The 53814-nt window shown below is 73.5% G+C and carries 63 protein-coding genes and 1 tRNA gene (1 of these 64 only partly in view); 34 read left to right on the forward strand and 30 right to left on the reverse strand.

Going from position 1 to position 53814, the window contains the following annotated elements; all coding sequences use genetic code 11:
- On the reverse strand, positions 1-232 hold a 232-nt coding region (locus KIK08_RS41465), incomplete at its 3' end, for a MerR family transcriptional regulator (RefSeq protein WP_308257344.1).
- Between the two features lie 275 nt (positions 233-507).
- Between KIK08_RS41465 and KIK08_RS02530 the strand changes: the two genes are divergently transcribed.
- On the forward strand, positions 508-1080 hold the full coding sequence (locus KIK08_RS02530; RefSeq protein WP_214401317.1) for an HtaA domain-containing protein: 573 nt from the start codon (positions 508-510) through the stop codon (positions 1078-1080).
- A 56-nt stretch (positions 1081-1136) separates the two neighbouring features.
- On the opposite strand, the gene KIK08_RS02535 is transcribed toward KIK08_RS02530, so the two are convergent.
- A complete protein-coding gene (locus tag KIK08_RS02535; protein ID WP_214401318.1) occupies positions 1137-1721 on the reverse strand; it encodes an XRE family transcriptional regulator in 585 nt (194 codons plus the stop codon).
- Positions 1722-1773: 52 nt separating this feature from the next.
- On the opposite strand from KIK08_RS02535, the gene KIK08_RS02540 reads away from it, so the two are divergent.
- Entirely contained in the window at positions 1774-2979 is a 1206-nt protein-coding gene (locus KIK08_RS02540) for a benzoate/H(+) symporter BenE family transporter (RefSeq protein WP_214401319.1), read from the forward strand.
- On the opposite strand, the gene KIK08_RS02545 is transcribed toward KIK08_RS02540, so the two are convergent.
- Complete coding sequence (locus tag KIK08_RS02545) at positions 2958-3731, reverse strand: crotonase/enoyl-CoA hydratase family protein (protein ID WP_214401320.1); 774 nt, start codon at positions 3729-3731, stop codon at positions 2958-2960. The genes KIK08_RS02540 and KIK08_RS02545 overlap by 22 nt on opposite strands.
- 261 nt (positions 3732-3992) lie before the next feature.
- Here KIK08_RS02545 and folP point away from each other — a divergent pair, with 261 nt between their 5' ends.
- From folP to urtE, 7 genes are all read left to right on the forward strand, one after another.
- Entirely contained in the window at positions 3993-4811 is an 819-nt protein-coding gene (folP, locus tag KIK08_RS02550) for a dihydropteroate synthase (protein ID WP_214401395.1), read from the forward strand.
- Positions 4808-6169, forward strand: a complete 1362-nt coding sequence (locus tag KIK08_RS02555) for a bifunctional folylpolyglutamate synthase/dihydrofolate synthase (RefSeq protein WP_214401321.1) — start codon at positions 4808-4810, stop codon at positions 6167-6169. The genes folP and KIK08_RS02555 overlap by 4 nt, the downstream gene beginning before the upstream one ends.
- 419 nt (positions 6170-6588) lie before the next feature.
- Complete coding sequence (urtA, locus tag KIK08_RS02560) at positions 6589-7842, forward strand: urea ABC transporter substrate-binding protein (protein WP_214401322.1); 1254 nt, start codon at positions 6589-6591, stop codon at positions 7840-7842.
- 6 nt (positions 7843-7848) lie between these two features.
- Positions 7849-8733, forward strand: coding sequence for an urea ABC transporter permease subunit UrtB (gene urtB / locus KIK08_RS02565; RefSeq protein WP_214401323.1), 885 nt, complete (start codon positions 7849-7851; stop codon positions 8731-8733).
- Complete coding sequence (gene urtC / locus KIK08_RS02570; RefSeq protein ID WP_214401324.1) at positions 8730-9899, forward strand: urea ABC transporter permease subunit UrtC; 1170 nt, start codon at positions 8730-8732, stop codon at positions 9897-9899. The genes urtB and urtC overlap by 4 nt, the downstream gene beginning before the upstream one ends.
- Positions 9896-10672: an urea ABC transporter ATP-binding protein UrtD gene (gene urtD, locus KIK08_RS02575; RefSeq protein WP_214401325.1), complete on the forward strand. Its 777-nt coding sequence runs from the start codon at positions 9896-9898 to the stop codon at positions 10670-10672. The genes urtC and urtD overlap by 4 nt, the downstream gene beginning before the upstream one ends.
- A 10-nt stretch (positions 10673-10682) precedes the next feature.
- Positions 10683-11366: an urea ABC transporter ATP-binding subunit UrtE gene (gene urtE / locus KIK08_RS02580; protein WP_250556167.1), complete on the forward strand. Its 684-nt coding sequence runs from the start codon at positions 10683-10685 to the stop codon at positions 11364-11366.
- A gap of 30 nt (positions 11367-11396) precedes the next feature.
- Here urtE and KIK08_RS02585 read toward each other — a convergent pair whose 3' ends face one another.
- On the reverse strand, positions 11397-11792 hold the full coding sequence (locus KIK08_RS02585) for a Het-E N-terminal domain-containing protein (RefSeq protein ID WP_214401327.1): 396 nt from the start codon (positions 11790-11792) through the stop codon (positions 11397-11399).
- A gap of 38 nt (positions 11793-11830) precedes the next feature.
- On the reverse strand, positions 11831-12385 hold the full coding sequence (locus KIK08_RS02590; RefSeq protein WP_308257351.1) for a DUF6232 family protein: 555 nt from the start codon (positions 12383-12385) through the stop codon (positions 11831-11833).
- Positions 12386-12580: 195 nt separating this feature from the next.
- Between KIK08_RS02590 and KIK08_RS02595 the strand changes: the two genes are divergently transcribed.
- Positions 12581-14326, forward strand: coding sequence for an acyclic terpene utilization AtuA family protein (locus tag KIK08_RS02595; protein ID WP_214401329.1), 1746 nt, complete (start codon positions 12581-12583; stop codon positions 14324-14326).
- Here the strand turns inward: KIK08_RS02595 and KIK08_RS02600 are convergent.
- Positions 14220-14831: a GNAT family N-acetyltransferase gene (locus KIK08_RS02600; RefSeq protein ID WP_250556168.1), complete on the reverse strand. Its 612-nt coding sequence runs from the start codon at positions 14829-14831 to the stop codon at positions 14220-14222. The two genes, KIK08_RS02595 and KIK08_RS02600, sit on opposite strands and share 107 nt — an antisense overlap.
- 75 nt (positions 14832-14906) lie before the next feature.
- Here KIK08_RS02600 and KIK08_RS02605 point away from each other — a divergent pair, with 75 nt between their 5' ends.
- Both KIK08_RS02605 and KIK08_RS02610 read left to right on the forward strand, forming a co-directional pair.
- Positions 14907-15386: a DUF2975 domain-containing protein gene (locus tag KIK08_RS02605; protein WP_214401330.1), complete on the forward strand. Its 480-nt coding sequence runs from the start codon at positions 14907-14909 to the stop codon at positions 15384-15386.
- A complete protein-coding gene (locus KIK08_RS02610) occupies positions 15386-15637 on the forward strand; it encodes a helix-turn-helix domain-containing protein (protein ID WP_214401331.1) in 252 nt (83 codons plus the stop codon). The genes KIK08_RS02605 and KIK08_RS02610 overlap by 1 nt, the downstream gene beginning before the upstream one ends.
- Here KIK08_RS02610 and KIK08_RS02615 read toward each other — a convergent pair.
- The 3 genes from KIK08_RS02615 to KIK08_RS02625 form a co-directional block, all read right to left on the reverse strand.
- Positions 15634-16110, reverse strand: coding sequence for a pyridoxamine 5'-phosphate oxidase family protein (locus tag KIK08_RS02615; protein ID WP_214401332.1), 477 nt, complete (start codon positions 16108-16110; stop codon positions 15634-15636). The two genes, KIK08_RS02610 and KIK08_RS02615, sit on opposite strands and share 4 nt — an antisense overlap.
- A gap of 67 nt (positions 16111-16177) precedes the next feature.
- Positions 16178-17689 carry an AMP-binding protein gene (locus KIK08_RS02620; RefSeq protein WP_214401333.1) on the reverse strand — a complete coding sequence of 504 codons (1512 nt, stop codon included), beginning with the start codon at positions 17687-17689 and terminating at the stop codon, positions 16178-16180.
- Between the two features lie 43 nt (positions 17690-17732).
- The gene (locus KIK08_RS02625; RefSeq protein ID WP_214401334.1) at positions 17733-18524 is read right to left on the reverse strand and encodes an SDR family NAD(P)-dependent oxidoreductase; all 792 of its coding nucleotides are present in this window, start codon (positions 18522-18524) and stop codon (positions 17733-17735) included.
- A gap of 130 nt (positions 18525-18654) precedes the next feature.
- Here KIK08_RS02625 and KIK08_RS02630 point away from each other — a divergent pair, with 130 nt between their 5' ends.
- The gene (locus KIK08_RS02630; protein WP_214401335.1) at positions 18655-19257 is read left to right on the forward strand and encodes a TetR/AcrR family transcriptional regulator; all 603 of its coding nucleotides are present in this window, start codon (positions 18655-18657) and stop codon (positions 19255-19257) included.
- 462 nt (positions 19258-19719) lie between these two features.
- On the forward strand, positions 19720-20898 hold the full coding sequence (locus KIK08_RS02635; RefSeq protein ID WP_214401336.1) for an ABC transporter substrate-binding protein: 1179 nt from the start codon (positions 19720-19722) through the stop codon (positions 20896-20898).
- 27 nt (positions 20899-20925) lie between these two features.
- On the opposite strand, the gene KIK08_RS02640 is transcribed toward KIK08_RS02635, so the two are convergent.
- Positions 20926-21351 (reverse strand): SRPBCC family protein, encoded by a 426-nt coding sequence (locus tag KIK08_RS02640; protein WP_214401337.1) that lies wholly within the window; start codon positions 21349-21351, stop codon positions 20926-20928.
- 75 nt (positions 21352-21426) lie between these two features.
- Positions 21427-22260 carry a helix-turn-helix domain-containing protein gene (locus KIK08_RS41470; protein ID WP_214401338.1) on the reverse strand — a complete coding sequence of 278 codons (834 nt, stop codon included), beginning with the start codon at positions 22258-22260 and terminating at the stop codon, positions 21427-21429.
- Between the two features lie 316 nt (positions 22261-22576).
- Here KIK08_RS41470 and KIK08_RS02650 point away from each other — a divergent pair, with 316 nt between their 5' ends.
- Complete coding sequence (locus KIK08_RS02650; RefSeq protein WP_214401339.1) at positions 22577-22834, forward strand: hypothetical protein; 258 nt, start codon at positions 22577-22579, stop codon at positions 22832-22834.
- Positions 22835-22843: 9 nt separating this feature from the next.
- Here KIK08_RS02650 and KIK08_RS02655 read toward each other — a convergent pair whose 3' ends face one another.
- Positions 22844-23494: a response regulator gene (locus tag KIK08_RS02655; protein WP_308257345.1), complete on the reverse strand. Its 651-nt coding sequence runs from the start codon at positions 23492-23494 to the stop codon at positions 22844-22846.
- Complete coding sequence (locus KIK08_RS02660; RefSeq protein ID WP_214401340.1) at positions 23491-24495, reverse strand: HAMP domain-containing sensor histidine kinase; 1005 nt, start codon at positions 24493-24495, stop codon at positions 23491-23493. The genes KIK08_RS02655 and KIK08_RS02660 overlap by 4 nt, the downstream gene beginning before the upstream one ends.
- A 249-nt stretch (positions 24496-24744) precedes the next feature.
- On the opposite strand from KIK08_RS02660, the gene KIK08_RS02665 reads away from it, so the two are divergent.
- The 6 genes from KIK08_RS02665 to KIK08_RS02690 all read left to right on the forward strand — a co-directional run bounded on the left by KIK08_RS02665 (position 24745) and on the right by KIK08_RS02690 (position 29341).
- A complete protein-coding gene (locus KIK08_RS02665; protein WP_214401341.1) occupies positions 24745-25200 on the forward strand; it encodes a CBS domain-containing protein in 456 nt (151 codons plus the stop codon).
- 28 nt (positions 25201-25228) lie between these two features.
- Positions 25229-26509 (forward strand): ArsB/NhaD family transporter, encoded by a 1281-nt coding sequence (locus KIK08_RS02670; protein WP_408004624.1) that lies wholly within the window; start codon positions 25229-25231, stop codon positions 26507-26509.
- 162 nt (positions 26510-26671) lie between these two features.
- Complete coding sequence (gene yidD / locus KIK08_RS41475) at positions 26672-27040, forward strand: membrane protein insertion efficiency factor YidD (RefSeq protein ID WP_214401342.1); 369 nt, start codon at positions 26672-26674, stop codon at positions 27038-27040.
- 102 nt (positions 27041-27142) lie between these two features.
- A complete protein-coding gene (locus KIK08_RS02680; protein WP_214401343.1) occupies positions 27143-27322 on the forward strand; it encodes a hypothetical protein in 180 nt (59 codons plus the stop codon).
- A 67-nt stretch (positions 27323-27389) separates the two neighbouring features.
- The gene (locus tag KIK08_RS02685; RefSeq protein ID WP_214401344.1) at positions 27390-27884 is read left to right on the forward strand and encodes an ATP-binding protein; all 495 of its coding nucleotides are present in this window, start codon (positions 27390-27392) and stop codon (positions 27882-27884) included.
- A 344-nt stretch (positions 27885-28228) separates the two neighbouring features.
- Complete coding sequence (locus KIK08_RS02690; RefSeq protein ID WP_214401345.1) at positions 28229-29341, forward strand: PP2C family protein-serine/threonine phosphatase; 1113 nt, start codon at positions 28229-28231, stop codon at positions 29339-29341.
- A gap of 17 nt (positions 29342-29358) precedes the next feature.
- Here KIK08_RS02690 and KIK08_RS02695 read toward each other — a convergent pair whose 3' ends face one another.
- On the reverse strand, positions 29359-30774 hold the full coding sequence (locus tag KIK08_RS02695; protein WP_214401346.1) for an MFS transporter: 1416 nt from the start codon (positions 30772-30774) through the stop codon (positions 29359-29361).
- A gap of 66 nt (positions 30775-30840) precedes the next feature.
- Between KIK08_RS02695 and KIK08_RS02700 the strand changes: the two genes are divergently transcribed.
- Entirely contained in the window at positions 30841-31341 is a 501-nt protein-coding gene (locus KIK08_RS02700; protein ID WP_214401347.1) for a winged helix-turn-helix transcriptional regulator, read from the forward strand.
- On the opposite strand, the gene KIK08_RS02705 is transcribed toward KIK08_RS02700, so the two are convergent.
- Entirely contained in the window at positions 31325-32572 is a 1248-nt protein-coding gene (locus KIK08_RS02705) for an MFS transporter (protein WP_214401348.1), read from the reverse strand. The genes KIK08_RS02700 and KIK08_RS02705 overlap by 17 nt on opposite strands.
- A 133-nt stretch (positions 32573-32705) precedes the next feature.
- Positions 32706-33029, reverse strand: a complete 324-nt coding sequence (locus KIK08_RS02710) for a hypothetical protein (protein WP_214401349.1) — start codon at positions 33027-33029, stop codon at positions 32706-32708.
- 336 nt (positions 33030-33365) lie between these two features.
- On the opposite strand from KIK08_RS02710, the gene KIK08_RS02715 reads away from it, so the two are divergent.
- Positions 33366-33578 (forward strand): KTSC domain-containing protein, encoded by a 213-nt coding sequence (locus KIK08_RS02715; protein ID WP_214401350.1) that lies wholly within the window; start codon positions 33366-33368, stop codon positions 33576-33578.
- A gap of 82 nt (positions 33579-33660) precedes the next feature.
- Positions 33661-34359: a DUF899 family protein gene (locus KIK08_RS02720; protein WP_214401351.1), complete on the forward strand. Its 699-nt coding sequence runs from the start codon at positions 33661-33663 to the stop codon at positions 34357-34359.
- A 16-nt stretch (positions 34360-34375) separates the two neighbouring features.
- Here KIK08_RS02720 and KIK08_RS02725 read toward each other — a convergent pair whose 3' ends face one another.
- Together KIK08_RS02725 and KIK08_RS02730 are read right to left on the reverse strand one after the other, a co-directional pair.
- Positions 34376-35386: an LLM class flavin-dependent oxidoreductase gene (locus KIK08_RS02725; protein ID WP_214401352.1), complete on the reverse strand. Its 1011-nt coding sequence runs from the start codon at positions 35384-35386 to the stop codon at positions 34376-34378.
- 138 nt (positions 35387-35524) lie between these two features.
- Positions 35525-36064: a DUF1707 domain-containing protein gene (locus KIK08_RS02730; RefSeq protein WP_214401353.1), complete on the reverse strand. Its 540-nt coding sequence runs from the start codon at positions 36062-36064 to the stop codon at positions 35525-35527.
- Positions 36065-36335: 271 nt separating this feature from the next.
- Here KIK08_RS02730 and KIK08_RS02735 point away from each other — a divergent pair, with 271 nt between their 5' ends.
- A complete protein-coding gene (locus KIK08_RS02735) occupies positions 36336-37682 on the forward strand; it encodes an MFS transporter (protein ID WP_214401354.1) in 1347 nt (448 codons plus the stop codon).
- A 42-nt stretch (positions 37683-37724) separates the two neighbouring features.
- Here KIK08_RS02735 and KIK08_RS02740 read toward each other — a convergent pair whose 3' ends face one another.
- Positions 37725-38615 (reverse strand): aminoglycoside phosphotransferase family protein, encoded by an 891-nt coding sequence (locus KIK08_RS02740; protein WP_214401355.1) that lies wholly within the window; start codon positions 38613-38615, stop codon positions 37725-37727.
- A 71-nt stretch (positions 38616-38686) separates the two neighbouring features.
- Here KIK08_RS02740 and KIK08_RS02745 point away from each other — a divergent pair, with 71 nt between their 5' ends.
- From KIK08_RS02745 to yczE, 3 genes are all read left to right on the forward strand, one after another.
- The gene (locus KIK08_RS02745; protein WP_214401356.1) at positions 38687-39244 is read left to right on the forward strand and encodes a flavoprotein; all 558 of its coding nucleotides are present in this window, start codon (positions 38687-38689) and stop codon (positions 39242-39244) included.
- A 44-nt stretch (positions 39245-39288) separates the two neighbouring features.
- A complete protein-coding gene (locus KIK08_RS02750) occupies positions 39289-40203 on the forward strand; it encodes a TIGR03620 family F420-dependent LLM class oxidoreductase (protein ID WP_308257346.1) in 915 nt (304 codons plus the stop codon).
- A gap of 67 nt (positions 40204-40270) precedes the next feature.
- On the forward strand, positions 40271-40894 hold the full coding sequence (gene yczE, locus KIK08_RS02755) for a membrane protein YczE (RefSeq protein ID WP_214401357.1): 624 nt from the start codon (positions 40271-40273) through the stop codon (positions 40892-40894).
- Here yczE and KIK08_RS02760 read toward each other — a convergent pair.
- Positions 40825-41319 carry a hypothetical protein gene (locus KIK08_RS02760; protein ID WP_214401358.1) on the reverse strand — a complete coding sequence of 165 codons (495 nt, stop codon included), beginning with the start codon at positions 41317-41319 and terminating at the stop codon, positions 40825-40827. The two genes, yczE and KIK08_RS02760, sit on opposite strands and share 70 nt — an antisense overlap.
- 74 nt (positions 41320-41393) lie before the next feature.
- Here KIK08_RS02760 and KIK08_RS02765 point away from each other — a divergent pair, with 74 nt between their 5' ends.
- Positions 41394-41933: a pyridoxamine 5'-phosphate oxidase family protein gene (locus tag KIK08_RS02765; RefSeq protein WP_214401359.1), complete on the forward strand. Its 540-nt coding sequence runs from the start codon at positions 41394-41396 to the stop codon at positions 41931-41933.
- Positions 41934-42085: 152 nt separating this feature from the next.
- Here KIK08_RS02765 and KIK08_RS02770 read toward each other — a convergent pair whose 3' ends face one another.
- From KIK08_RS02770 to KIK08_RS02780, 3 genes are read right to left on the reverse strand one after another with little or no spacing between them, the layout of a single operon-like run.
- Positions 42086-42280 (reverse strand): ferredoxin, encoded by a 195-nt coding sequence (locus KIK08_RS02770; protein ID WP_214401360.1) that lies wholly within the window; start codon positions 42278-42280, stop codon positions 42086-42088.
- 27 nt (positions 42281-42307) lie between these two features.
- Complete coding sequence (locus tag KIK08_RS02775) at positions 42308-43516, reverse strand: cytochrome P450 (protein WP_214401361.1); 1209 nt, start codon at positions 43514-43516, stop codon at positions 42308-42310.
- A gap of 23 nt (positions 43517-43539) precedes the next feature.
- Positions 43540-44289 carry a siderophore-interacting protein gene (locus KIK08_RS02780; RefSeq protein ID WP_214401362.1) on the reverse strand — a complete coding sequence of 250 codons (750 nt, stop codon included), beginning with the start codon at positions 44287-44289 and terminating at the stop codon, positions 43540-43542.
- A gap of 84 nt (positions 44290-44373) precedes the next feature.
- Here KIK08_RS02780 and KIK08_RS02785 point away from each other — a divergent pair, with 84 nt between their 5' ends.
- Positions 44374-45303: a LysR family transcriptional regulator gene (locus KIK08_RS02785; RefSeq protein ID WP_308257347.1), complete on the forward strand. Its 930-nt coding sequence runs from the start codon at positions 44374-44376 to the stop codon at positions 45301-45303.
- Positions 45304-45330: 27 nt separating this feature from the next.
- Here the strand turns inward: KIK08_RS02785 and KIK08_RS02790 are convergent, their stop codons facing one another.
- Positions 45331-46008: a nitroreductase gene (locus KIK08_RS02790; protein WP_214401363.1), complete on the reverse strand. Its 678-nt coding sequence runs from the start codon at positions 46006-46008 to the stop codon at positions 45331-45333.
- 89 nt (positions 46009-46097) lie between these two features.
- Between KIK08_RS02790 and KIK08_RS02795 the strand changes: the two genes are divergently transcribed.
- A complete protein-coding gene (locus KIK08_RS02795; protein WP_214401364.1) occupies positions 46098-46688 on the forward strand; it encodes a TetR/AcrR family transcriptional regulator in 591 nt (196 codons plus the stop codon).
- 267 nt (positions 46689-46955) lie between these two features.
- Here KIK08_RS02795 and KIK08_RS02800 read toward each other — a convergent pair whose 3' ends face one another.
- Positions 46956-47453 carry a hypothetical protein gene (locus KIK08_RS02800; protein WP_214401365.1) on the reverse strand — a complete coding sequence of 166 codons (498 nt, stop codon included), beginning with the start codon at positions 47451-47453 and terminating at the stop codon, positions 46956-46958.
- 252 nt (positions 47454-47705) lie between these two features.
- Here KIK08_RS02800 and KIK08_RS02805 point away from each other — a divergent pair, with 252 nt between their 5' ends.
- Positions 47706-47966 (forward strand): tyrosine-type recombinase/integrase, encoded by a 261-nt coding sequence (locus KIK08_RS02805; RefSeq protein WP_214401366.1) that lies wholly within the window; start codon positions 47706-47708, stop codon positions 47964-47966.
- A gap of 76 nt (positions 47967-48042) precedes the next feature.
- Here the strand turns inward: KIK08_RS02805 and KIK08_RS02810 are convergent.
- The 5 genes from KIK08_RS02810 to KIK08_RS40830 all read right to left on the reverse strand — a co-directional run bounded on the left by KIK08_RS02810 (position 48043) and on the right by KIK08_RS40830 (position 51505).
- A tRNA-Ala gene (locus tag KIK08_RS02810) sits at positions 48043-48115 on the reverse strand.
- Between the two features lie 82 nt (positions 48116-48197).
- Positions 48198-49727, reverse strand: a complete 1530-nt coding sequence (locus tag KIK08_RS02815) for an AfsR/SARP family transcriptional regulator (RefSeq protein ID WP_214401367.1) — start codon at positions 49725-49727, stop codon at positions 48198-48200.
- Positions 49728-49814: 87 nt separating this feature from the next.
- Entirely contained in the window at positions 49815-50210 is a 396-nt protein-coding gene (locus KIK08_RS02820; RefSeq protein ID WP_214401368.1) for a hypothetical protein, read from the reverse strand.
- Positions 50211-50288: 78 nt separating this feature from the next.
- On the reverse strand, positions 50289-50453 hold the full coding sequence (locus KIK08_RS02825; RefSeq protein WP_214401369.1) for a hypothetical protein: 165 nt from the start codon (positions 50451-50453) through the stop codon (positions 50289-50291).
- A 134-nt stretch (positions 50454-50587) separates the two neighbouring features.
- The gene (locus KIK08_RS40830) at positions 50588-51505 is read right to left on the reverse strand and encodes a winged helix-turn-helix domain-containing protein (protein ID WP_214401370.1); all 918 of its coding nucleotides are present in this window, start codon (positions 51503-51505) and stop codon (positions 50588-50590) included.
- A 229-nt stretch (positions 51506-51734) separates the two neighbouring features.
- Here KIK08_RS40830 and KIK08_RS02835 point away from each other — a divergent pair, with 229 nt between their 5' ends.
- Together KIK08_RS02835 and KIK08_RS02840 are read left to right on the forward strand one after the other, a co-directional pair.
- Positions 51735-52487, forward strand: coding sequence for a TetR/AcrR family transcriptional regulator C-terminal domain-containing protein (locus KIK08_RS02835; protein WP_308257352.1), 753 nt, complete (start codon positions 51735-51737; stop codon positions 52485-52487).
- Between the two features lie 55 nt (positions 52488-52542).
- A protein-coding gene (locus KIK08_RS02840; RefSeq protein WP_214401372.1) for a class I adenylate-forming enzyme family protein crosses the window boundary here: on the forward strand, positions 52543-53814 show its 5' portion. The gene runs 300 nt beyond the window's last position; 1272 of the gene's 1572 nt are visible here — the first part of the coding sequence; the start codon lies at positions 52543-52545; its stop codon lies beyond the right edge, outside the window.

A 53814-nucleotide genomic window follows, 5' to 3' on the forward strand; every position in this document is an offset into this window, starting at 1 on the left:
CGCCGCGGGCGGCGTCGGCGGCCGACGAGCCGCGGACCATCGCGGCGTGCATCGCCTCCAGCCGGGCCACGTCCTCGGCGGTGTACGCGCGCCGGGCGCCGCTGCTGTACGCCGAGGGCCCGATGCCGTAGCGGCGGTGCCAGGACCGCAGGGTCGCCGGGGCCACGCCGATCCGCCGCGCGACCGCGGCGACGCCGAGCACGTCGCCCGCGTCTTCCTGCTCAGCCGGCACCCGTCCCGCCCCCGCCGTTGCGCACCGCCGGACCGGACGGCCCGCCCGCACAGTCTGCGCGCTCCGGTCGCGCGGAGCCGGGCGGCTCGTCGGTGTGACGAACAAAGTTGTGCATAAGTTGTGCAACTTCGGAGATGGCCTTACCGTCGTCACCGGATCGGGTGACGGGGCCATCGGGGCTCCGCCCACACCCCGTGTGGCCCGTCCGAGAACCCCGGAGGAAAGCAGCGATGTCGTTGCGTCGAGTTCTTCGCGTCACCATGGTCACGGTCGCGGTGGGAGCCGCGAGCCTGGCCGTGGCGGCCCCCGCGACGGCGGCGCCGGCCGCCGCCGTCGCCCCCATGACCCACCCGCACGAGCACGACGGCGCGGTCGACCTCCAGGGCGGGGAGACCACCCTGAAGCTCGACGCGGACACCGCCGCCCTGCTCGCCGACAACGGCGTGTCGGTCGCCCCGACCGGTGACGCCCACGCCAAGGGCGCCAAGGTCGGCTTCCCGATCACCGGCGGGTCGCTGGACCCCGCCACCACCGCCGGCACCGTCGAGCACTCCGGCGGCCTGCGGTTCAGCGCGGGCGAGGTCGGCCTCGGCGTCGAGGACTTCGTCATCGACACCACCGCCGGCGTCCTCACCGCGCGGGTGAGCGGCACCGACACCCGCGTCCCGCTGCTGGCGCTGGACGCCTCGCAGGCCTCGGTCGAGGGCGACGAGAAGGGCGTCACCGTGCGCGGCGTGCGCGCGACGCTGACCGCGGAGGCGGCGGCCGCGCTGAACGAGACGTTCGGCGTGTCGTTGTTCGGCGAGGGCGTCGCGATCGGCACGGCCAAGGTCGCGGCCTGCATCTGACGCACGGTCCGGCGGGGGCGGTCGCGGTCGCGGCCGCCCCCGCCGCGTGCCCGGGGTCAGCGCGGGGCGGGCCTGGGGTAGCGGATCAGCAGGCCGGCGAGCACGTCGGTGCCGCCGAGCGCGGCGTAGCCGTGCGGGACGTCGGCGCGCCACTCCACGTACTCGCCCGGCCCGGCGAGCAGCGGGTGGTCGAGCGGGCCGGTGCGCAGGTGCCCGGCGAACACCGTGACGTGCTCGCTGACGCCGGCGTGGTGGGCGGGGGAGGTCTGGGAGAGCCCGGCCGGCACGCGCATCCGGTAGAGCTCGTAGGTCACCGGGCCGTCGTCGAAGACGCGCAGCAGGGCGATGTCGACCGCCGTGCCGCGCAGCGCGCCCGTCGCGACCGCGGCGGCCCCGCCCAGCAGCGCGGTGAGCGGCACGGCGAGCGCCGCGGCGACGGCCTGCAGGGTCTCCAGGGTGGGGTTGCGGGTGCCGGTCTCCAGGCCCGACAGCGTGGCCTTGCCCACCGACGCGCGGCGGGCCAGTTCCGACAGCGAGATCCCGCGCTCCTCGCGCAGGGCGCGCACCCGGGGTCCGACGTCGGCGCTCCCGGCGGCGAGGGCCGGCGGGGCGGGGCCGGTGGTTGTCGGCTGGGGCTCCACGCGGTTATGGTGCACCCTGATCAACCGTTCCGTTTACGGAACGATCGGAGGGGTGCTCGTGCGATGGCAACCGGTGCTGGCCGGCGTGGTGGCGGCGCTCGTGGGCTTCGGCGGTTCGTTCGCCGTGGTCCTGACCGGCCTGCGGGCGATGGGCGCCGACCCGGCCCAGGCGGCGTCCGGGCTGCTGACGGTCTGCGTGGCCAGCGCGATCGTGGCCGTCGTGCTGGGGCTGCGCCATCGGGTGCCGATCAGCATCGCCTGGTCCACGCCCGGCGCGGCGCTGCTGATCGCCTCCGGCGCGCCGGCCGACGGGTTCCCGGCCGCGGTCGGGGCGTTCCTGGTGTGCGGCGCGCTCATCGCGCTCGCCGGGCTCGTGCCCGCGCTCGGACGGCTGATCGGCGCGATCCCCGGCCCGGTGGCCGGGGCGATGCTGGCCGGGGTGCTGCTGCCGCTGTGCCTGGCCCCGGTGCGCGCGCTGGCCGAGGTGCCGGCGCTGGCCGCGCCGGTGATCGGGGTGTGGCTGCTGGTCGGACGGTTCGCGCGGCCGTGGGCGGTGCCGGCGGCGCTGGCCGTGGCCGTCCCGCTCGTGCTGCTCACCGGCCCCGACCCGACGGCGGGCGGCGTCGGCGTCGCCCCGGCCCTGGTCTGGACGGCACCGGTGTTCGACCCGGCCACGCTGGCCAGCGTCGGGCTGCCGCTGTTCCTGGTCACCATGGCCGCGCAGAACGTGCCCGGCATGGCGGTCATGGCCCAGTTCGGCTACCGCCCGCCGCTGCGCCCGATCCTCGTCGCGACGGGACTGGCCACCGCGGCCGGTGCCCCGGTCGGCGGGCACGCGGTCAACCTGGCCGCGATCAGCGCGGCGCTCTCCGCCGGACCGGACGCCGGCCCCGACCCGTCCCGGCGCTGGATCGCCTCGGTGAGCAACGGCGTGGCGCTGGGGCTGCTCGGGTTGGCTGCCGGCCCGGCGACCGCGGTGCTGCTGGCCTCGCCCCCGGTGCTGGTCGAGGCGGTCGCGGGGCTCGCCCTGCTGGGCGCGTTGGGCGGGGCCCTCACGTCCGCGACCGCCGAGCCGGACGGCAGGGAGGCCGCGGTGCTCACCTTCGCGGTCACCGCGGCGGGCGTCGGCTTCCTCGGCATCGGCGCGGCGTTCTGGGGGCTGCTCGCCGGCACGGCCACCACCCTGCTGAACCGGCGCCCGAAGGCGGCGGTCGCGCCGGAGCCCGTGCCGGCTGGTCAGTCGTCGAAGGAGCCGTGACGCCCCGCCCCCGAGGCGAACCGGGCCGCCCCGGCGGCGGTGTCGGCCGCCAGCGAGGCCCGGCCGTGCGCGAACTCGTTGCGCATCGCCGCCCCCTCGTCGAGGTGGGCCTGCTCCAGCAGGGATGCGCGGTCGTGGCGCAGGCAGGCCTGCGGGAAGTCGGCCAGCTCCTGGGCGAGCCCGACGGCGGCGTCCAGGGCCCGCCCGGCCGGCACGACCCGGTTCGCCAGGCCCATCGCCAGCGCCTCCCGCGCGTCGACGGGCCGGCCGGTGAGCACCATGTCCATCGCCCGGCTCTGCCCGACCAGCCGCGGCAGCCGCACCGTGCCGCCGTCGATCAGCGGGACGCCCCACCGCCGGCAGAACACCCCGAACACCGCCGTCTCGTCGGCGACCCGCAGGTCGGCCCACAGGGCCAGCTCCAGACCGCCGGCCACGGCGTGGCCGTGCACCGCGGCGACCACCGGCTTGCCCAGCCGCAGCCGGGTCGGCCCCATCGGGCCGTCGCCGTCGGGTTCGACGCGGTTGCCGCGCCCCGCGCTGACGGCGTGCAGGTCGGCGCCGGAGCAGAAGGACGCGCCCGTCCCGTGCAGCACCGCGACGGCGGCGTCGGGGTCGTCGTCGAAGGCGCGGAAGGCGTCGGCCAGCCGCTCGGCGGTGTCGCGGTCGACCGCGTTGCGCTTCTCCGGGCGGTTCAGCCCGACGAGCACCACGGGCCCGCGGCGCTCGACCAGGACTGCGTTCTCGGCCATCCGGCCCTCCTCGGCGACGGTCTACGTCAATGGTCGCAGCCGGGTCCCGACGGGTGACCGGCCCGAGACCGGTCATGCGCGAGATGGCGCGGGGCCCGCGGGTGAATAGCGTCTACGGTCGACCCCGAGGAGCGGCCCGTGATGCTCGGCGACCCGACCGACCGCTGCCAAGCGCCCCTCGCCGGACGCGCGCCCGGGATCTCGACGGCCCAGCTGGATCCCCCGGTACCCCGCACGCACCCCCGGCGGCGGACGCTGGTCATGGGCGTGGTCAACGTGACCCCCGATTCGTTCTCCGACGGCGGGCTCTACGCCACCACCGCGGCCGCCGTGCGGCACGGCCGGCAGCTGTGGGCGGCCGGGGCCGACTACGTCGACGTCGGGGGCGAGTCGACCCGGCCCGGCGCGGAGCGCGTCGACCCGGCGCGCGAGCTCGACCGGGTGCTGCCGGTGGTGGCCGAGCTGGCCGCGGGGGGCGTCGCGGTGAGCGTGGACACCACCCGGGCCCGCGTCGCCGCCCGGGCGGTCGAGGCGGGCGCCGTGCTGGTCAACGACGTCAGCGGCGGGCGGGCCGACCCGGACATGGGCGCGGTCGTGGCCGCCGCCGGGGTCGGCTGGGTGCTCACCCACGCCCGCGGCGACAGCCGCGACATGTACGCCACCGCCGTCTACGACGACGTCGTCGGCGAGGTCGCCGCCGAACTCCTCGCCCGCGTCGACGACGCCCTGGCGGCTGGGGTCGACGCCGCCCGCCTGGTCCTCGACCCGGGGCTCGGCTTCGCCAAGCGCCCCGCGCACAACTGGACCCTGCTCGCGCACCTCGACCGGCTCGTCGACCTCGGGTTCCCCCTGCTGGTGGGCGCCTCGCGCAAGGGGTTCCTGGCCGCGGCCCTGCCGGGCGGGTCGGACGGGCACCCGCCGGAGCGGCGCGACGCGGCCACGCTCGCCACGACCGTGCTGGCCGCCCGGGCGGGGGCGTGGGCGGTGCGGGTGCACGACGTGGCCTCCTCGGTCGACGCCGTGCGCGTGGTCGCCGCGCTGGGCGGGGCGCCTGCCGAACTGGCCGAGGTCGTCCGATGAGTGCGCCGGCCCGACCCACGTCCGACGTGGGTCTCGCCGAGGTCGAGCGGGCACTGCTGGCCCGCTCGCCCGAGCACCGCCTCAAGCCCAGCCTCGACCGCATCCGGGCGGTCGTCGCGGCACTCGGGTCGCCGCAGTGCGGGCTGCCGGTCGTGCACGTCACCGGCACGAACGGCAAGTCCACGACCGCCAGGGTGATCGACGGGCTGCTCCGCGGGTCGGGGCTGTCGGTCGGGCGCTACACCAGCCCGCACCTGGACTCGGTGCGCGAGCGCATCGTGGTCGACGGCGTGCCCGTCGACGGACCCCGGTTCGTCGAGGCGTACCACCGCGTCCGGCCCGCGCTGGAGGAGGTCGACGCGGCCGGGCCGGTGCCGGTGTCGTTCTTCGAGGCCGTCACGGCGATGGCGATCCTGACGTTCGCCGAGGCCGGGGTCGACGCCGCGGTCGTCGAGGTCGGCATGGGCGGGTCGTGGGACGCCACCAACGTGCTCGACGGCCGGGTCGCGGTGCTCACCCCCATCGCGCTCGACCACACCGAGTACCTCGGGCCGGACGAGGTCACCATCGCGGCCGAGAAGGCCGGGATCATCAAGGCGGGCGCGACCGCCGTGCTGGCCGCGCAGCTGCCGGAGGTCGGGCGGATCATCGCCCGGCACGGCGCCCGCGTCGGGGCGCAGGTGCGCGACGCCGCCGACACGGTCCGGCTCGTCGCCCGCGAACCCCTGCCCGACGGGCAGGTCCTGCACCTGCGCACGGCCACCACCGACCTCCCCGACCTGCGGCTGCCGCTGCTCGGCGCGCACCAGGCCGAGAACGTCCGGGTCGCGGTGGCGGCGGCCCAGGAGTTCCTCGCCCGGAACGGCACCGAGCTGTCCGCCGACGTCGTGCGCCCGGTGCTGGCCGAGCTCACCTCCCCCGGCCGGCTGGAGCCCGTCCGCCACGACCCACCGGTCCTGGTCGACGCCTCGCACAACCCGCACGGCATGGCCGCCACCGCCGCCGCCCTCGTCGAGGCGCGCCGGACCACCCGCCTCGCCGTCGTGCTGGCGGTGCTGGACGGCAAGGACTGCGCCGGCGTGCTGCGGGCCCTGCGCGACTGCGCCGACCTCGTCGTGGTCACCGAGAACTCCTCGCCGCGGTGCATCCCGGCCGGGGAGCTCGCGGAGGTGGCGCGGGGGGTGCTGGGGGCGGACCGGGTGCTCGTCGAGCCGGGCCTCGCCGGTGCGCTCGATGTCGCGCTGGACTGGGCGCGGTCGCGGGGGGCCGCGGACCGGGGCGGGGTGCTGGTGACCGGGAGCGTGGTGACGGCGGGGGAGGCGCGCGGGTTGCTGCTGGCCGACGCCGCCGGGGAGTAGGGCCGCGCACACCTCTCCTCACCGTGCACACGTGGTGGTTGCCGTGCACAGACCCTGACATGTGCGCGGTGGCTACTGAGTGTGCGGTCAGTGGCGACTCCGAGTGACCCCGGTCGCCCCGTCGCGCTCCGGGACCGGCGGCGCGACCGGGGCGCAGCCGTCCGGGCGAGGGCCCGCCGCACGCAATCCCGCACCCGGCGGTACCTGTTACGCGGGCGTATCCACCGGCCCTTCTGCGCGGATTTTCCGGAAACAGGTCCGTTACCGAGCGACTCTTCCGGTGACACGGGGAATGCATAGGCTCCGCCCTGCTGGATGCCGGCACGTATCCCGCAGGTGATCACCGATCGGGGCGGGGGCCCGCGGTTCCAGATCGCTGTTTTCGTCGTGCCTTCCGACGAGTCGAGAGGCGACTGCCCATGAGTCGTTTTCCTGCCCGGCGCAGCGCGGCCACGGCCGCGGTGCTGGTGCTCGGACTGGCGCTGTCGGCGTGTGGTTCCCGCGTCGACGACGCCGGTGGCGGGGCCACCGCGGAGTCCTGCGTCGACACCTCCGGCGACAGCGTGAAGATCGGCTTCCTGAACTCGCGGTCGGGCACGATGGCGATCAGCGAGAACACCGTCTTCAACTCGTTGGAGCTGGCCGCGACGCAGATCAACGCGGCGGGCGGGGTGCTGGGCAAGCAGCTCGAGATCGTGGCCGAGGACGGGGCGTCGGAGCCGACGGTGTTCGCGGAGAAGGCCGACAAGCTGATCCGCGACGACTGCGTGGCCGCCGTCTTCGGCGGGTGGACGTCGTCGTCGCGCAAGGCGATGCTGCCGGTGTTCGAGTCGAACGACGCGCTGCTGTTCTACCCGGTGCAGTACGAGGGCCTGGAGTCGTCGGAGAACATCTTCTACACCGGCGCGACCACCAACCAGCAGATCATCCCGGCGCTGGACTACCTCAAGGAGTCCGGCGTCACGAGCCTGTTCCTGGTGGGCAGCGACTACGTCTTCCCGCAGACCGCCAACAAGATCATCAAGGCGTACGCCGAGGCGAACGGGATCGAGGTCAAGGGCGAGGAGTACGCCCCGCTCGGGCACACCGACTTCGCCACGATCGTCGCGAAGGTCCGCGACGCCGGGGCCGCGGCGGTGTTCAACACCCTCAACGGCGACTCCAACGTCGCGTTCTTCAAGGAGTACAAGAACCTCGGCCTGACCGCCGAGACGATGCCGGTGCTCTCGGTGTCGATCGCCGAGGAGGAGGTCGGCGGCATCGGGGTGGACAACATCGTCGGCCAGCCGGTGGCCTGGAACTACTACCAGACCATCGCCAGCCCGGCGAACGAGAAGTTCGTCGCGGACTTCAAGGCCGCCTACGGCGCGGAGAAGGTCACCTCCGACCCCATGGAAGCCGCCTACACCTCCCTGTACCTGTGGAAGGGCATGGTCGAGAAGGCGGGCTCGTTCGCCGTGCCCGACGTCCAGGCCGCGGCCGACGGCGTCAGCTTCGAGGCGCCCGAGGGCACCGTGACGGTCAACGGCGAGAACCACCACATCGCCAAGACCGCGCTCATCGGCAAGATCGGGGCGGACGGGCTGATCTACACCGAGTGGAGCTCTGACGGGCCGATCGAGCCGGACCCCTACCTCAAGTCCTACCCGTGGGCGAGCGGGCTGGCGGGCTGACCACCCGTGGACGTCCTGGTCACCCAGGTCTTCAACGGCCTGTCCGGGGGCTCGATCCTGCTGCTCGCCGCGCTCGGCCTGGCCCTGACCTTCGGCCAGATGGGCGTGATCAACATGGCCCACGGCGAGTTCATCATGGCCGGCGCCTACACGGCGTTCGTCATGCAGCAGGTGCTCGGCGCCGCCGGTCTCTCGCTGCTGGTCTCGCTGCCGATGGCGTTCCTGGTGGGCGGGCTGCTGGGCGTCCTGCTCGAGGCCACCCTGCTGCGCCGGATGTACCACCGGCCGCTGGACACGCTGCTGGTCACCTGGGGCGTCTCGCTGATCCTGCAACAGCTGGCCCGCGACGTCTTCGGCACGGCGGGCGTCGACGTGCCGGCGCCGGGGTGGCTGTCGGGGCCGGTCGAGGTGCTCGGGTTCTCGTTCCCGCGCTCGCGGCTGTTCATCCTCGCGCTGGCCATCGCGGCCGTCGTCGCGCTGAGCCTCGCGCTGCGGCTGACCCCGCTGGGCAGGCGGATCCGGGCCACCGTGCAGAACCGCCAGCTGGCCGAGAGCTCGGGCATCTCGACCCGGCGCACCGACGTGCTGACGTTCTTCATCGGCTCGGGGCTGGCCGGGGTGGCGGGGGTGGTGCTCACGCTGATGGGCTCGATCTCGTCGAACCTGGGCACCAGCTACATCGTCGACGCGTTCCTGGTGGTCATCGTGGGCGGCATCGGGCAGATCAAGGGGGCGGTGATCGCGGCGTTCGTGCTCGGGACCGTGCAGTCCTGGGTGGAGTACTCGACCACCGCGTCGATCGCCAAGGTCATCCTGCTGGCCCTGGTGGTGGCGTTCCTGCAGGCCCGCCCGCAGGGCATCTTCCAGGTCCGGACGAGGAGCCTCGCGTGAGCGAATTCGACACAGCAGCCAGCCGCGTGAGCGCGCTGCGCGGCCGGTGGGCCGTGCTGGTCGGGTTCGGGGTGGCCGCGGTGCTGCTGTTCGCGGTCGCCCCGGCCGTGCTGACCAGCTTCCGGCTGGGGCTGCTGGGCAAGTACCTCTGCTACGCCATGGTCGCGGTCGGCATCGGGCTGGCCTGGGGGCGCGGCGGCATGCTGGTCCTGGGCCAGGGCGTGTTCTTCGGCATCGGCGCCTACCTGATGGCGATGCACCTCAAGCTGGCCGACGCCGGCGCCGACGGGGTGCCCGACTTCATGGCGCTGATCTCGTCCAGCGGCGTGCCCGGCTGGTGGGAGCCGTTCCGCTCCGGCTGGGTCACCCTCGTGGCGATCCTGGTGCTGCCGGCGCTGCTGGCCGCGCTGCTGGGCCTGGCGACGTTCCGCCGCCGGGTGCGCGGGGCGTACTTCGCGATCCTGTCGCAGGCGCTGGCCGCGGCCTTCGCGATCCTGCTGATCGGCAACCCGACCGCGACCGGCGGCTCCACCGGGCTGAACAACTTCGTCGGGTTCTTCGGCTTCTCGCTGCGCGACCCGGTGAACCGCCAGATGCTCTACTTCATCGCCGCCGGGGTGCTGCTGGCGATGCTGCTGCTGGTGCGCCAGCTGATGGTGAGCCGCTACGGCGAGCTGCTGGTGGCCTGCCGCGACTCCGAGGAGCGGGTGCGGTTCCTGGGCTACGACCCGGCCACGGTCAAGACGGTCGCCTTCGCCGTGGCGGCGATGATGGCCGGCATCGGCGGGGCGCTGTTCGTGCCGATCGTCGGGATCATCTCGCCCAACGACGTCGGCATCGTCCCCTCCATCGGGCTGCTGATCGGCGTGGCCATCGGCGGGCGCACGACGCTGGCCGGCCCGGTGCTCGGCGCGATCGCCGTCGCCTGGGCGGAGACGTCGCTGTCCGAGCAGTTCCCCTCCGGCTGGACCTACGCGCAGGGCCTGATGTTCATGCTGGTCGTGGCGTTCCTGCCGGGCGGGTTGGCGTCGCTGGGCGCGGTGCGCGGGCTGCGCCGCAAGATCGCCGCGGCCGACCCCACCGTCGCCGCCGAGACGGCCGACGGCGACCCGGCGCCCGTGCCCGCCACCGAGCCCCGCCACGCTCACGGAGGTGCGCAGGCGTGAACGCCGACTACCTGGAGCTGACCGACCTGACCGTCTCGTTCGACGGCTTCGTCGCCGTCGACCACGTCGACCTGACGGTGCTGCAGGGCGACCTGCGGTTCCTGATCGGGCCGAACGGCGCCGGCAAGACCACGTTGATCGACGCGGTGTCCGGGCTGGTCCCGGCGACCGGGCGAGCCGAGTTCGGCGGCCAGGACCTGCTCGGGCGCAAGGTGCACCGGATCGCCCGGATGGGCGTCGGGCGCACCTTCCAGACCGCGACGGTGTTCGAGGAGCTGTCGGTGCTGCAGAACCTCGACATCGCCGCCGGGTCGGGCCGCTCGGCCTGGACGCTGCTGCGCAGGCGGCGGGGAGTGCCGCCGTCGGTGGCCGAGGCGATGGAGACCGTCGGGCTCACCGAGCTGGCCGACACCCCGGCCGGGATCCTCGCGCACGGCCAGAAGCAGTGGCTGGAGATCGGCATGCTGCTCGTGCAGGACGCCCGCCTGCTGATGCTCGACGAACCGGTGGCCGGGATGAGCGGCGAGGAGAAGGAGCAGACCGGCCACCTGCTGCGCCGCATCAGCGCCGACACCACCGTGGTCGTCGTCGAGCACGACATGGACTTCATGCGCGCGTTCGCGAAGTCGGTGACCGTGCTGCACGCCGGCAAGGTGCTCTCCGAGGGCTCGGTGGCCCAGGTGCAGGCCGACCCGCTGGTCCAGGAGGTCTACCTCGGGCCGGGTTCGCACACCGCCGAGGAGGCCGCGATCGTGCTCGGCGAGGGGGTCTGACGTGCTGCGGATGGAGGACGTGGACATCGCCTACGGGCGCACCACGGTGGTGCACGGGGTGAGCATCGAGGTGCCCGCCGACGGCGTCGCCGCCGTGATGGGCCACAACGGGGCGGGCAAGACGACGCTGCTGCGGGCGGCGGTCGGGCTGCTGCCGGCGCGATCGGGGCGGATCCTGCTCGACGGCGAGGACGTCACCGCGCTGCCGCCCAACCGGCGGGTCCGCCGGGGGCTGGCCTACGTGCCGCAGGGCCAGCAGTCCTTCGGCCAGCTGACCACCGCGGAGAACCTGCGGGTCGTGGCGGACGGCCGGCCCCGGGGCGCCGCGCTGGTCGACGAGGCGCTCGACCTGTTCCCGGCGCTCAAGGGCCTGCTCGGCCGGCGCGCGGGGCTGCTGTCGGGAGGGCAGCGCCAGCAGCTGGCCATCGCCCGGGCGCTGATCACCGAGCCGCGGCTGCTCATCCTCGACGAGCCCACCGAGGGCATCCAGCCCTCGGTGGTCGCCGAGATCGAGCGGACGATCCTCGACCTGACCCGTCGGGGAGGGCTGTCGGTGCTGCTGGTCGAGCAGCACGTGGGGTTCGCCCTGGACGCCGCGGGCCGCTACTACGTGCTGGCCGCGGGGCGGGTCACCGCCGAGGGCAGCGGGGGCACCGGCGCCGCGACCGACGTCCGGACGGCCATGGCGATCTGACGGCGCGGACGCGGTCGGGCGGTGGCGGGTTCACCGCCAGGGTGGGGGTGTGCCGAAGACGTTGCCCTGGGTGTTGCCGTTGCCGATCTGGACGCCCTGTGAGTTGCGCACGTTCACCGCGTAGCGGCCCGCCGCCGAACCGCGCGGGTCGACGAGGCCGATCAGCCGTTCGGCCGCTCGCAGGACCTCCCCGTCGCGGTCGGCGCCGGCCCGCACCAGTTCGGCCTCCAGCGCACCGCGCCACTGCTCCGGGGCGTCGGAGTGCGCGCGGAGGGCCACCTCGCCTTCGGTGCGTCCGCGCAACCGCGCAGCCACCGATGCGCGTAGCGCCCCGTAGGCGTCTTTCACTACTTCCGTCGCGGTTCCCTGTGCACCCGCGACAGCCCCGGCGGCCAGCGCCGCCAGGATCAGGGAGATCGGATCCATGAATTGTCCGTTCGTTCGTTGGAGCGTTTCCGGGACCGTCAGCGCCGCGTCCCGGCGATGACGTCTCCCTGGTTGTTGCCGTTCCCGACCTGCACGCCCGCCGAGTTGTTGACGAAGACGTTGTCTCCTACCTGGATCACCCGTTCGCTCGTCGGCGGGTTCTCGATCGCGTCGACGACCGCGTGGGTGAGCGCGGTGATCTCGTGCTCGACGGGGCCGGAAAGCTGCGTCGACTGGTTGCCGGAGGTCTCGATCACCACCGCGTAGTACCTGGTCCGCGACGACGACCCGTGGATGAGGACCGCGACCAGGCCCACGAGGGCCAGCACGCAGAGCACGCCCCCGGCTCCGCTCGTCCCGGCGGATCGGGAGCCGCTCGCCGATGCGACGACGCCGGCGACGAACAGGGCGCCCGCGACGAGCGCGAGCAGTACGTGGCCGCCGCTGAAAGGGTTCTTGACGTCGAAGTACGTGTTCTGCACGCGCGAGATCTGGGCCAGCGGGTAGAACTGGTGACCGACCCGCATCATCCTCGGCCGGACGTGGATCAGGTGTACGGCGGATCTTGCCATCGGTCCTCGACAATCGATCATCGCCGGTTCGTCCCGGATCGTTCCTGACGCCGAGTAGGTCGGTGTTCGTGTCGAGCCTGTTTCCCCGGAGGCGGGATCGGGGTGCCGAATACCCAATCCTGATGAACGCGAGCGCAGTCGCGGGTGCTCGTGCGGACCGGACGTTCGATCAGCTGGGGCCTGGCCCGGGGCCGGATCGGCTCCTACCGTGGGGGCATGAGCGCGCGATCGGTGCGGATCGGCAACGTCTCCGGCTACCTCGGCGACCGCTACACCGCCGTCGACGAGGCCATGGCCGGCGACCCGGTGGACGTCCTGATGGGCGACTACCTGGCCGAGGTGACCCTGGCCGCGCTGGCCGCGGCGGCCGGGCGGGGTCGGCCGGGGTGGGTGGGCTACGCGCTCGACCAGCTGGTCCCGCACCTGCCCGAGATCGCCCGGCGGGGCATCAAGGTCGTGACCAACGCCGGCGGGTTCGACCCGGCGGGGATGGCCGACGCGGTGCGCGCGAAGGTCGCGGAGGCGGGGCTCCCGCTCGAGGTGGCCCACGTCGGGGGCGACGACGTGTTCTCCCGGCTCGCGGAGTTCCACGCCGAGGGCCACGCGATGGAGAACCTCGACACCGGTGAGCCGATCAAGGACTGGGGCGTCGAGCCGGTCGCGGCGAACGCCTACCTGGGCGGGTTCGGCATCGCCGCGGCACTGGCCGCCGGCGCCGACATCGTGATCGCCGGCCGGGTCACCGACGCCTCGCTGACCGCGGGTCCCGCGGCGTGGTGGCACGGCTGGACCCCCGACGACGTCGACGCGCTCGCCGGGGCGGTGACCGCCGGCCACGTCATCGAGTGCGGGGCACATGCCACCGGCGGCAACTTCTCGGGCTTCCGCTCGGTGCCCGGGATGGTGAAGCCGGGGTTCCCGATCGCCGAGATCGCCGCCGACGGCAGCAGCGTCATCACCAAGCACTCGACCGACGGCGGGATGGTCACCGTCGACACGGTGACCGCGCAGCTGCTCTACGAGATCCAGGGCCCGCGCTACCTCAACCCCGACGCCACCGTGCACCTCGACACGGTGCGGCTGGAGCAGGTCGGCCCGGACCGGGTCGCGATCGGCCCGGTCACGGGGTCGCCGCCCCCGCCGACGGCGAAGGTCGCGGTGTTCGCGCCGATCGGCTACGAGATCTCGACGATGCTGTTCTGCACCGCGCCGGACGTGGCCGGGAAGGTGGAGCTGCTGCGGGCGCAGCTGCGCGAGCAGCTCGACGGCCACGTCGACCAGCTCGACATCACCCCGCTCGGGGTGGCCGCGGTCGACCCGGCCACCCAGTGGGAGGCGACCGTCCCGATCCGGGTGATCGCCACCGCCCGGCACCCGGAGCCGCTGCTGCGCTTCGCCCCCGCCGTGGGCTCGCTGTACCTGCAGGGCTTCCCGGGCTTCCACCACGACGGGCACGCGCCGCGGGCCGGCGAGCCGTGGCCGCGGATGGACTACTGGCCGGCGCTGCTGCCGGCCGAGCTGCTCGACCACCACGTCGTCCTCGGCGACGGCACCCGCGTCGAGGTGCCGGTCGCCTCGCGCACCGCGACGCCGGAGGAGCTGGCCCAGCCCGTGCACCCGGAGGTCTCCGGCCCGGTCCCGCACGGCCCGGTGATCGAGCTGGGCGAGCTGGCGCACGCCAGGGCGGGCGACAAGGGCGGCAACTCCAACGTCGGGGTGTGGGTGCCCGACCCCGCGCACTGGGACTGGCTGCGGGCCACGCTGTCCACCGAGCGGGTCAAGCAGCTGCTGCCCGAGGCGGCCGGCCGGATCGTCCGCCACGAGCTGCCGCACCTGCGCGCGGTGCACCTCGTGCTCACCGGCCTGCTCGGCAGCGGCGGCTCGTCCAACCTGCGGGTCGACCAGATCGGCAAGTCGGTCGGGGAGTACCTGCGGGCCAAGCACGTGCCGGGCCCCTCGTAGGCGGCCAGACCCGCTGCGCCAGCACCTGCCCCGGCCAGTCCCCGACGGTGAACGCGTGCACCGGGCTGAACCCGTTCGCGCGGTAGTAGTCGACGAGCCGTCCGTCGTCCCCCGCGTAGCAGTCCACGCGCAGCAGCCCGACGCCCAGTGCCCGCGCCTGCTCGCGGGCGTCGGCGAGCAGCGCCGCACCCCCGCCCCGCCCGACCAGCAAGGTGACGTACAGCTCCGGCTCGTCGGCCGGGTCGACGTAGGCCGGTGGGGTCGGGGAGGTGGCCAGCGCGCTGACCGGTCGGCCGTCGACCTCGGCGATCCGGATGCGGTCGGTGCGGGTCATCGCGGTGATGCGGTCGACGCGCTCGCGCGTCGACGACCACGGCTCGGTACCCCACTGGCCCGGGCGGCCGTTCGCGACGAGCCAGGCGACGGCGCCGTCGAGCAGGGCCAGGACCACCGGGGTGTCGCCCGGGCCACCGTCCCGGATCGTGACGTCGTTCGGGACGGACATGCCGCCATCGTGCCAGGCGGGCAACGCGGGTGCGGATCGATTGACTTTCGATAGATTGCGCTCGATACTCGATCTATGTTCACTGAGTATCGCGCGGTCCTGCCGCTGCGGGTGTCCCTCGTGCTGCTGTTCGGGATCCTGGTCGTCTTCCAGACGCTGTCGCTGCCCGGGCAGTTCGCGCACATGGCCGAGGTGTCCCCGGCCGACGCGCCCCTGCGGTGGCCGCTGACCGCCCTCGCGGTGTTCCTGGTGCTGTGCGTCCAGGTGGTTCTGGTGGCCACCTGGAAGCTGCTGACCCTGGTCAAGGAGGACCGGATCTTCAGCCCGGCCGCGCTGGTGTGGGTGGACTCGATCGTCTGGGCGATCGCCGCCGCGTGGCTCGTGCTCGTCGGCATCTGGCTGTGGGTGGGCTTCCAGGCCGACGACCCGGGGGTGCCGATGCTGCTGAGCCTGGTGGTGATCGGCGTGACCGTGGTGGGGCTGCTGATGATCGTGCTGCGGGCGCTGCTGCGGCAGGCCACCACGCTGCGCACCGACATGGACGCGGTCATCTGATGGCCATCGTCGTGCGGATCGACGTCGAGCTGGCCAAGCGCAAGATGAGCGTCGGCGAGTTCGCCGAGCGGGTCGGGCTGACGCCGGCGAACGTCGCGGTGCTGAAGAACGGCCGGGCCAAGGCGGTGCGGTTCAGCACCCTGGAGGCGATGTGCCGGGTGCTGGAGTGCCAGCCCGGCGACCTGCTGGAGTGGGTCGAGGGGGAGGGGGTCGACGCGGACGCGGCGGACGCGATCCAGGGTGGCGGCTAGCGGACGCGCACCTCGACCCGGCCGTCGTGGTCGTCGAGGACGTACACCCGCGAGGCCCGCGCCCGGTACAGCCGGAACTGCGAGTCCCCGGTGACCTTCGGCTCGTCCCAGGCGCCGATGCCCTGCTCCCGGGTGCGCTCGTTGTAGACGGCGAGGGCGGCGGCGTGGTCGCCGGGGTCGACCTCCGCGGCCTCGGCCTCCACGTAGACCGCCGAAGCCCCGCCCACCGCCACCCTGGAGTCGAAGACGGCGATGCCCACCGCGGGCCGGGCCGCGATGTTGCGGGAGTGCCGGGCGCCCGGTCGGGAGACCCAGACGAACTCCTCCAGGTCGCGGTCGGCGAACCACACCGGCGTGGCCCACGGCCGGCCGTCGCCGTCGGCGGTGGCCAGCGTCAGGTAGGTGTTCGCGGCGACCACCCGCCGCGCCTCGTCCGCCACCGCGCCCGCGTCCGCGCCCGTCGCGACCGCCATCGTCGTGCCTCCCCGTGCCGAAGGTGCTCTCGCGGGTAGGACACCGCGGACCCGCGGATCTCATCGGTCAGGCGGAGCGGAGCTGGTCCTTGATGGCCGTCTTGAGGACCTTGCCGACGGTCGAGCGGGGCAGGTCGGGCCAGATCAGCACCTGCTTGGGCGCCTTCACGCTGCCGATCCGGGCCTTCACCGCGGTGATCAGCTCGGCCTCGTCGGCGGTCGAGTCCGGGTGCAGCTGCACGACGGCGACCACCCGCTCGCCCCACTTGTCGTCGGGCAGCCCGACGACGCCGCAGTCGCGGACGTCCGGGTGGGCCATGAGGGCCTGCTCGACCTCGGCGGAGTACACGTTGAACCCTCCAGTGATGATCATGTCCTTGGCCCGGTCGACGATGAACAGGTAGCCGTCGGCGTCGAGGTAGCCGATGTCGCCGGTGTGGTGCCAGCCGAACCGCGACGCCTCGGCCGTCGCCTCCGGGTTGCCGTAGTAGCCCGTCATCACGAGCGAGCCGCGCACCACGATCTCGCCGCGCTCGCCGGTCGCCAGCAGCCTGCCCTCGCCGTCCATGATCCCGACGGTGACCAGCGGGGTGGGGCGCCCGGCGGAGGCCAGCCGCTCGTGGGCGACGGTGCCGTCGAGGGCGAAGTGCTCGGCCGGCGGCAGCGTCGAGATCATCATCGGGGCCTCGGACTGGCCGAACAGCTGGCCCATGACCGGGCCGATCGCGGTCAGCGCCTGCTCCAGCCGGGTCGGCGACATCGGGGCGGCGCCGTACCAGAAGCACTGCAGCGACGACAGGTCCGTGCCGGGCAGGTCCGGGTGGTCGAGCAGCTGGTAGATCACCGTCGGCGGCAGGAAGGTGTGGGTGACCCGGTGAGCGGCCACGTTCGCCAGGAAGGCGGTGGTGTCGGGGGCGGGCATGACCACGATCCGCCCGCCCAGCGCCATCACCGGGAAGCACAGCACGCCCGCGGCGTGGGTCAGCGGGGCCATGGCCAGGTAGACCGGGCGGCCCCGGAACGGGTAGCTCATCAGCACGATCGCCGTCATCGTCTCGATCGTGCGGTCGCCGAGCTGCACCCCTTTGGGGCGCCCGGTGGTGCCCCCGGTGCCGACGATCATGACGGTGTCGTCGGGCGGGGTGGCGTCGTACTCGGTGCCGTCGCCGGCGGCGGTCCAGGCGACGATGTCGGCCAGCGGCACGATCGTGCGCAGCCCCGGCAGCCGGGGGGCGATGTCGGCGACGAGGTCGGCGTAGGCGGGCGAGTGGAACAGCGCGACGCAGTCGAACAGCTCCAGCAGCTCGCGGTTCTCCGCCGCCGCGTTGCGGGGGTTGATCGGCACCCAGACGGCGCCGCGGCGGGCGATGCCGAACACGGTGGCGAAGGCGAGCGGGTCGTTGCCGGAGAGCACGGCGACCTTGTCGCCGGCGCGCACGCCCTCCCGGGCCAGCGCGGCGGCCACCGCGTGGCTGTGCTCGACGACGTCGTCGTAGGTCAGCGTCAGCGCGTCGCCGACCAGACAAGGGGCGTCGCCGCCCAGCGACGCACCCTTGTCCAGGTAGGCGGTCAGGCCCACGCCGCCCCCTCCAGCGGCCGCCCGACCGCCCCGTCCGCCACGGCTACATCCCCATCCCGCCGTCGACCGGCAGGCCGACGCCGTTGACGAAGCGGGCCGCGTCGGAGGCCAGGAAGACGACCGCGTCCGCCATGTCGGTGACCTCACCGAGGCGCCCGGACGGGGTCAGCCCGACGACCGCGGCGACGGCCGCGTCCGGGCTCTCGAACAGGCCCAGGCCGGAGGTCTCCACGGCCAGCTTGACGCCCATCTCGGTCGGCACGAGCCCGGGGTAGATGCAGTTGACCCGCACCCCGTAGCCGAGCTTGCCCGACTCCATGGCCGCGACCCGGGTGAGCCGGTCGACCGCGGACTTGGTGGCGGAGTAGCCGGCGATGGCGGGGAAGGCGATGGTGGCCGCGACGGAGGCGACGTTGATGATCGTGCCGCCGGCGCCGGCGGCCCCCTCCGGCCGCATGGCCCGCAGGCCGTGCTTGAGGCCCAGCATGGTGCCGAGGACGTTGACGTCGAGCATCTTGCGGATGTCGTCGGGGTCGGTGTCCACGATCAGCTGGGTGACCTCGATGCCGGCGTTGTTGACCAGCACGTCGAGGCCGCCGAGCTCGCGCACGGTGTGCGCGACGGCGTTCTCCCAGGCCGCGTCGTCGGTGACGTCCAACTCGACGAAGCCGCCGCCCTGCAGACCGGCCGCGGTCTGCTCGCCGACGTCCTTGAGCACGTCGGCGATCATCACGCGGGCCCCGGCCGCGGTCAGCGCCTGCGCCATGCCCGCGCCCAGTCCGCGGGCGCCCCCGGTCACGAGCGCGCGCTTCCCCGCCAGATCGAACGGACTCATCCGTGCTCCTCTCGCCATCGCCGGTGATGTCGCCTGTGATGCGGAGCACCACGGTGGAGGACATCTGGACGAGTGTCAAGAATTGTCTGGACGGGTGTCCAAACGGGTGGGGTCGGTTAGCCTACCCGTGATGACAGCCACCGTCGGACGGGTCGACAAGTTCGAGGAGCGCCGCCGCGAGCTCGCGGACGCGGCGCTGCAGACCCTGTCCGAGCTCGGTTACGCGCGCACGAGCCTGCGCGAGATCGCCCAGCACACGTCCTTCTCGCACGGCGTGCTGCACTACTACTTCCGCGACAAGGTCGAGCTGATCACCTACTGCGTGCGCCGCTACAAGGCGGTGTGCGTGCTGCGCTACGACGAGGTCATCGCGGCCGCCCGCACCGGCGAGGAGCTCTCCACGGGGTTCGCCGCGGCCATGGCCGGCACCCTCGTCGTCGACGCCCGCATGCACCGGCTCTGGTACGACCTGCGCTCCCAGTCGCTGTTCGAGCCCGCCTTCCGCGACGACGTCCGCGAGATCGACGCCATCCTCGAGGACATGATCACGCGGGTGGTCGGGCGCTACGCCGAGCTCGTCGACGGGGTGCCGGTGCTGCCGTCCTCGGCCGCCTACGCCGGTTTCGACGGGTTGTTCCAGCAGGCCCTGCTGCGGCACCTGTCCGGTGTGGAAACGGCGCCCGCGCAGTTGCGCGTCGATGTCGAGCGGTTCCTGGCGCTGGTCACGGCCTGACCGCGGCCCGGTGCGCCCGACCTCGCCCGCACCGGGGAGGGCCCGGTGACGTGGCCGTTCACGGCTGGATTAATGTACGCCGGAAGTGTTCGCACGATTCCCGAACAGAATCGTCGGAAATGCGGTGCCCGGGCGGACCGGGTGGGGTGCGGCGCTTGTGGCGCTTTGTACTCCGAACGGGGCGGCGCTGAGTCTCGGCGTGTCGCGCGGCCGGCGGTTCGCCGCCTTCCGCGACAGGTCCTGCCGAGCGGACGAGCGGTCAGCTCACCCGAACAGGTGTAAGTGTTGCCCCGCTGACGACGCTGAGTAGTCGAGCGCTATTGTCCCGCAGCGACGTGCGATAGGGATCACAAACCATCCGTGCGTCGGTGGCCCCACGCAGTGTTCGACCCACGCAGTGTTCGACGAGGGACGGTCGGGATGAGTGCTTCGGACCTGAGCCGACGCCGGTTCTTAGGCGCGATGGCGGCGGTGGCGGGCGCCCCGTTGCTCGCCGCGTGCGGCGGTAGCGCGTCGGGGGCGGGTGCCGTCGCGGACCCCAGCGCCGCGGTGCGGGTGGGCCTCGTCGTTCCCCAGTCCGGGGTCTACGAGCCGCTGGGCGGCGACATGAAGCGCGGCTGGGAGCTGTGGCTCGCCCAGCACGGCAACACGCTCGGCGGCCGGCAGGTCACCACGATCGTCGCCGACGAGGGCGACAGCCCGGACCGGGGCGTGCCGACCGTGCAGCGGGTGCTGCAGAGCGACCAGGTCGACGTCGTCGTGGGCCTGGTGAACTCGGCGACCGCGCTGGCCGCGGCGCCGCTCATCGTGCGGGCCAAGAAGCTGCTGCTGGTCGGCAACGCCGGCGCCGCGGACATCACCGGGCGCCACCGCACGCCCTACATCTGGCGCACCTCCTTCCAGAACGCGCAGGTGGCCGCGGCGGTCGGTCCCTACCTCGCGCAGGAGAACATCCCCGGTGGCGTCTTCCTGATCGCCCCGGACTACGCCGCGGGCAGCGAGGCGCGCGTCGGGTTCAAGGTGGCCTTCGAGCGGGCGGGCGGCACGATCGCCGGGCAGGCCGGCCCGGAGTTCGGCAAGACCCAGGACTTCGGCCCGTACCTGCAGGAGATCCGCGAGTCCGGCGCGGGTGCGGTGTTCTGCTTCTTCGCCGGCGCGGAGGCGGTGCGGTTCGTCCAGCAGTACGCCGCGTTCGGGCTCGGCGACATCCCCCTCTACGGCTCCGGCTTCCTCACCGAGGGCGGGGTCCTGGACGGGCAGGGCGAGGCCGCGGTGGGCGTGCGGACGTCGCTGTTCTACTCCGACCGCCTGGACAACCCGGCCAACGTCGCGTTCGTCGACGCCTACCGGGCCGCCTACCGGGTCCTGCCGACCTGCTACTCGGTGTCCATGTGGGACGCGGCCGCCGTGCTCGACCGGGCGCTGCGCACCACGAAGGGCCTCGACGGCGACTCGCTCAGCGCGGCGCTGGAAGGGGTCGGCACGATCGACGACAGCCCGCGCGGCCCCTGGGTCTTCGACGGGCAGAGCCCGAAGCAGAACATGTACCTGCGCTCGGTCGAGGGGACCCCGCCCCAGCTGTCCAACGTGGTGATCGCCGACCTCGGGCAGAAGTCGCAGTTCCTGACCGGCTCCGAGTAGCCGAGTAGCCGCGCCCGTCGGCCCGGGTCAGACCCGCCCGCCCTGCACCACCTCGCGCAGCGCGGTGAGCTGGTGGGCGTCGGCCCGGCGGATCGCGGCGCGCACGACCGGGCCCAGCACGACCCAGGGGCCGGCGGTGGCCACGTCGGCGGTGAGTCGGACGCGGGTCCGGTCGTCGGAGGGGAGCAGCCGGTAGGTGTAGCGGGCGGTGACGCCGCCCTGCACGGACACGAGCGTGAGCGCGCGTCCGGGCTCCACCTCCGTGATGGTGCTGGTGCGGGCCCGGCCCCGGGTGCGGAACGTGACGGTCGAGCCGGGCGCGGTGCCGGCGTCGCAGCTCATGGCGTCGATCCCGGGCATCCAGCGCGGCGCGCGCTCCCAGTCGGTGAGCTCGCGCCACACCTCGGCGGCCGGCCTGTCGATCACGGTCTTGCTCTCGAACGCGCGTCGCACGGGGGCTCCTTCGGTGGCGGCCGGGTCGGTCGGCAGGAGTCTGGAGGTCGGCGCGGCCGGCGGCTTGTACGGATTTCACCTCTCCGGCACGAAGCCGGGCTCGTGCTGCCCGGCGGCGAACTCGCGGCGCTGCGCGGCCACGTAGGCCGTCGGCGTGACGCCGGTGTGGCGGCGGAAGTCGCGGATGAAGTGGCTCTGGTCGAACCAGCCCCACTGCGCGGCCAGCGCGGTCCAGTCGACCGCGGAGTGGACGTCGATCCGGGCGAGCAGCCTGCGCAGCCGCAGGATGCGGGCGAGCGCGCGCGGCGCCAACCCGACGACCCGCACGAACTCGCGGTCGAGGTGGGCGTGGGTGACGCCCAGGTCCGCGGCGATCCGGGCGATCGGGCGCCGGGGGTCGGCCTCCAGCGCGGCGACCGCGGCCGCGCAGCGGGCGACACCGGGCCCGTCCGGGCGCAGGCCGGCCAGCAGGGCGTGCTCGACCATGGCCAGCCCCGCCCGCGGGTCGGCGAGCCCCAGCAGCGACTCGCGCAGCGGCCCGGCCGCGGGCCACGCGCCCGCCAGGTCGACGACCCGCCCGCGCAGCTCGGCCGGCCCGGTCCCGAACAGGGCCCGGCAGCCCACCGGCGTCGAGACGACGCCGACGGCCCACGTCTCGGCCGTGGGTGCGTTGACGACGGGCCCGTCGTGCGGCCCGGCCAGCCAGCCGTGCGTCGCCACGAACCGCTCGCCGGTGCCGTTGCGGGGGACCTGGACGATGGGCGCGCCGAGCACGAGCACGGCGACGGTCGACCCCGTCGGCGCGATCCGCTCCTGCCGGTAGGGGATCTGCCCGCGCGCCCACCAGAGCGACTCCGCGTAGGGCGCCAGCGGCGGCCCCGGGCGCACCAGCTCGAACTCGAACTCCACCGCGGGCCCTCCTCGGCGGTGAACCTAGTGTCCCCCGCCGGACGTTGACCACGTATCTCGCCGGCCCAGCTTCCCGCTGACCACACCGGGGACCGGCCCGAGTACGCCCGGTACGAGGGCCGGCCCCGGGCGTGCCCAGCAGAAACCTGGGTCCATCGATGTACCCGCCGAACTTCCGGCGGGGGACACTCGTGGTGACCGGCGGTCCAGACCCGGCTCGTACCCCGTCCGATATGGGTGCTGACCCGCATGGTGGACCGTCGCCGCCCGTCGAAGACTGGGTGCCACCAGCGGCGGGACGACGGGTGGTGAACCGGTGGCGGAGGCGGACGAGGTGCGTGGTGGAGGCGACCGGGCCGGGCAGGAACCCGTCGATGCGGTCGTCGTCCCCGGGACCGGCGGGCTCGGGCCCGAGCACGAGATCGTGCCGGTCTGGGTGCTGATCGCGATCGTGGCCGGGCTCGCGGCGATGTCCGGGTCGGCGGTCGTGCTGGTGCTGCTCAGCGTCGGCACCATCCTCTGGACGATCATGACCGCCGACCGCACCCCGCCGCCGCCCCGGAAGCGCTCGTAGCGTCCGTGCTCAGGGCTCGATGAGCCCGGCCCGGATCGCGTAGCGGGCCAGGTCGAGGCGGTCGCGCAGGCCCAGCTTGTGCAGGATGTTCGCGCGGTGGCGGTCGACGGTCTTGACGCTGATGAACAGGGTCTCGGCGATCTCCTTCGCCGGGTGTCCCTCGGCGATGAGCTTGACGATCTCCTCCTCGCGCGGGGTCAGCACCGTCGTCGGCGGCTTCTCGCCGCGGCGCACCCGCTGCAGGTAGTCGCGGATCAGCGCGGTCACCGCGCCCGGGTAGAGGAACGGCTCGCCGCGCATCGCCGCCCGGCAGGCCTCCAGCAGGTCGCGGTCGGCGACCGACTTCAGCACGTAGCCGCAGGCGCCCGCCTCCAGCGCGGCGAACAGGTACTGCTCGCTGTCGTACATCGACAGCATCAGGATGCGCGCGCCCGGGTCGCGCCGGGAGATCTCCCGGGCCGCCTGGATGCCGGTCATCCGCGGCATCGCGATGTCGAGCACGGCCAGGTCGAACTCCGTCGCGGCGGCCTCCGCGACGGCCTCGGCGCCGTCGGCCGCCTCGGCGACCACCGCCAGGTCGGGTTCGGCGTCGAGGATCATCCGCAGGCCCTGGCGCACGAGCGCGTGGTCGTCGGCGAGCAGGATCCTGGTCGGGGTCACCGTGCGTGCTCCAGTCCGGGCGGGAGGGGGATGGTCAGGCGCACCTCGGTGCCCTGCGAGAGCGGCGAGTCGATGCGCAGGTGCCCGCCCACGAGCAGGGCGCGCTCGCGCATCCCACGGATGCCGGCGCCATCGGTGCGCACGCCGCCGACGCCGTCGTCGGACACCAGCAGGATGAGCCGGTTGCCCTCGACGCGCAGATCGAGCCGCACGCGGTCGGCGTCGGCGTGGCGGGCGACGTTGGTCAGGCACTCCTGGGCGACGCGGTAGACCACCAGCTCCACCTCGTCGGTCAACCCCGCCGGGACGGACTCGGCCGTGCGCTCCACCACGATCCCGCTGGCCTCGGTGAACTCGGTGACCACCGCCCGCAGTGCGCTGGCCAGGCCCAGGTCCTCCAGCACGCCGGGGCGCAGCCTGCGGGCCACCTGGCGGACCTCGTCGAGGCTCGCGCGCACCCCGTCGCGCACGATCCGCAGGTCGTCGGCCAGCTCCGCGGGGGCCCGGTCGGCCACCCGCTTGAGCGACAGCAGCGCCGCGGTCAGGCTCTGGCCGATCTCGTCGTGCAGCTCGCGGGCGATCCGCCTGCGCTCGCCCTCCTGCGCGGCCAGCGCGTGCGCGCTGCTGGCGCTGCGCTCTGCGGTGAGCCGGTCGAGCATCGCGTTGAACGTCGCGATCAACTGCGCGAGGTCGCCGTTGCCGGCGTCGGCCAGCCGGTCGTCGGAGCTGACCAGGTCGACCCGCTCCATGAGTGCGGTCAGCGCCGTCAGCGGGGCGAGGCTGCGCCGCAGCAGCAGTGTGGTGGCGCCGAGGATCATGGTCAGGCCCAGCAGCAGGACGGGCACCTCGGTGAGCAGGATCGGCGAGGACACGGTGGCCGGCGAGAACGCCAGCACGAGCGTCCCGGCCGTGAACACCGTGCCGTTGATGAGCACGAGCCGGCGGAACAGCGCCTGCGCCGGGGTGCGGCGGGGCCGGTCCGGCCGCGCGGTGCGGGTCATGGGCGAAGCCTCCAGCCGGACGTCCGTCGGTGTCCATTCGGGTCGGCAACCAGCCCGCGCGCGGCGGAACGCGCGGGCGCGGGCGCGGATTGCGGGCCGTACCCGCGCCGACATGGGTGCCAGACCCCATACAGCTGCGACCCGCGAGTGCCGAGACTTCCCGACAGCGACGACGGGAGGTGCGGGGGATGGGTGAGCGCTCCGGCTCCGCGGTCGTCGCGGGTCCGTCACCGGCAAAGGAGCGGTGTCATGCAGGCACACGACATCGTCGAGCAGTTGCCGACGGTCCGTGGGTCCGACCTGGTCGCCACCGCGGTGCGGATGATGGCCGAGGCGCACCTGCCGGGCCTGGTCGTGGTGGACGGGCGGGCGCGCCCGCGGGCGGTGCTGCCCGGCACCCAGGTGCTGCGGCTGACGCTGCCGCGCGCGCTGCTGGAGGACCCGGCGCTGGCCCGCACGATCGACGAGGCCAACGCCGGCCTGTTCTGGTCGGAGCTGGGCGACCTGACCGTCGACGAGTGCCTGCCCCGCCACGACCCGCGCCCGGCCGCGGTCCGGCCGGACGCCACCCTGGTGGAGGTGGCGGCGCTGATGGCCCGCGCCCGATCCCCGCTGGTGGCGGTGGTCGGGCCGGCGGGCACGCTGGTCGGCGGCATCACCCTGGTCCGGCTGCTCGACGTGCTGGCCGGGGACGCCCCCGGGTGACGGGCCCGGTGGGCGGTGGCGCGTGCTGATGCCGGGGCTCGCGCTGGGCATCTTCGTCGTCGCGTTCTACTTCATCGCCACGGAGAAGATCGACAAGGTCGTCACGGTCCTGGTCGCGGCCGGGGCGATGACGGTGCTCGGGCTGACGCCCGGTTCGGAGGTGTTCTTCTCCGAGCACGCCGGGATCGACTGGAACGTCATCTTCCTGCTGCTCGGCATGATGATCATCGTCGGCGTGGTCAAGCAGACCGGGCTGTTCGACTTCCTGGCGATCTGGGCGGCCAAGCGCTCGCGGGGCAGGCCCTACCGGCTGATGGTGATGCTGATGCTCATCACCGCGGTGGCCTCGCCGTTCCTGGACAACGTCACCACGATCATGCTGGTCGTCCCGGTGACCGTGGTCGTGTGCAACCGGCTGCGCGTCCCGGCCCAGCCCTACATCATCGCCGAGGTGCTGGCGTCCAACATCGGTGGCGCCGCGACCCTGATCGGCGATCCCCCCAACATCATCATCGGCAGCCGGGCGGGGCTGAGCTTCAACGACTTCCTGGTCCACATGGCCCCGATCGTCGTCCTGATCTTCGCGGTCTTCGTGCTGCTCACCCGGTTCCTGTTCCGCCGCTCCTACACCTACGACCCGGCGCGCGTCGCCGAGATCATGAGCCTCAACGAGCGCCGCGCCATCACCGACCCCGCCCTGCTGGTGCGCTCCCTGTGCGTGCTGGCGCTGGTCGTCATCGGGTTCGGGCTGCACGCCGTGCTGCACCTGGAGCCCTCGATCGTCGCGCTCGTCGGGGCCGGGGTGATGCTGCTGGTCACACGGGCCGACGTCGGCGACGCGCTGCGCGAGGTCGAGTGGCCGACGCTGGTGTTCTTCATGGGCCTGTTCGTCATGGTGGCCGGCCTGGTGCACACCGGCGTCATCGACGCGATGGGCCGCTGGTCGATCGAGATCGTCGGCGACGACTTCTACGCCGCCGCCACCGCGCTCATCTTCGGCTCCGCCGTGCTCGGCGCGTTCTTCGACAACATCCCCTACGTCGCCACCATGGCGCCGGTCGTCGAGGAGCTGGTGGCCACGGTGCCCGACCCGGCGACGGGCCAGGCGCTGTGGTGGGCCTTCGCCCTGGGCGCCGACTTCGGCGGCAACGGCACCGCGGTCGCGGCGAGCGCGAACGTCGTGGCCATCGGCATCGCGGCCCGCACCGGCCACCCCATCTCGTTCTGGCAGTTCACCCGCTACGGCATCGTCGTCACGGCGCTGAGCACCATCATGGCGTGGGGCTACGTGACAATGCGGTACTTCTGACCCCCTGGATGGGTGCTGGACCGCGTAGTGGCCGCATCCGGGCACGGCGGGTTCGGCGCCGGGCCGGCGCACCGAGGTGCCCCCCACGACCTGATCACCCCATCGGGCACACTCCCACCCGACCGCCAGGGGGCGGCTCGATCGTGGTCTCGGGGGTGGGCTGTGGCAGGCGAGGACGGGGCGGCGGGCGAGGCCGAGGAGGAAGCCGACCGCAGCCGGTGCTCGGACGGCTGCGACGGTTGCGATCTACCGTGCGACGGCTGCGAGCTGCCCTGCGACTGCAGCCTGCTGCTCAGCGTGTCCACTCTGCTGCGGCTGGCCGCGTTCCTGGCGCCAGGACGGGCCGGCCGGCGACCCGTCCTGGCGCTGCTGGGCCTCTACCGCCGCAGGCTGACCCGGTTCACGCCGCGCTGCCCGTCGACCCCGTCCTGCAGCGCCTACGCCGTCGCGGCGGTGCAGGACCTCGGCGCCCGCCGCGGGCTGGTCGCCGCGGCCCGCCGGGTGCGCGACTGCGGCCCCCGGCAGCGCTGACAGCACTCCGAGCGGGTGGCAGCGCGCACCGGCCGTTTGCCCCGCCGCCCGCGGGGGAAGCCCGCTCGCTCCGCGGCACCGCGCCGCGCAGGAAGGACTCCGATGGCAGCCACCACCCCGCCCGGGCCGGAGCCGGACGACCGCGACCACCTCAGCGAGGCCGTCGACGAGATGGAGGAGCGGGTCGTCGGGCGCCGCGTCGACCCGCCCCACTCCGACGACGTGGCCGACCCCGACGACACCGGCGACAGCGGCGAAGGCCCCGGGGACGAGCCGTCCTGACCGGGTGATCACCGGGTCCGGCTCCCGCCATCGGGGATCGGCCGCGCAACGCGCATACTGGTCGGGGATGGCTGCAGACGGATCGGCCCGACCCGGTGACGGGGTGCTGGGCACAGCCGTCTCCGACACCGGTCCGATGCCGCCGGTCGAGCTGCTGGTGGCCGAGGTCGCCGTGGCCACGTCCGGGCGTGTGATCCGCGGGCGTCTGCGCGACTGGCTGGAGCGCTGGGGCTGGCGCGACGACGACCTCGACGACATCGTGCTGGCCGTCGACGAGGCCGTCGCCAACGTCGTGGACCACGCCTACCGCGGGCAGCCGGAGGTCGGGAAGGTCCACGTCTTCGCCTGGGTCCTCGTCGGCGCCCAGGATCGCCGGGTGACCGTGTCGGTGACCGACCAGGGCCGCTGGCGCCCGGTCCCCGCCGATCCCGGCTTCCGCGGCCGGGGGCTGCTGATGATGAGCACGTGCATGGCGTCGCTGCACATCGAGCACAGCGCCGGGGGGACCGCGGTGACCATGACCAGCAACGCGCTGCCGTTCGCCCTCTCCGACTCCGCCTGAGGGCCTCCGGCGGGTTGTCGAGGGGCGCCTGCGGCGGGCTGTTGAGGGGCCTCCGGCGGCTCCTACGCGGAGGGCGACCTCTGATTGATCATGTGAGTCGGGGTCCTCGCAGAGCCAGCGGTGTGCTCGCAGCCCGCCGGCGCGCTGCGAGCACCCAGCCAGCGCTGCGGCACCCGCCCGGCGCTGCGAGGACGCCCCTCGCCCGCCGCCGAGCCGATCGCGGGGCGGCACGGCGGGGCGCGGAGATCGGGGACACCCGAGGGCTGGTGCCCTACTGTCGTCCCCGCCTCGCCGACGTCGTGGGGCGATCGAACGGGAGGGTGCGGGTGGATCGGCTGGGCCGGGTGAGCGCCGTCGCACCCCTCGCCGTCATCGCGCTGTTCGCCCTGCTGGACCTCGCGGCCGGCCCGGAACGCTCGGTGCTGGGCCTGGTGGCGATCGGTCCGCTGCTGGCCGCGAGCCTCACCGGCCGCGGGCTGACGATCGCCTACGGGGTGCTGGCCCTCGCCGTCGTCGCGCTGTTGGGCGTCCACGACCAGCAGTACACCGCCGACGACTGGCCGACGCAGGCCGCCCGGCTCTTCGGCGTCGCGCTCGGCGGGCTGTTCGCCTTCGGCGCCTGCGATGCGCGCCTGGCGCGGGAGGACCGCTTGCAGCAGGTCAGCGCCGAGGCCGCGGCGTCGCGCGTGCGGGCCGAGGGTGCCGAGTGGGCGGCCACCTTCGCCGAGGAGTTGCAGCGCACCCTGCTCGCCGACCCGCCGCGGGTGCCGGGGCTGGACGTCGCCGTGCGCTACGTGCCCGCCGCCGAGCACGTGGACGTCGGCGGCGACTGGTACGACGCGTTCCAGGCGGCCGACGGCCGGACGGTGCTGGTGATCGGCGACGTGGCCGGTCACGACGGCCACGCCGCCGTCACGATGGCGCAGTTGCGCAGCAGCGTCCGGGGGATCGCCCACGTGCTGGAGCGCTCACCCGCCGGGGTCCTGGCCGCGCTGGACCGCCTGCTGCACTCGGTCGACCCGCGCGCGATGGCGACGATGGTCATGGCCGAGGTCCGCCCGGGCGACCGCGGCGCCGGCGCGGAGGGACTGGTGCTGCACTGGGCCAGCGCCGGGCACCCGCCGCCGCTGCTGGTGCCCGCCGACGGCTCCGCCCGGCTGGTCGAGCACGACCCCGACCTGCTGCTGGGCGTCGACCCGTCGGCGGTGCGGACCGACCACCGGCTGGCGCTGCGCCGGGGCGACGTGGTCGTGCTGTTCACCGACGGGCTGGTGGAGCGGCGCGGGGTGGCGATCGACGAGGGCCTGGACCGGGTCGTCGCGGTCGCGGCGGGGGTCGGCGGCGGCTCGCTGGACGCCCTCTGCGACGCCCTGCTCGACCCGATCGGCGACCACCCCAGCGACGACGTCGCGCTGCTCGTCCTCCGGGTCGCGGCGGCACCCGAGGTCGGCACCTGAGGTCGGCACGGCCGCGCTCACACCGCGGCCGGGTCGGCGACCGCGACGCGCCTGCGCCGCCCGCTCATGGCCGCGACGAGCCCGAGCGCCGCGGCGGCGACCGGGACCAGCAGGGCGACGTGCAGGGCGTCGACACCAGTCGCGCCCGCCGCGGCCGCGCCGACGTGCACGGCGGTCGCCGCGGACAGCCCGAGGGCGGTCCCGAACTGGGCGGACGTGTAGAGCAGGCCACCGGCCACGCCGTGCTCGGCCTCGTCGACGCCGTCGGTGGCCGCCATGGTCAGCGGGCCGTAGGCCAGCGCGAAGGCGATCCCGAGGACCGCGAAGCTGGGCAGCATGAGCGCGTAGGTCCAGTCCGGCGCGATCGGCAGGAACAGCGCGTAGGCGAGCACCGCGGTGGCCAGGCCCCAGCGCAGCACGGCGAGGTGCCCGAAGCGGTTGACCAGGCGGGTGGTCAGGGTCGGGGCGAGCACCGTGTCGATCGCGATGACCAGCATCGCCAGCGCGGTCTGCAGGGGCGTCCAGCCGCGCAGCTCCTGCAGGTGCAGGGTGACCAGGAACTGGAAACCGGCGAACGCGCCGAGGAACAGCAGCATGGTCGCGTTCGTCCGGGCGAGGCCCGGTGTCCGCAGCAGCCCCAGCCGCACCAGCGGCGCGGGCGAGCGGCGTTCCACGGCGACGAAGACCCCGACCAGCGCGGCCCCCGCGACCAGCACGGCGACGGTGGTCGCGACGCCCTCGCCGGGCGCCTCGAGCCGCAGGACGCCGTAGGCCAGCAGCAGCATCGCCGCGGTGATGCTCGCCGTCCCGGCCAGGTCGAGGCGTCCGCCGACGAGCCGTCCACCGGGGTCGCGGACGAGCACCGCGGCGGCGACCAGGATGATCGCGGACAGGATCACCGGGGCGAAGAACACCCACCGCCAGCCCACCGCGGTGAGCAGGCCCCCGGCCACCAGCCCGAGGGAGAAGCCGCCCGATGCGGTGCCGGCGTAGAAGCCCAGCGCCCTGGTGCGCAGCGGGCCGGCCGGGAAGGTGGCGGTGACCAGGGCCAGCCCGGCCGGGGTCAGGAAGGCCGCCGCGACGCCGGTGACGAACCGGGCGGCCAGCAGCATCGGGGCGTCGGTGGCCAGCCCGCCGATCCCGGAGAACACCAGGAACACCACGAGCCAGACCAGGAACATCCGCCGCCGCCCGTACAGGTCGGCGGCGCGCCCGCCGAGCAGCATGAAGCCGGCGTAGCCGAGCACGTAGGCGCTGACCACGCCGCTGAGCTCGGCGGTGCCCAGGCCGAGGTCGGCCCGGATCGAGGGCAGGGCCACGTTGAGCATCGCGACGTCGATGCCCTCCAGGAAGATGGCGCCGCACAGCACGAGCAGCGTGGCGCGTTCGCGCGCACCCATCCGCGTCGTTCCGCCGGGTGCGGTCTCGGACATGTCGTGGTCCTCCCGAAGTCGGTTCCCTCTTGTTACCGACCGCACTCTGCGGAAGCATCGACGAACGTGGAAGACGGAACATCACGGTCACCCGGTCACTGCGGTGATACCGGCCCCGACGAGGAGTTCGACGTCCTCAACTGGGACGCCCGCGAGGACTGCGAGGTCCGCCAGATCCTCGACCGGATCGCGGACAAGTGGTCGCTGCTGGCGATCGCCCTGCTCGACCGGCGCCCGCTGCGCTTCACCGAGCTGCGCCGCGCCATCGACGGCATCAGCCAGCGGATGCTCGCCCGCACGCTGCGCCACCTGGAGCGCGACGGCCTGGTGAGCCGCACGGTGCACCCGACGGTGCCCCCGCGCGTCGACTACGAGCTGACCACGCTCGGGGCCACCCTGCACGAGACGATCAAGGCGTTGGTGGTGTGGACCGAGGACCACCAGCGCGAGATCGCCGCCGCCCGCACCGCCTACGACAAGCGGATCGCCGAGGAGCAGGAGCAGGCCGCGCGGGAGGCCGCCGAGCGCGACGCGATCGCGCGGGCGGTACTCAGCGGCCGGCGCTGAGCCGCTGCTGGCGCACCATTGCCGGGGTCGCGAACGCGGAGTACCGCGGGGCCCACCGCGCGAGCGCCCCCGCGGACAGCGCGCCGACGCCGCCCATCACGACGATCCCCGCCGCCAGCGTCCAGACCCCGGCGACCAGTGAGACGATCACCGGGCCGACCGCGACGCCGGTGTCGCTCATCAGCCGCCAGATCGACAGGAAGCGCAGCCGGTCGTCCGGGGGCGCGGCGTCCGCGCCCAGCGTCATGACGATGCCGGAGCCGATGCCGTTGCCCAGGCTCATGACCATGGCCACGACCGTCAGGGCGACGATCCCGCCGGTGAGCGGCAGCGCCGCCATGGCCAGGCCGAGGATCAGCATGGACGGCAGGGCGACGGTCAGCCGCCCGTAGCGGTCCATGACCTTGCCCGACGGGTAGAACAGCGCCATGTCGACGGCGCTGGCGATGCCGAAGACGAGGCTGGTCGCCTCCGGGCTCAGGCCGATGTGCACCGCCCAGAGCGGCAGCACGACCTGCCGGGCGGCGCGGACCGCGCCGATGGCGAGCACGGCGACGCCGAGGGTGGCCAGCAGCGACCGGTGCTCGCGCAGCGTGGCGCCGAACCCGGGGGCGACGCCCGATCGCCGCGCCGGCCGCGGCGGTCCCGCCGGGGCGACGTCCGGGATCACCAGCAGCAGGACGCCGGCGAGCACCGCGGCGCCCGCCGCGACCAGGTAGGCGGCGTGCAGCGACGTCAGGCTGATCGCCGCGGCCCCGAGGAACGGGCCGATGAACAGCCCCACCCGGTGCGAGCCGCCCAGCATCGACAGCGCCCGCGCCCGCAGGTGCGGCGGCGCGACCTCGGTCAGGTACGACTGGCGGGCCAGGTAGAACGTCGAGTTGCCCATGCCGAGCACGAACAGGCAGACCCCGAGCAGCGGCAGCGACGTCGCGAAGAAGCAACCGGTCACGGCGACCACCGAGACCCCGGCCGCCACGACCATCGCCTTGCGGTCCCCGAGGCGGGCAGCGACCGCCGCCGAGGGCACGTTGCCGATCAGTTGCCCGATCCCCAGCAGAGCGACCAGGAAGCCGGCGGTGCCGGCCGAGGCGCCGAGGTCGAGCGCGGTGATGGCGACGACGGGGGTGATCGCGCCGATGCCGACCTCGTAGACGACGGCGGGCAGGAAGACCGACGGGATCAGCGACCGGAGGGTGGGTGCGGGGGCCGGGTCCGTCGTCGCGCTCATCGCGCGCGAACACTACCCCTTGTCATAGCTAACGGCATGCGGGTGTCGCGCACGGCACCGCGGGCCATGGCCGGCGCGGCACCGCGGACCCGGACCGACGGTCGGTCCGGGTCCGCGGGTAACACCGGATCAGTCAGCGGCGAAAGATGAAGAACCGGTTGAAGGAGTTCTCGATCCGGGTCCGGACGGAACTGGTCGTGGTGTTGCCGGAATTGACGTCGACCAGGTCCGAGACATTGATCGCGGTGCAGTTCAGGGCCTGCGTCTGAGTGGTGACCGGCGCGACGGTGTTGACCACGGTCACGCCGTTGATGACCTGGGTCACGGTACCGCCGGACTGCGTGAACGAGCAGGTGTTGGACGCCTGCGTCGGTGCGGTCTCGGCGGCCGCGAGGGGGGTCATGACGAGCAGACCGCTCGCGGCGACGGCCACGACGATCCCAGCCTTCTTCAGCACGGTTTACTCCGGTGATTTCGCGGGCCGACCCCCGATCGGCTCCATTCCTACGGCGCCGCAGAATTGGGGAAGGCGCCGACCGGAAAAGCGTAGCTCCGAAATCCGGGAGAAGGCAAAGAGGTGGCCACCATCGTGTGCCGTATCCCCGGTTCACCGTGACAGCCGGTGCGCATCCGGCGCCTCGTCAGTCCTGTAGGGGACGGCCACCGGGACCGCTCGCCCACGCTTCGCCGAAGCGGAGCCGCGCCGGCGTCACCCGGGAATGTCGGTGGTCGCCGGTAGACATGCGGTGGCGGTCGGGGGAGCGCTCGACCACGAGGGCCTTGGGGGAACGCGATGATCCGGCAGCAGGTGGAGTCCAGCGGCGTGCGCTCGCTCGGGTACGACCCGGCCAACCGGGCCCTGGAGGTGGAGTTCGCCGGCGGCGGGGTCTACCGCTACCTCGACGTGCCCATCGGCGTGGTCGAGAGGCTGGCCGTGGCCCCGAGCATCGGCAGCTACGTGGCCAGGAAGATCCGCAACGTCTACCGGTACCGCCGCGTCGGGTGAGGCGGCGGCCTCCGGCGACCGATGAGTTCCGGGGCCGCCGCGGGTCTGCACAGTGACCGCGCCAGCACCCATCGGAGGAGCCATGTCCCTACCGCAGATCACCGACCACGACACCTGGGCGTCCGCCCTCGCCGAGCACCGCGCGCGGGAGAAGGAGGTCACCCGGCGCGTGGACGCGCTGGCCGCGGACCGCAGGCGACTGCCCATGGTCGAGGTCGGGCCCTACACGCTGCGCGGCGAGCACGGCGAGGTCGACCTGGCGGAGGTGTTCGAGGGCCGCGGCCAGCTGATCACCTACCACTTCATGTGGAACCCGGGCGCGCGCGACCAGTGCGGCGGCTGCACGTTCTTCACCAGCCACATCGGCACGCTCGAACCGCTGCACAGCAAGGACACGACGTTCGCGGTCGTGACGGTCGGCCCCTGGGAGGAGGCGGTCGCCTACCGCGACCGCTTCGGCTGGACGATGCCCTGGTACTCCTCGGCCGACAGCCCCTTCGGCGCCGACATGGGCGCGGGTCCCGGCGGCGGCTTCGGGCTGAACGTCTTCGTCCGCGACGGCGACCGCGTCTTCCGCACCTACCACACCAGCGGGCGCGGGTCGGAGCCGTTCACCAACACCTGGGCGCTGCTCGACCTCACCCCGAACGGCCGCCGCGAGCCGTGGCAGGACACCCCGCAGGGCCGCCCGCAGGAGCCGCCCTACTACTGGTGGCCCGAGCCGGAGCGCTACGCCGCGGAGTACCGCGACAACCAGGAGGTCCGCGCCAAGCGCGGCTGAGCGCGCCGCCCGGGGGTCACGCCCCGACGCTCTCCCGCGTGATCCCCACAGCGGCCGCCGTCAGCTCCACCGAGCGCAGCCGGGCGCCGAGGTCCTCGGCGTGGTGCGCCACGATCAGCTCGTCGGCCTGGGCCGACGCGGCGAAGTCCGCCAGGAAGCGCCGCACGTCGTCGCCGGTCCCGATGGCGGTGTAGCGCATCATGTCGGCGATGTGGCGGCCGTTGGGCGTGGCCAGGAACGCGTCGATCTCGGCGTCGTCGTACTCCGGCGCCCCGGGCTGCCGGCTGATCATCGACCGGACCCGCCGCCTGCGCACCGCGTCGAACTGGCGCTGCGCCTGCTCGGCGTCGTCGGCGGCGACGACGTTCGCGCCGGCGATGACGTAGGGCTCGGCGAGCTGCTCGGAGGGGCGGAACTCGTCGCGGTAGCTGGCGACCGCGGCGTGCAGCGCCTGCGGGGCGAAGTGCGAGGCGAACGCGTAGGGCAGGCCGAGGCGCGCGGCCAGCTGGGCGCCGTACAGCGACGAGCCCAGGATGTAGAGGGGCACGTCGGTGCCGGCGCCGGGCACGGCCTGCACACCGGGGATGACGGAGCGGCCACGCAGGTAGCCCTGCAGCTCCAGCACGTCCTGCGGGAACGTCTCCGACGCGGAGGCGTCGCGGCGCATGGCGCGCATGGTCACCTGGTCGCTGCCCGGGGCCCGGCCCAGGCCCAGGTCGATCCGCCCGGGGTGCAGCGTCTCCAGCGTGCCGAACTGCTCGGCGATCGTCAGCGGCGAGTGGTTGGGCAGCATGACCCCACCGGCGCCGAGCCGGATCGTCGACGTGTGGTCGGCCACGTGGCCGATGAGCACGCTCGTGGCCGACGAGGCGATCGAGGGCATGTTGTGGTGCTCGGCGTACCAGACGCGCCGGTAGCCGAGCCGCTCGGCGGCCCGGGCGAGCTCGACGCTGGCCGCGAAGCTCTCCCGTGGCGTCTGGCCGGGCGCGACCGGGGCGAGGTCGAGGATCGACAGGGCGAGCACCATGCGGGCGTCCTCCGGGGTTCGGATCCGGTGGGGGCGCGGCCGCGCTCCCCGTACCGTGCAACCCGCCCGCGGCCGAGATCCATCCCCCGCTCCGCTGCGCGAGCGGCCCGTCACGTCCCGGCCCTGCCGGCCGGCTCGTCAGGGGCGCAGCGGGCGCCCCTCGCGGTCGACGGGGCGGCCGGCGAGGATCACGATGCCGTCGATCCACGCCCACACCAGGCCGATGCCGAGCGGGCTGAGCAGCAGCTGGGCCACACCCAGCCCGGTGTGCCCGGTGTAGAAGCGCCCGATCCCGCAGGGGATCAGCAGCTGCAGCAACCCGGCGATGAGCTTCTGGCGCTCGGAGTACGGGACGCCGGTCGCCGGCTCGCGCCCGTGCGGGGCGTCGGGGGAGTAGGCCGTGTTGGGGGCGGGGTACGCCGGCGGGTACGACCTCGGGTACGGCGCGAGGGGGTACGGCGCCGACGGCGGGACCGCGACCGCGGCGGGCGCCCCGCTGCGCGGGAGGTCCTTGAACAGCGGGGCCAGGTCCTCATCGGTGCGGGCGGCGTACGCGGCGGCCACGCGCTCGTCGTACTCGTCGGTGTCGAGCCTGCCCTCGGCGAAGTGCTCGCCCAGCTCCCGCACCGCGGCCTCGCGCTCGCTGTTGCCGATGCGCACGGGGTCCGGGGTGCTCACGGCACCACGGTACCGGCGGGGCCGCGCGGCCCCCCGCGCCGCGCACACCCCCGGCGCCACGCACACCGCCTGGCGTCACGCACCTGGCCGCCGCCGCGCACATGTCACGACGTGTGCGCGGCGGCCACGCGTTGAGCGTGACCGGCTGTCCTCCGACGACCCCACTCCGCTGCGACAATCAGTCTCTTGTCAGATTGCTCAACAATCCGTACCGTGACGCAGACCTCATCCGGACCGCTCGGCCGACCGCCGACGCCGCTAAGGAGCACTGATGGCGACTACCCCCGTGGACCGAGGCGCGAACCGACCGTCGTCCGTGCGTCGTGTCGTGATCGCGAGCCTCGTCGGCACCTCACTGGAGTGGTACGACTTCTTCATCTACGGCACCGCCGCCGCGCTGGTGTTCAACACCCTGTTCTTCCCCAGCTTCGACCCGCTGGTCGGCACGCTGCTGGCGTTCACGACGGCCGCGGTCGGCTTCGTCGCCCGGCCGCTGGGCGGGATCGTCTTCGGGCACTACGGCGACCGGATCGGCCGCAAGAACGTCCTGGTCGTCACGCTGCTGCTGATGGGGATCGCGACCTTCGCGATCGGGCTCGTCCCGACCTACGCCGTTTTCGGCATCGGCGCGCCGATCCTGCTGGTCGTGCTGCGCTTCCTGCAGGGCATCGGGCTCGGCGGCGAGTGGGGTGGGGCGGTGCTCATGACCCTGGAGTCGGGCGATCCCGCCCGGCGGGGGCTGAACGCGAGCTGGCCCCAGGTCGGCGTGCCGGTCGGGCTGCTGCTGTCCAACGGCGTGCTGTGGGTGATGCAGGCGGTCACCGACGAGGAGGCGTTCGCGAGCTGGGGCTGGCGGGTGCCGTTCCTGCTCAGCGGCCTGCTGGTGATCGCCGGGCTGTGGATCCGGGTGTCGATCGCGGAGAGCCCGCTGTTCGAGAAGGTCGAGAGCGCGGGCGCGAAGACCCGCGCCCCGATCGTCGACGTGCTGCGCAGCTACCCCCGGGAGATCCTGCTCGCGCTGGGCGCCCGGGTCGGCGTCGACGTCGCCTTCTACATCTTCGTCCTGTTCATCACCACCTACATCACCACGTACCTGGGGCTGCCCAGCGGGCTGGCGCTGGGCGGCGTGCTGATCGGGGCGGCCTGCCAGATCTTCTTCATCCCGCTGTTCGGGGCGCTCTCGGACCGCTTCGGGCGGCGGCCGGTCTACCTGGCGGGCGCGGTCGGCGCCGCAGGGTGGGTGTTCGCGTTCTTCGCGCTGCTGGACACCGGAAGCTTCGCGCTGATCGTGCTGGCCACGGTCGTCGCGCTGCTGTTCCACGCCGCCATGTACGCGACCCAGGCCTCCTTCATCGCCGAGATGTTCCCGACCCGGATCCGCTACAGCGGGGCGTCGATGGGCTACCAGCTGGCCGGCATCGTCGGCGGCGCGCTCGCCCCGATCATCGCCACCGCCCTGCTGAGCGCCTACCAGACCTCGCTGGCCGTCTCGCTCTACGTCGTCGCCGTCCTCGCCCTGACGGTGGTCTGCGTCCTGATCGCCCGGGAGACGTCGCGGCTCGACATCGCCGCGGACGACGCCACGTACCGCGCGCGTACCGAGCAGTCCGCCGTCTGAACGCGGGGCGGGCCGCGGGACCACTCCGCGGCCCGGCGCCGGTCAGGCGGTGCGCGACAGGCGCCGGAGGGTCCGCCGGCCCGTGCGGCTCAGCCCGGGGCACGACCGGGCGTAGTACCAGACCAGCCCCATGGACTGGGCGAACGCCCACGCCCTGCCCCGCTCCCACTCGACGTCGCCGCAGCCCAGGGCCGCCCGGAACGCCTCGCGCGGCCCGTCGTCGAGCAGGTGCCACGCCGCGACCAGGTCGAGGGCGGGGTCGGCGGGCCCGAACCCGCCGCCGTCCAGCACCCCGGCCAGGCGCCCCCCGGCCACCAGCACGTTGCCGGGGATCAGGTCGCCGTGCGACATCACGTCGGCGCCCGCGCGGGGTAGCAGCCGGAACCCGGCCCACATCCGCTCCAGCGCCGCGACGTCGAGCAGTCCCGCGGATTCCCGGAAGCAGGTCCGCATCCAGGGGTCCTGGCCGCGCAGGTCGCCACCGCGACCCGTCCCGGCGAACGTCCGGCCCCCGGTGCCAACCCCGCGCAGGGCGCCGATGAAGGCGGCGAGGTCGAGGGCGAACGCCTCCGAGCCGCTCGGGTCGTCGTCCGCGGCCGCGGTGCCCGGCAGCCAGGTCTGGACCGCCCAGGGCAGCGGGTGGCCGCGCCCGGGCTCCCCGATCGCGACCGGCTCCGGCGTCGGGACGGGGCTGTGCCGAGCCAGCTCGCGCGCGGCGGCCGCCTCGGCCTCCAGCCGGCCCCGCACCTCGTCCGGGTCGCCCGCCCGCAGCGGGAACCGGGCCGCGAGCCCGTCGCCGATGCGGTGGATCGCGTTCACCGTGCCCTCGGCGACCACCTCGCGGACCGGCAGGCCCGCCCACCGCGGGAACTGGTCGGCGATCATTCCGCGGGCGACCTCGGTGGCGACGCGCACCTCGTCGCTGTGCATCATCGCGACGAGTGTCGCCGGCGGTCGGGGCGGAGCGCACTCCGATTACCCGGCGAGCGGTGGAGGACGCGGCGATGGGCGGGACCACGAGGACGCTGGGGCTGGTCGGCTCCGGCGCGGGCGGGGTGGAGGGGCTCCGGGGCGGGCTGGTCGAGCCGCTGGTCAGGTCCGGGTGGCGGATCGCCGTGACGCTCACCCCCACCGCGGGCCGGTGGCTGCGGGCGACGGGCGCCGCCGACGAGCTCGCGAGGATCACGGGGCTGCCCGTCCGCGTCGACGCGCGCATGCCGGGCGACAGCCGACCGCACCCGTCGGCCGACGTCTACGCCGTGGTCCCCGCCTCGGCGAACACCATCGCCAAGCTCGCCGTGGGCATCGCCGACAACCAGGCCCTCACCACGATCAACGAGGCCATCGGCACCCCCGGCGTCCCGGTCGTCGTGTTCCCGCGGATCAACGCCGCGCACGCCCGGCACCCGAGGTGGGACTCCCACGTCGCCGCGCTGCGCGCCGCCGGCGTGCACCTCGTCGACGGCGAGGACGTCTGGCCCCTGCACGAGGCGCGCGCCGAACCGCCCCGGGACCTGCCCTGGCAGCACATCCGGGAGCGGATCGTCACGGCGACGGCGTGATCGTGAAGCGCGCGGGCGCCGTGCGTCCCTCGTAGGGTCGCGGGGTGACGGATTCGACGCCCCGCTTCCCGCTGCCCCCCGTCGGTCTCTGGACCGCCGCCCTCGACGTGGTCCCCGCGGCCCGCGCCCGGGAGCTGGCCGCGGAGCTGGAGTCGCTCGGGTACGGCGCCGTGTGGATCCCGGAGGTGGCCGGCCGCGACCCCTTCGTCCACCTGTCGATGCTGCTCTCGGCCACCGAGCGGCTCGTCGGGGCGACCGGTATCGCGAACATCTGGGCCCGCGACGCCGTTGCCACGTCCTGCGCGACCAAGACCCTCACCGAGGCCTACCCGGAGCGGGTGCTGATCGGGCTGGGGGTCAGCCACGAGAACCTGGTCAGCGGGCTGCGTGGGCACAACTACGACAAGCCGCTCACCGCCATGCGCGAGTACCTCGACGCGATCGAGCGGGCGCCCTACATCGCGGAGCGGCCCACGACGCCGGTGCGCTACGTCCTGGCCGCGCTGCGCCCGAAGATGCTCGACCTCGCCGGGCAGCGCACCGACGGCGCCCACCCGTACTTCGTCACCCCCGAGCACACCGCCCGAGCGCGGGCCGCGCTCGGGCCGGGCCCGCTGCTGTGCCCCGAGCAGGCCGTCCTGCTGGAGACCGATCCCGCCCGGGCCCGCGAGATCGGCCGCGGCTACACGTCGGTCTACCTCAGCCAGCCGAACTACGTGAACAACGTCCGCACGCTCGGCTTCGCCGAGTCCGACCTCGCCGACGGCGGGTCCGACGCGCTCGTCGACGCCCTGGTGGCGTGGGGCGACGTGGACACGGTGGTGGCCCGCGTCCGCGAGCACCTCGACGCCGGCGCCGACCACGTCGCCGTGCAGGCCCTGCCCGTGCAGAAGCGCGGTGTGCCCGACGACCAGTGGCGCGAGCTCGCGGCGCCGCTCACAGCGCTGACGACGAGCTGAGCGGCGGGGGTCCACCGGTTCCGGATTGGCCATGGTCAACCGCGCCGCCCGACCGAGGATGGACCCCATGGCCGTCGTCGACCTCCGCCCCATCCCCGTCACCCGCGACCCGGGTCGGCGGCTCCCGCAGCTGCTCGGCGGGCTGGCGCTGTACGGCCTCAGCATGGCGATGCAGATCCGCGCCGGTCTCGGGCTCAACCCGTGGGACGTGCTGCACGAGGGCCTGTCGAAGAACGTGCCGCTCAGCTTCGGCGCGATCACCGCCGTCACCGGGGTGACCGTGCTGCTGCTGTGGATCCCGCTGCGCCAGCGCCCCGGGATCGGCACCGTCGCCAACGTCGCCGTGATCGCCGTCGCGGTCGACGCCGCGCTGTTCGTCATCCCGGCGCCCGACGCCCTCCCGGCGCGGATCGCGCTGCTCGTCGGCGGCGTGCTCCTCAACGGCGTCGCGACGGCGGCCTACGTCGGAGCCCGGCTCGGCCCGGGGCCGCGCGACGGCCTGATGACCGGGCTGTGCGCGCGAACCGGCTGGTCGGTGCGGGTGGTCCGGACCGGCATCGAGGTCGTGGTGCTGGCGACCGGCTGGCTGCTCGGCGGGACGGTCGGCGTCGGCACCGTGCTCTACGCGCTGGCCATCGGCCCGCTGACCCAGCTGTTCCTGCCGTTCCTGGCCGTGCGCGAGCGGACCTGACCGCCGGTGCTCGTCATCCGCAGCGGGGCTCGCAGAGCCGCAACGCGCGCTCGCACCGGCTGCGCGCGGCGCCGATCGGCCCCGAACGCGGCGACCGCCCCCTGAACCCGCTCGACCGGATACCCGTCCTCGACCCACGCCAGCGCCAGGCCGGGCCAGTAGTCCGTGGGCCAACCCAGCGCGTGGCCGAGCAGCTCGTCCCACATCCGGCCCGGGAACGCGCCGGGGACCTGGTCGGTGACTTCGGCGCTCACCTGGGCGCAGGGACGTTCCAGCAGCGGCAGCAGCATCATCAGGTTCCGCCCGGTGGCCGGCGCCCGCACGGCCCCGGCCTCGATCACGCACCAGGAGCCGTCCGGCCCCACCCCGAGCACCAGGCCGTGGTGACCGATCGCCATCACCGGTCGCCAACCGATTCCCGTCACGGCCCTATCGTCCAGCTCCGTCGCCGTGCTGCGAACTGAGCTGAACTGTCGGTGGGAGCTGATTACCTGGCCGAATGTTCGAAACTCCCGACGAGCTGCACAGCCTCCAAGCCCTGCTCGACACGTCTTGGGCCGGCTCCAGCAGCCACCTCAAGTCGATCATTCGGCCAGGTGAAAGGACCTTGGACGCCGAGCAGGTCGTCCGGGTCTGCCAAGGCATGTGCACCCTGGCTGTTGCCACGGTCACCCGCCGGGGAGAGCCACGCATCAGCGGCGTCGACGGGCACCTCCTGCACGGCCGTTGGATCGTCGGCACCCATCGTCACGCCGCGAAAGCCCGCCATCTCGCGGCGCGGCCCGGCATCAGCGCCACCTTCATGCGCGGCGAGCAGCTCGGCATCTTCACGCATGGACTCGCCGTTGAGCTGAACCCCGAGGGGACGAGCAGCGACCCGACCTGGCCGACAGTCCGCGACTACCTCGTCAACCACTACGACGGCGACGGCGACGACCCGTTCTGGGACGAGAACGTGTGGTACCGCATCGACCCCAGCTGGATGGTCGCCTACAGCGCCGATCCCGTCGGGCTGCTCGACCAGCAGCCGGCAGTCTGACGACAGCGCACGCGGGTCCACATCCCGGCGAAAGAGCAGCCGCGCGCCGCGCGGGGACCGGCCGGAGGCCGACGCCGACGCCGCGTTCTGCGGCCGCCGGACCTCGCCGTCGTCGCTGCGGTGCATGGTCGGGCTGCGCCCGACGCCCGACATCACTCGGCAAGGTGGATGGCGAGCGCTGGGCAGAGCGTCGCTGCTGCGCGCGTCGCCTCGTGCAGGTGGGGCGCTGGGGTCTCGTCCAGCAGCACCACGATGCCGTCCTCGTCGCGCTGATCGAAGACCTCGGGTGCAGCGAGGGCGCACTGGCCCGCGCCGACGCAGCCGTCCTCGTCGATGGTCACGTGCATGGGTTCTCCTCGCGGTTCGCTGTGCCGCTACCAGGTGACGGGGAGCGAGTGCAGGCCGTAGACGACGCTGTCGTCCTTGAAGTCGAGTTCCTCGACCGGAACGGCCAGGCGCAGCGTCGGAACGCGGGTGAACAGGGTGCCGAACACCTGCTGCAGCTCGACCCTGGCGAGCTGCTGGCCCAGGCACTGATGCGCGCCGTAGCCGAACCCGAGGTGCGCGGCGGGCCTGCGCCGGACGTCGAGCCGGTCGGCGTCGGAGAACACCGACGCGTCGCGGTTGCCCGACGCCAGCGCCGCGATCAGCCAGTCTCCTGCGCGCAGCGTCTCCGCACCGAGCGGGATGTCCTGGGTGACCGACCGGAACAGGCCGAAGTGGACGATCGTCAGGTAGCGCAGCAGCTCCTCGACTGCCGACGGGAGGAGGCCGGGTTCGGTGCGCAGCGCCTCGACCTGGTCCGGATGCCGGAGCAGGACGGTGGTGCCGAGCGCGATCATGTTCGTGGTCGTCTCGTGGCCCGCGACCAGCAGGGAGAGCACGAGCATGACGAGCTCGTCGACGGTCAGCGGCCGGGGGCTCTCCTCGGAACGCCGGATGAGCCGTGAGGTCAGGTCGTCGCCGGGGTCGCGCATCTTCTCGTGGACCAGGTCGCGGACGTAGCCCATGATCTCGACGTCGGCCTGCTTCGCGATGACCGGGTCGACGTCGACCGAGCTCATGATGGCGCTCTGCTTCTCGAACCGGTCCCGCTGCGCGTAGGGCACGCCCAGCAGCTCGCAGATCACCAGCGACGGTATCGGCAGGGCGAGGGCGCGGACCAGGTCGACCGGCCCCCCGCTCTCGAGCATCGCGTCGACGTGCGAGTCGATCACCTGCTGGATGTGCGGACGCAGCGCCTGGATCCGCTTGACGGAGAACTCGGCGGTGAGCAACCGGCGCAGCCGCACGTGCTCCGCACCGTCGAGCTGCAGGATCGAGCCGGGCAGGACCGGGTCGTCGAACACCGCCTGCGGGTCGGCGTGGGCGATCGGGGGAACCGAGGAGCTCAGGGCGGAGCTGCCGAGCACCGTGCGCACGTCGTCGTAGCGCGTCACGAGCCAGGCGTCGACGCCCGCGGGGCAGGAGACGCGGGCGACCGGGTCGTTCTCGCGGAATCCCTGGTAATCCTCGGCGGGATCGAACGGGCAGCCGGCCGCGTGCTTCCTCGGGAACGCCGGCTTGCTGGATGGTTCGGACATGTGCGCGTACCTCTCGTGCGGAGTCAATGGCCTTTGAGCCCCTTCTTCCCCACGGCCCAGTAGGGGACGTTGCTGACCTGGCGGCCCTGGGCGCCGGCGGCGCGGAGCGCCCGGTACAGGCGCTGGATCGACGATGCCTTGCCGGTCAGCACGCCGGTGGCGGCCGCCTCGGACCGGAAGGCGGTCAGCACGTCGCGTTCGACCTCGTCCAGATGACCGTCGCCGGCCCGCCGGGCGACGAGCGTGGCGTCGGCCAGGTCGAACCGCTCGAGAACGGCGCGCGATTCCTCGACGGAGTCCACCTCGAAGACGAATCGCACGTCGCGGTGGCCCGACGGTGTCTCGCGAGCCGCGATCGCGGTGCTGAACGACGTCTCGTCGCCGAAGAAGACCAGGGGCCGCTGCGGTTTCAGCAGGGAAACGGCACGACGTGGGCCCACGAGGCGGCACGCCGTGCCGACGGTCGCCGACACCGCCCAGTCGGAACCCGGGCCGTTGCCGTGGATGTACCAGAGGATCTCGGCCGTCCTCGTCCCGGGGTCGAACGCCAGCGGCGTGTAGGTGCGGATCTCCCAGGGGCCCAGCAACGCTTCCCCGACGACGATGACCTGAACCATGTCGCCGGGCGTCCAGGACGCCTTCCCGAACCCGTCGCTCGCGAGCGAAACCAGGCGGAAGTGCGGGCCGATCTCCTCGATGTGGCGGACCTCGCCCTCGTGCGTGGAGATGTCGAGGAGCAGCGACGTGAGGCGGCTCTTGCTCGTGGAGACCATGCGACCGACGGTATGGCGCTCGAAATAATCTGTCCAAGACATAGAATGAGCACTTATGAGACATCAGAGGCAACGGTTCCGCCCGTGGAACTGAGACACCTCCGCTACTTCGTGGCGATCGCCGACGGGCAGAGCTTCCGCAGGGCCGCCGAGCAACTGCACGTCTCCCAGTCCCCGTTGAGCCGCCAGATGAAGGACCTCGAGGAGGAGCTGGGCGTCGAGCTCTTCGAGCCGGCCGGCCGCGGGATCAGGCTCACCGCCGCCGGGAAGGTGTTCGCGGAACGGGCCCGCGGCGTGCTCGCGAGCGTCGACTCGGCCGTCGAGGAGACCAGGGACGTCGCGCAGGGGCGGCAGGGCACCGTGGCGATCGGGTTCGAGCAGGGCGCAACGTTCACCGGTGCGCTGGCGTCGCTCATGGCCGCGTTCCGCAGACGTGCTCCACGCGTCGGGCTGGAGCTCGTCGCGATGAGCAGCACCGAGCAGTGGACTGCCCTGCACGACGGGACGATCGCATTCGCCTGCGCGACACACCGGCCTTCCGACGACGCGCTGTCCTCGATGGAGATGACGAGCGACCGGCTCGGGCTGCTGATCGCACTCGACCACCCGCTCGCCTCGCGCGCGGAGATCCGGATGCGGGACCTCGCGGGCGAGCGGGTCGTCCTCGGGCCGCGCGAGCAGGACCCCCGCCTGCACGCCGAGATCGTCTCCGCCTCGCGGGCGCAGGACGTCGACCTCGGCGCGATAGCGGAGGTCGCCGACCTGGAGGTGCTCCTCGCGCTGGTGGCGATCGGCGACGGTGTCACGTTCATCGCCCGTCGGACGGCCGCTTTGGTCACCTCGTTCACCTCGATGGCGTGGCGCCCTCTCGACGACCTCGACATCAGGCTGACCGACGTCGTCGCCTGGCGGTCGAGGGACACGGACCTGCCCGTGGTTCGCACGCTCGTCGAGTGCGCCCGCGAGATCCGGCCGCTCCTGCAACCCGACGCGCCGTCCACCGGGACGTCCTGAACCGGGACCGTGCGGGGTGAACGGTGGTCAGCGGTGGAAGCGCGTCGTCTCCGGCATGGGCTCACGGCCGACCTCGACGGCGTTGATCGGGGCGTCGGGGTCGGCGTAGCCGAACGAGACGCCCAGCAACAACTTCCCGCCGGTGATGCCGAGCGTCTCGCGGATCGTCCCGCTGTAGAAGCTCAGCACCGCCTGCGGGCAGCTGGCCACCCCGTGGGCGGCCATGGCCAGCAGCAGCGTCTGCGCGTACATGCCGACGTCCGCGGTCAGCCTCGGGTTGCCCGACTCCGGCGCGTACAGCAGCGCGACATGGGGAGCGCCGTAGAAGCTGAGGCTCTTGAGGTCGTAGTCGGTGCGCAGGTCCTCGTCGCCGCGGCCGATGCCGAGAGCGCTGTAGACCGCGGCGCCGAAGGCGGCTCGCCGGCGTCGGTGCACCGGCGAGTAGATGCTCTCGTCGTAGGGGAAGTCCAGCGTCCGCCGGCCGGCCCGGTGAGCGGACACCAGTGCGTCGGCGAGCTCGTCCCGTGCGGCGCCGCTGACCACCTCGACCTGCCAGGGCTGCGCGTTGGCGTTCGACGGAGCCGAACCGGCCAGGCCGAAGACGGCCTCGATCGTCCCCTCCGGGACGGAGTCGGACAGGAACGCCCTCGTGGCGCGCCGGCCACGGATGAGCTGCCCCACCGCGTCGGCGAGTTCGATCGTCATCGGTGCCACTCCTTAAGTACACGCTTGCGTTTACTTGGCCACCGTAGAGGGCTCCGCCCACTATGTAAACGCTGGCGTATAGTTGGGGCGTGGGTGCAGAACCGGCGCGCCGGGCCGGGCGAGGTGGCCGGGAACGCGTGCTGACCGCCGCGAGCAGCCTGTTCGCCCGGCGCGGGATCGCCGCGACGACGATGGAAGACGTTGCGGCCGAGGCCCCTGTCTCCAAGCGGACCCTCTACGCGCACTTCCCCACGAAGGAGGACCTGGTCCTCGCGCAGCTCGAGCACATCCTCGGATCCGGCTACACCCTGCTCGAGACCTTGACCCGCGCCGACGTCCCGCCCAGGGACAGGATCCTCGCGATGTTCACCGTGCGGCCGTGGCCGGACGATGTCGTCCACGGCTGCCCGTTCATCCACGCCGCGACCGAGCACCCCGACCCCGCCAGCCGGGTGCACGCCTTCGCCCGCGAGCAGAAGATCCTCATGCTCACCCTGGTGACCGGTCTCCTGGCCGAACTCGGCATCGACGACCCGCAGCCGCTCGCCGAGCAGCTCGTCACCCTCGCCGATGGCGCCGTCAGCCGCGCCATGGTCCTGAACGACCCGGACTACGGCCGGCACGCCCGTGCGGCCGCCGAGATCCTCCTCGACCACGCGCCACGCTCCCACGACGCGTAGGCAGGGCTGGGCAGTCGGCTCACGGGCCGACGGCGGCGCCTCGTCCCCTCAACCCCTCAGCACGTGCTGCTCGACCCGGGTGCCGGTCCGACGCGCTGCCTCGGCCCGAGCGGCAGCAGGGCGACGCCGGGCACCGACCGCAGGAACTCCACGACGGGGCCCAACGCATCGCCGACGGGACGCACGAGAGGTCGAGTGACACCGCAGCCGATCAATCGACACTCTTTCGCCACCTGGCGATTCACTGAGCCGCTGCACGATGTGAGGTCAGCCCGCGGTTCCTGGAGACTGACGCAACCAATCGCCAGTGGTGAGATACGGCGCGAATTCGGGCGCTATCGTCTTGCGCCTGAGGACCCATTCATCACCAACGGAAGCGATGGCCAGGTCGTCGTGATCAAAGCGCAGCAGGATCCCGCTCACCGAGGCGACTGCCATCTTGTTGTAAATAAGGGCGGCGTCAAGCAGTCGATGACCAGGAAGGTGCGCCAACAAGTCCGGCGCAGCGGCCGGTTCAACGCGCGTCTGCCCGAATTCCCCCATATCATACCCAGCATACGGCTCACTGAACTCAAGGAAGATATCGTCGCCACGCCCATGCACTTCGAGTGGCGCATTGCCACGCGAGTGCAACCAGAAGTGGATCAAACTCTCTTCGTCGCCACCGCGCGTGTCGTCGTACCAGTGTCTGGCCTCGGTGACTGCCACGATATCGCGTCCGACCATCCGACATAACAGATCTACGATCCCGGACCGGCCGCTCATGCTCTGAAATGCTACCCAGCAGGGCTCATGCTGTCCAATGTGCCGACCGTCAATCGTGCTCGGAAGCCCATGCCTCGCCATCCCCGTGATCCTGGCCGGCACTAGGCGGGGCGGGTAAGAAGAAACTTGCCCGCCGCACCGTCCGCGACCCGCTGCCTCCACGCCTTCCGACCATCACCGCCGGCTGCAGGAACGACACGGCGACGGCCCCGGCCACCCGTGGCCGCCCACCGACCACATCTTTGGGACGCGATGGGGACGGCCCTGGAGCCGCGCAACCTCACCCGCATGTTCGGCAAGCTGTGCGACGACAACGGCATCCGCCGCGTCCCGCTGTACGGCCTACGTCACACCTGCGTGTCCCTGCTGCTCGCACTCGGAGTCCACCCACGCACGATCGTGGAGATCGTCGGGCACAGTGCCGTCGAGATGACGATGAACGTCTACGGGCACGTCAACCGGGAGACCCAGCGCACCGCGCTCGACCAGCTCGACGACGAGCTATCAGGCTGAGGCGTTGCTGTCAGCTGGAGCTGTCAGACTGCGTGAAGCGGGACCGCCGGATGGAGAACCGGCTGGTGGTGAAGGGTGGAGCTGAGGGGATTCGAACCCCTGACCCCTTGACTGCCAGTCAAGTGCGCTACCAGCTGCGCCACAGCCCCTTGCGAAGAAGAAGTTACACGATCCCTCCGCCCCCCTCGCACCCGGGTTCCCGTTCGGCCCGCCGCGCACCCTCCGGGCTCGTCACGACGTCGTCCCGGAGCCGACGACGGCCTGGTGGAGGGAGTCGTGCTCGTCGAGGAGGGCGGCGATCCGCAGCTCGGGTCGGGTGGCGAGGCGGACGGCGGCCACGCGCAGGGCGAGGGGGGAGCCGGCGCTGCGGGTGACGAGGCGGTCGACGGCGTCGGGTTCGGCCTGCAGGCGCCGGTCGCCGACGAGTCGGCGCAGCAGCTGGATCGAGGAGTCGGGGTGCAGCGGGCGCAGGGGGACCGGGTGGCCGCCGGGGCAGATGTAGAGGTCGGTGAGCTCGTGGCGGCTGGTGACCAGCACCGCGCAGGCGGGGGAGCCGGGCAGGAGGGCGCGGACGACGTCGCTGTCGGGGGCGCCGTCGAGCACGACGAGCAGGCGGCGCTCGGCGGTCAGCGACCGGTAGGTGGCCACGGCGTCGGCGCGGGTGGCCGGCGGGGGCGTGCCGAGGGCGCGCAGGAAATGCGCCAGCACGTCCTCGACGGCGGGGCCGGGGGTGTGGCCCAGGTCGGCGAACAGCTGCCCGTCGGGGTGGTGCGGGGCCAGTCGGTGGGCGGCGCGCACGGCGAGGGTGGTCTTGCCGGACCCGGCGGGGCCGGTCACCACGACCAGGCGCGGGGATTCGGGCTCCGCCGCCCCGGTCAGGACGCCGACGATCTCGTTGGTCTCCCGGTCGCGGCCGACGACGGTGCTGGTGGGCATGGGCAGCTGGCGGGGCCGCACGAGGGTCTCGGTGGTGGTGCCGCGGCCGAGGATGCGCTGGTAGGCGGCCTGCAGTTCGGGGCCGGGGTCGGAGCCGAGCTCGTCGGCCAGTATCCGGCGCACCTCCTGGTAGGCGGCGAAGGCCTCGCCCTGGCGGTCGGCGGCGTGCAGGGCGAGCATGCGCTGGGCCCAGAACCGCTCCCGCAGCGGGTGGCGGCGGACCAGGCCGAGCAGCTCGCCGATGAGCTCGCCGTGGCGGCCCGCGCGCAGGTCGGCGTCGATGCGCGCCTCGACGGCCTGCAGGTACAGCTCGACCAGGCGCGGTGTCTCGTCGCGGTGCAGCACATCGCAGACCACGTCGGTCAGCGGCGGCACGGCCCGCCACAGCGCCAGCGCGGCGCCGAAGTGCGCCGCGGCGACCTCCCACGCCTCCCCGGAGGCGGCGCGGCGGCCGCGGTCGACCAGTTCGGTGAAGCGGGCCAGGTCGAGCTCGCCGGGCGGGACCTCGATGCGGTAGCCGTCCGGTTCGGTGTGGATGACGGCGGCGGTCGGGGTGAGCGCGCGCCGCAGCCGCATCACGTACTTCTGGATCGTCGAGCGCGGCCGCTCGGGGACCCGCCCGTTCCACAGGGCCTCGGCCAGCTCGTCAACACCGACCGAGCGGCCCTCGCGCAGCAGCAGCACCGCCAGCAGCGTCCGCTGCTTGCCGGCGGGCACCGCGATCCGCCGCCCGGCCGCGACCACCTCGAGCGGTCCGAGCAGCCCGAACACCGGCGTCGCGGCCGGTCCACCGGGCCGCCCGGCCAGAAGTCCCCCCACGTGCATCGGGGCAGGCTCGCTCCGATGCGGACGCCGGTAAAGCTGTTGCAGGGACCTCGAAAGGCTTGCCGCACCCACGGGTCGACGCGCGGGTCAGCGCGACGGCCCGCCGCCGTGCGTGATCGCCTCCACCACCGCGGCCCGGTCGTCGGGGTGGGAGTACCAGCGGTATACCGGGAGCTTCCTCGGCTTCTCGCCGGATCGGATGATCACCAGTCGGTTGCCGTCCACGGCGAGCCGGCCGCCGCCGAGGGTCCGGCCGTGGGCCGGCTGGATGGGGACGGTCAGCATGGCGTCGGTGAGGACGACGTACGGGACGCGGCCGAGGAAGAGCCACCCGTAGGCGATCAGCCCAGGGCCGCCGATGGCGCCGATGATGATCGCGATCTCCGGCGACCAGGTGAACGCGAGCACGAGGCAGACGAGCATGGTGGCGACGCCGGCCGCGATCATGTAGATCCTGAACCGCGGAGCGAACCGTACTTTCATCCACCACCTCCGGGCACCGGCTCGATGCCGGGTGGGGATGCGCGGAGCCCCCTGTTCCTCCGCGCACCCCCGCAGCGTTCAGAGGTCCCGTGGGTCGGTGATCCGCACCGACCCGCTGCTGTCGCCCTTGTACGGCGCGCCCGGCGCGCTGTAGGGCGGGGTGAACAGCAGCGACGCCGCCGCGGTCAGGGCGCAGGCCAGCGCGGCGGTGGCGGCGGTGATGGTTCGGGCCCAGCTCTTCACGGGTTCCCCTCCGGTGGACGTGCGGTTGCGGTCCCGCATTCAGGCAGCCGTCGCTTCCACGGCGATGCCACCGCGCTTCCGCCTCCGCGAGCCGGGGCGTTCGAGCGAGGTCGAAGACATGGTGGCCGCCGCTGTCAGCGCGCGAACAGCGCGATGAGGGCGTCGCCCCGGGCGGTGCGGCGGAGGAGGACCTGTTGTCCGCTGCGCTCGCGGTGGATCAGCCCGGCCGCCTCCAACCCGGAGCAGTGGTAGCTCAGCGTCGACGGGCTGCAGCCGGTGCGCCGGGCCACCGGCCCGGCCGGGCCGCCGTCCACGGTGAGCAGGATCCGGGCCCGCATCGCGCCCAGGACGAGCTCCAGCGCGTCGGCAGCCCGCGGTGCGGGCGCCCCGCCGGCCAGCGACGCGAGGCCGGGCAGCGGATAGCCGAGCCACACGACGTCCGGGCGGTCGACGCTGAAGATCGACGCCGACGGCCCCGACACCAGCGGTACCAGCACCAGGCCGCGGTCGCCGCGGTCGAAGACCTCCGGGTGCGGGTCGGGCAGCCGGATGGCGTCCCCGTCGACCCGCAGCCTCCCGCGCAGCCCGCCGAGCAGCGCGGAGAGGTCGCCCGCCGCGGCGTCGACGCGCGCGGAATCGCGGTCGCGCAACTCCGCCGCCGCCGCCCAGATCGGTGCGAAGGCCCGCCAGGCGGCTTCGAGGACCCGGGCGTACGCCACGACGAACCGCCGCGGCCGCTCGACGACCTGGCGCCACACGGGCGGCAGCAGGCCGCCGAAGTCGGCTTCCAGCTGTCCGACGAGGACGTCGGCCGACAGGTCGCGCAGCTGCTCGAGCTGGCGGCCCACGTCGGTGGTGGTCAGCGACGCGGTGAGCGTCAGGCAGTCGGGCACGAGCACGCTGCCGGGTCCGAACAACGGGCTCAGCACCCGGGTCGATTCGACGGGCGCGCCGCGCAGGACGCGCTCGCGCCACGGTTCGGGCACGCCCTGCGGCCGCCCCCCGAACGCGTCGGCGATGACGGACATGAGGCTGGCGCCCGGATGGGCCACCGTTGTCACGTCCGCTGCCGACAGTCCCCCGACCTGCAATCGCGTGTAGCTGCTCACTGTTCCCCCCTGGTTCAGCGAACGACCGCGGTCCCGGACGCCGGTGTCCGGGCTGATCACGCCGAAACGTAGTACTCCGTACGGGGTTTCGGCTCACCGGGGCGCGCCGCCCACCCGAGCTGTCGGTACGTTGCTTGCGCTCGCGCGGACGCGGCCTCGGGGAGGGCGGTTGGTGGACCAGGAGCGCGGTGCCCAGCTGGGAGCGCTGCTGTGGCAGCCGGAGACCAGGGGCAGCCGTGGCCCGCGCCGGTCCCTGACGGTCTCGGCGGTGGTCGAGCAGGCCATCGAGATCGCCGACCGCGACGGTCTGGTGGCACTGTCGATGAGCAGGCTCGCCCGCTCGCTCGGCCTGGGCACCATGTCGCTCTACGGCTACGTCGCCACCAAGGACGACCTGGTCGCCCTGATGGTCGACGCCGCGTACGGGGAGCCGCCCGGCCCGACGTCGCGGCCGTGGCGGGCGGGGATCACCGAGTGGGCCGAGGCGCTGCGCGAGGTCTACCTGGCGCACCGCTGGCTGGTGCCGATGATGTCGTCGGTGCGCACCCTGGGGCCGCGGGAGGCGGCCTGGGCGGAGTCGCTGCTGCGGATCGTGCGGCCGCTGGCGCTGTCGTCGGTCGAGGCGCTGAGCGTGTTGGGAGCCGTGGTCGCGCTCGTGCAGGGCACCGTGCGGCTGTCCGCGACGGAGGCGGCCTCGGAGGTGGGGACGGCGTGGGCCCGCGGCACCCCGCTGGTGGGCATCGGCGTGCTGGACGCCCACGACCACGCCCGGGAGATGCCGCTGCTGCGCGACGCGATCGCCGAGGTGTGGCCGCTGCCGGTGGGGCAGCGCGACATGCTGGTCTTCGGGCTGACCCGGCTGCTCGACGGGTTGGCCGTCGAGCAGGAGCGACGCGCCGCCCAGCACCCACCAAACGGCGGGTAGACGGCCCGCTGCCGGGCGGGTGACGATCGCCCGGCAGCGGTGCGAGGGAGGTCGGGTGCGCTCGTTCATCTCCGCCACGACCCTGGGCGACCTGCTCGACGGGCGGGCCGCCGTCGCGCCGGACGCCACGGCCGTCGTCTTCCCCGACGGTCGCCGCACCTACGCCGAGCTGGCCGCCGACGCCCAGCGGATCGCCCGCGGGCTGATCGGGCTCGGGGTGCGCCCCGGCGACCGGGTCGGCGTCCTGCTGCCCGCCTCGCCCGACCTGCTGGCCGCGCTCTTCGCCGCGGCGAAGGTGGGCGCGATCGCGGTGCCGGTCAACGCCCGGTTCAAGGCGGGCGAGGTCCGCCAGTTGGTCGTGCACTCGGGGATGGCGGTGCTGCTGACCGCTCCGCCGTTCCGCGACCTGGTGCCGGCGGACGCGCCCGAGCTGCGGCACGTCGTCGACCTCGACGGCGGCTTCGACGACCCCTCGGTGCCGGACGCGGCCGTGCTGCGCGAGCAGGAGTCGGTGCGCGTCCGCGACCCGGCGGTGATCGTCTACACCTCCGGGACCACGGCCGCTCCGAAGGGCGCGCTCCTCTCGCACGAGGCGCTGACCCGGCTGGCCGCCGGGATCGTCGAGCGCATGCGGCTGACGCCGGACGACCGCGTCTGGACGGCCATCCCGCTGTTCCACGGCGGCGGCATCACGTTCGCGCTGAGTTGCGTGCGCGCCGGCGCGCCGTTCGTGCACCCGGGCGCGTTCGACCCGGCGTCGACGCTGCCGTACCTGGTGGCCGAGGGCGTGACGGTGGCGCTGGCCGCGTTCGAGACGATCTGGATGCCGGTGCTCGACCGGCCCGACTTCGCCGCGCACGACCTGTCGCGCATCCGGCTGGTGATGGCGGTCGGGGTGCCCGAGCGGCTGCGCGAGATGGCCCGCAGGCTGCCGGCCGCCGTGCACGTCTCGTGCGTCGCGATGACCGAGTCGTCGGCGTTCCTGACGTTGAACCGGCTCGACGACCCGCCCGAGGCGCGGGCGACGACCGGCGGCCACCCGATGCCGGGGATGCGCTGCCGCGTCGTCGATCCGGAGACCGGCCGCGACCGCCCACCCGGCGTCGACGGCGAGCTGTGGTTCCGCGGCCCCAACGCCTTCGACGGGTACTTCCGCGACCCGGCGGCCACCGCGGCCGCGTTCGACGACGAGGGCTGGTTCCACAGCGGCGACCTGGTGGTCGCCGACGCCGCGGGCCGGCTGGCGTTCCGGTCGCGGCTCAAGGACATGCTCAAGGTCGGTGGCGAGAACGTCGCCGCGGCCGAGGTGGAGGGCCACCTGCTGGGG

It is taken from the genome of Pseudonocardia lacus (assembly GCF_018531445.1).
In the GTDB taxonomy this organism is placed as follows: Bacteria; Actinomycetota; Actinomycetes; order Mycobacteriales; family Pseudonocardiaceae; genus Pseudonocardia; species Pseudonocardia lacus.

Excerpts from the sequence above, each read along its gene's own strand:
- KIK08_RS02545 (WP_214401320.1), bottom strand. The coding sequence starts at position 3,731 with ATGGCCGAGAACGCAGTCCTGGTCGAGCGCCGCGGGCCCGTGGTGCTC.
- folP (WP_214401395.1), top strand. The coding sequence starts at position 3,993 with ATGGGCGTGGTCAACGTGACCCCCGATTCGTTCTCCGACGGCGGGCTC.
- KIK08_RS02555 (WP_214401321.1), top strand. The coding sequence starts at position 4,808 with ATGAGTGCGCCGGCCCGACCCACGTCCGACGTGGGTCTCGCCGAGGTC.
- urtA (WP_214401322.1), top strand. The coding sequence starts at position 6,589 with ATGAGTCGTTTTCCTGCCCGGCGCAGCGCGGCCACGGCCGCGGTGCTG.
- urtE (WP_250556167.1), top strand. The coding sequence starts at position 10,683 with ATGGAGGACGTGGACATCGCCTACGGGCGCACCACGGTGGTGCACGGG.
- KIK08_RS02585 (WP_214401327.1), bottom strand. The coding sequence starts at position 11,792 with ATGGATCCGATCTCCCTGATCCTGGCGGCGCTGGCCGCCGGGGCTGTC.
- KIK08_RS02590 (WP_308257351.1), bottom strand. The coding sequence starts at position 12,385 with ATGATCGATTGTCGAGGACCGATGGCAAGATCCGCCGTACACCTGATC.
- KIK08_RS02595 (WP_214401329.1), top strand. The coding sequence starts at position 12,581 with ATGAGCGCGCGATCGGTGCGGATCGGCAACGTCTCCGGCTACCTCGGC.
- KIK08_RS02600 (WP_250556168.1), bottom strand. The coding sequence starts at position 14,831 with ATGTCCGTCCCGAACGACGTCACGATCCGGGACGGTGGCCCGGGCGAC.
- KIK08_RS02605 (WP_214401330.1), top strand. The coding sequence starts at position 14,907 with ATGTTCACTGAGTATCGCGCGGTCCTGCCGCTGCGGGTGTCCCTCGTG.
- KIK08_RS02610 (WP_214401331.1), top strand. The coding sequence starts at position 15,386 with ATGGCCATCGTCGTGCGGATCGACGTCGAGCTGGCCAAGCGCAAGATG.
- KIK08_RS02615 (WP_214401332.1), bottom strand. The coding sequence starts at position 16,110 with ATGGCGGTCGCGACGGGCGCGGACGCGGGCGCGGTGGCGGACGAGGCG.
- KIK08_RS02625 (WP_214401334.1), bottom strand. The coding sequence starts at position 18,524 with ATGAGTCCGTTCGATCTGGCGGGGAAGCGCGCGCTCGTGACCGGGGGC.
- KIK08_RS02630 (WP_214401335.1), top strand. The coding sequence starts at position 18,655 with ATGACAGCCACCGTCGGACGGGTCGACAAGTTCGAGGAGCGCCGCCGC.
- KIK08_RS02635 (WP_214401336.1), top strand. The coding sequence starts at position 19,720 with ATGGCGGCGGTGGCGGGCGCCCCGTTGCTCGCCGCGTGCGGCGGTAGC.
- KIK08_RS02660 (WP_214401340.1), bottom strand. The coding sequence starts at position 24,495 with ATGACCCGCACCGCGCGGCCGGACCGGCCCCGCCGCACCCCGGCGCAG.
- KIK08_RS02665 (WP_214401341.1), top strand. The coding sequence starts at position 24,745 with ATGCAGGCACACGACATCGTCGAGCAGTTGCCGACGGTCCGTGGGTCC.
- KIK08_RS02670 (WP_408004624.1), top strand. The coding sequence starts at position 25,229 with ATGCCGGGGCTCGCGCTGGGCATCTTCGTCGTCGCGTTCTACTTCATC.
- KIK08_RS02680 (WP_214401343.1), top strand. The coding sequence starts at position 27,143 with ATGGCAGCCACCACCCCGCCCGGGCCGGAGCCGGACGACCGCGACCAC.
- KIK08_RS02685 (WP_214401344.1), top strand. The coding sequence starts at position 27,390 with ATGGCTGCAGACGGATCGGCCCGACCCGGTGACGGGGTGCTGGGCACA.
- KIK08_RS02695 (WP_214401346.1), bottom strand. The coding sequence starts at position 30,774 with ATGTCCGAGACCGCACCCGGCGGAACGACGCGGATGGGTGCGCGCGAA.
- KIK08_RS02705 (WP_214401348.1), bottom strand. The coding sequence starts at position 32,572 with ATGAGCGCGACGACGGACCCGGCCCCCGCACCCACCCTCCGGTCGCTG.
- KIK08_RS02715 (WP_214401350.1), top strand. The coding sequence starts at position 33,366 with ATGATCCGGCAGCAGGTGGAGTCCAGCGGCGTGCGCTCGCTCGGGTAC.
- KIK08_RS02720 (WP_214401351.1), top strand. The coding sequence starts at position 33,661 with ATGTCCCTACCGCAGATCACCGACCACGACACCTGGGCGTCCGCCCTC.
- KIK08_RS02725 (WP_214401352.1), bottom strand. The coding sequence starts at position 35,386 with ATGGTGCTCGCCCTGTCGATCCTCGACCTCGCCCCGGTCGCGCCCGGC.
- KIK08_RS02735 (WP_214401354.1), top strand. The coding sequence starts at position 36,336 with ATGGCGACTACCCCCGTGGACCGAGGCGCGAACCGACCGTCGTCCGTG.
- KIK08_RS02740 (WP_214401355.1), bottom strand. The coding sequence starts at position 38,615 with ATGATGCACAGCGACGAGGTGCGCGTCGCCACCGAGGTCGCCCGCGGA.
- KIK08_RS02745 (WP_214401356.1), top strand. The coding sequence starts at position 38,687 with ATGGGCGGGACCACGAGGACGCTGGGGCTGGTCGGCTCCGGCGCGGGC.
- yczE (WP_214401357.1), top strand. The coding sequence starts at position 40,271 with ATGGCCGTCGTCGACCTCCGCCCCATCCCCGTCACCCGCGACCCGGGT.
- KIK08_RS02765 (WP_214401359.1), top strand. The coding sequence starts at position 41,394 with ATGTTCGAAACTCCCGACGAGCTGCACAGCCTCCAAGCCCTGCTCGAC.
- KIK08_RS02770 (WP_214401360.1), bottom strand. The coding sequence starts at position 42,280 with ATGCACGTGACCATCGACGAGGACGGCTGCGTCGGCGCGGGCCAGTGC.
- KIK08_RS02775 (WP_214401361.1), bottom strand. The coding sequence starts at position 43,516 with ATGTCCGAACCATCCAGCAAGCCGGCGTTCCCGAGGAAGCACGCGGCC.
- KIK08_RS02780 (WP_214401362.1), bottom strand. The coding sequence starts at position 44,289 with ATGGTCTCCACGAGCAAGAGCCGCCTCACGTCGCTGCTCCTCGACATC.
- KIK08_RS02790 (WP_214401363.1), bottom strand. The coding sequence starts at position 46,008 with ATGACGATCGAACTCGCCGACGCGGTGGGGCAGCTCATCCGTGGCCGG.
- KIK08_RS02800 (WP_214401365.1), bottom strand. The coding sequence starts at position 47,453 with ATGAGCGGCCGGTCCGGGATCGTAGATCTGTTATGTCGGATGGTCGGA.
- KIK08_RS02805 (WP_214401366.1), top strand. The coding sequence starts at position 47,706 with ATGGGGACGGCCCTGGAGCCGCGCAACCTCACCCGCATGTTCGGCAAG.
- KIK08_RS02815 (WP_214401367.1), bottom strand. The coding sequence starts at position 49,727 with ATGCACGTGGGGGGACTTCTGGCCGGGCGGCCCGGTGGACCGGCCGCG.
- KIK08_RS02820 (WP_214401368.1), bottom strand. The coding sequence starts at position 50,210 with ATGAAAGTACGGTTCGCTCCGCGGTTCAGGATCTACATGATCGCGGCC.